Below are 55,830 nucleotides of genomic sequence, written 5' to 3'. Positions count from 1 at the left end.
CGCCGCGCTCCCCCCAATGCACCCAGTCCCGGGCGCCCACGGCGGTGAGGTCGACGATGGCGGGCATCTCGCCCCGGCTCACCGTCAGTGCCGGCGAACCGGGCTTCGGCGGTGGCGGGGTGGGCGCGCTGGCCGACGGCGTCGGGTCCGGCGAGGGTGGGCGCTGGCGCGGACGCAGGCCCGGCGTCGCCGGCCCCGCCTCGCCGGTGCGCCCCTCGGCGGCCGGGTAACCAGTGGAACGGGCGGAAACGCCGCCCGGACCCGCCTGGTCGTCGTCCGGCGCCGGACCGGACCGGGTGGCGAGATACGAGATCAACACCACCAGGCAGACGAGTACGGCCGCTCCCTCCACCGCCCAGCGCCGCCGCTGTCGGGCGCGGCGCAACACACTGCGGGTCTTCCCGGCGGTAATGGCACGCGGACGGTGCTTCGACGGCGTGTCGCCAGCCCTCGAACCAGCCCGCGTGCGGTCTTCGTCCGCCACCGACCCCTCCAACTCCGCCGCCCGGCCGTTTTGGACCGCCGAGGACCACACCACCACTGTGGGCAGTTTCACGTTTACCCGGGGCGTGGACGACACGCTAGATCCGGACTGCCGGACGTGTCCAGCCCACAATGGGACGCTGCCGGACAACCCGGCCGCCCCGGACGGACACCTGGGCAGACCAGAAGCCCTTTCCGGGTCAGCCGATCCGGAAGCCGAGCAGTTGCGCGACGACCACTGCCTGCTCGACGTCGATCACGGCACCGGCCCGTTCGACGACCGTCGGGTCCAGCGCGGTGAGATCGCTGCCCCGCAGGTCGGCGCCACCGAGCCGGACGTTGGTCAGCTGCGCCCCGGAAAGATCGACACCGGTGACCGTAGCACCGGTGAGGTTGGCCCTGGTGAGGTCCACCTCGCGCATGCGCACCCCGGTCAGCCGGACGCCACGCAGGTCGGCGCCGGGCAACGCGACGAAGGACCAGTCACCGCCGTCCACCGTCAAGGGACGCAGATCGCACTCGCTGAAGGTGCTGCCGACCAGCTTGCAGCCTGTGAACTCGGCCTCGAAGAAATTGCACCGCCGAAACACGCAACGGGTGAAGGCGGAGTCGACATGTCGGGAGGCGTTGAACGCCACGTTGCCGAACGTGCACCCGGTGAAGACAGCACCCCTGCTCACCGCCTCGGTCAGGTCCACCCCGAAGAACTCGCAACCCACGAAGTGCCGGTCGGCCAGCTCCTCGCCGTACCAGTCCTCGTTGCGGAACGTCACGTCCTCGGTCAACTCCGGCATCTGGCCAGGCTAGTGGGCGCTGCCGACAGCCGACCGCCGGCGGGGCCGGTGCCGGCCCCCTTCCCGCACCGGTGTACCGGCGAGTAGGTTCGGCGGCGTGAGTGTGGCTCGGAGCAAGGACCCGGATCAGATCGGTTTCGACAGGACGCGGCTGGCGCGGATCGACGAGCACTTCGGCCGGTACGTCGACGACGGCCGGCTGGCCGGCTGGCAGGTGGTGGTCACCCGGCGCGGCGAGGTGGCGCACTCCTCGACGTACGGGCTGCGCGACCGCGAGTCGGGCGCACCGGTCGAGGCCGACACGCTGTGGCGGATCTACTCGATGACCAAGCCGGTCACCTCGGTCGCGGCGATGATGCTGTGGGAGGAGGGCCGGTTCGAGCTGACCGACGAGATCAGCCGCTGGCTCCCCGAGTTCGCCGACCTGCGGGTCTACTCCAAGGGGTCGGCGCTCAAGCCGTTCACGGTGCCGGCGGTCGAGCCGATCCGGGTCTGGCACCTGCTCACCCACACGGCCGGCCTGACGTACGGCTTCATGCAGACCTCGGTGGTCGACGGGCTCTACCGGGCCGCCGGCTACGACCTGTACCCGCCCGCGGACGTCGACCTGGCCGGGGCCTGCGCGGCCTTCGGCGAACTGCCGCTGCTGTTCCAGCCCGGCTCGGCGTGGGGCTACTCCGTCGCCACCGACGTGCTCGGCCGACTCGTCGAGGTGATCTCCGGGCAGAGCCTCGACGCGTTCTTCGCCGACCGGATCTTCGGCCCACTGGGCATGACCGACACCCGCTGGTGGGTGGAGGGCGACGAGGCCGACCGGCTGGCCGCGCTCTACGTACCGGAACCGCGCAGCGGTCGGGCCGTCCGCTACGACAGCCTGGGGTCGCTCGCGTTCAGCAAGCCGGCGCTGCTCTCCGGCGGTGGCGGCCTGATCTCCAGCGCCGCCGACTACCACCGGTTCACGCAGCTGCTGCTGCGCGGCGGAGAGCTTGACGGCGTCCGGCTGCTCGGGCCGCGCACTGTGCGGTTCATGACCCGCAACCACCTGCCCGGCGGTCAGGACCTGGGCACCCTGTCCACCGGCGGCTTCGCGGAGACCACACTGGACGGGATCGGCTTCGGTCTCGGCTTCGCGGTGGTCGACGACCCGGTCCCCAGCCGGGTGCCCAGCAGCGTCGGCGAGTACTACTGGGGTGGGGTGGCCAGCACCGCGTTCTGGGTCGACCCGGCCGAGGAGATCACCGCGCTGCTGTTCACGCAGCTGATGCCGTCGAGCACCTACCCGCTCCGCTCCCAGCTGCGCCAGCTCGTCTACGCCGCCCTTGTCGACTGACCGGAGTGGGGTCCGTCGCCTGCGGCTGACGGACCCCACACCTCAGATCAGCGGAGCTGCTGCGCCTGGATCGCCCGGATCTTCGCCGGCTTCCCGGCCGAGAGGTTCGAGATCAGGTACGCCCGCACGCTGCCGTCCGGGAACACCGCCCACAGGTCCGCCACGCCGTCGGCGTTCAGGTCGGCGGCGGTGAGGCTGCTGATCGCGACGCCCGTGTTCCACCCGGAGGCGAGCCGGTACTGCGTGTAGGCGAGCGCGCCGGTCCCGTCGCCGTTGTCGGTCATGGTGACGCCCTGCCAGAGGTAGAGGTCACCGGTGGTGGCGTTACGCAGCACCAACGCCGCCCCCGAGGCCAGCTCGGTGCTGGCCAGGGTCCAGTTCTGCCAGTCGCTGCCGCCGGTCGGAGTGGCGTTGCCCTGCGGCAGCGGAAGGTAGAGGCTGGGTGCCCAGACGTTTGGGTAGTAGGCCAGGCGGTAACCGTTGCTCGCGTCGCCGACGATGCCCAGCAGGTCCGGGATGCCGGTGTCGACGCCGTCCGCCGTGAACCCGTTGACGAGCTGGATCGGAGAGTTGCCGTACTCGTCGAGGAGGTAATCGCGGATGAGAGTGACCTGTCCGCTGCCGCGGTACGGGTTCACCATCGTGCCGTCGCCGACGCCCGCGATGAAGCTGCCGCCTCCGGCGTTGACGCCACCCGGGTAGTAGGCCAGGAAGTCCTGGTTCGCGGTGCCGAAGAAGCGTCCGGTGATCACCTGGGCGCCGTCGAAGTCCGCGGCCGGGATCTCGTTGCCGGAGACCCCGTTGCCGTGGACGCCGATGTTCACGGCCGGGACCTTCACGCGGCCGGTGCCGACGCCGGTGGTCGCGTCGACCCGACCCCGCGCCGCCCAGACGCCGGAGGCGAGGCCCGTCGTGGTGCCGCCGACGGTCACCAGGTCGGGTACGCCGTCGCCGTTGAGGTCCTTGTCGACCGGGCCGGCGACGGCCGGGGTCGGGGTGTTGGCCGGGGCGGCCTGAGCCGGCAGGGCCGGCGCGACGACGGCGAACGCGAGGGTGGCCGGCACCGCCCAGGCGAGCAGCCGGCGAGGGACGGAAGGATTGTTCATGGGTCCCCGTTCGGGTCAGTGGATCTTGCTTGGCTCACCGTAGTCGATGCGCACCAGCCGGTGGATCCACCGAACGAGGGGTCAGTCGGCGAGACGGGCCGGGAAGCCACCGGTGGCGATCGGGCCCCAGGCGTCGATGGTGATCCGGATCAGCGACTTGCCCTGACGCACCATCGCCGCCCGGTAGTCGTCCCAGTCCGGGTGCTCACCGGAGATGCTGCGGAAGTACTCGACGAGCGGCTCCAGCGCCTCGGGCAGGTCGAGCACCTCGGCGGTGCCGTCGATCTGCACCCAGGGGCCGTTCCAGTCGTCACTGAGCACGCAGGCCGAGACCCGGGGGTCGCGGCGGAGGTTGCTCACCTTGGCCCGCTCGGGGTAGGTGGAGACGACCAGTCGCCCCTGCCCGTCGACCCCGGCGGAGACCGGGGAGGACTGCGGTCGCCCGTCCGCCCGGGTGGTCATCAGCACGACGCGGTGTCGCGGCCGGAGGAAGTCGAGCAGGCCGTCCCGGTCGACCCGGGTGTTCCTTGCGATGCTGCGTGCCATCCCCCGTTCCTACCAGGGTGCGGGCGCAGCGGCGGCGGCGGGTCAGCGGGGTCGGGCCGCGGCGCGGCGCGCCTCCTGGGTGGGCACCCGGGGACGGCCGGACGGACGCCAGGCCCGACCGTTGGCGTAGATCACCCGAAAGCCGAGGTACGACGCGAGCGGCGCCCAGTGGGCGGAGCCCATCCGCAGCTCGGCGGCATTGTGGCGCTGGCCGTTGGCGAGCACGTCGAGGAGCACGGTTTCGAAGGCCGCCGATTCGACCCAGTCGACTTCCCGGGTGAAACCGCAGATGAGGGCGGCTCCGGTGACCTCCAGGAACTCGCGCAGCACCGCGTCCGAGGCGCGCAGCACCGAGCAGCTGCCGAAATAGAGTCGCCGCCCCTCCGCGCGGCCGGCCATCAGCTCGGCCACCTCGTTCAGCTCCACCGACTGCCAGTCGGTGAGGCAGAGCCGGCTCGGCTCGCCGTGCATGGCGAAGAAGCCGACCCGGTGGTCGGCGTACTGCTTGAGCAGCCAACGGTCCAGGAAGTAGAACAGCTCGTCGCGGGTGGCCGCGTCCTTGTGGATGAACCGGATCTTGCCCAGCCGCTCCAGCAGCTCGAGCGTGGGCAGCACCGAGCCCCGCTCGTTGAGGTCACGGTGCCACTGACCCTCGACACAGAAGACGCCACCGCGTGCCACGTGCACCTCCGCCAGTCCGCCACCCGGGGCTGACGTTACCGGCCCCGATCACCCCGGGAACATCACCCTGCGTGTGGCAGATTGCGACGTTCGGTGCGCTTGGCCGCAGGAGGGGTGATCGGCCGGAAATGGCTGTTTCGCAAATCAGCCGAATTCCCAGCCAATACCCAGCCACAGCGGATTGTGAGCACGATTCTCGTTAACCACCTCCAACGGCACTGATCAGTGCGAGGGTGGAAATCACGGGACTTCTCGGTCGATGTCCTGGAGCCACCCCATTCGCTCTCCTATCGGGAGGACTTCTGTGCGCGTAAACACCTTGAAGCGGGTCGCCGTCGCATTCGCCCTGGCACTGCCAGGGGCCGTAATCGCCACGGTGGTCGCCGCACCGGCGGCGCACGCGGACGGCTGTTACACCTGGAACCGCACCCTGAGCCAGGGGCGGTCCGGCGATGACGTCCGCCAGTTGCAGATCCGGGTCGCCGGGTGGGCCGGCTACCGGGACATCGTGGAGAACGATGGCCGCTACGGGCCGAAGACCGCCGCCGCGGTCAAGCGGTTCCAGCAGGCGTACGGGCTGCGCGCCGACGGCATCGCCGGCCCACAGACCTTCGCCAAGCTCTACCAACTCCAGGACAACGACTGCACGCCCGCGCACTTCACCTACGGCGAGTTGGACAACGGGTGCGGCGAAAGCGGGTGGAGCGGCGGCCCGCTGTCGGCGAACCAGACCAAGCAGAACGCGCTGCGCACCATGTGGAAGCTGGAGGCGCTGCGCAAGAGCCTCGGCGACAAGCCGCTCTACGTGTCGAGCGGATACCGCAGTCGCGCCTGCAACAACCAGGTCGGCGGCGCGTCCGACAGCCAACACCTGTACGGCAACGCGGCCGACGTGACCTCACGGACGTCCTCGCTGTGCCAGGTCGCCCGCGGCGCCCGCAACAACGGCTTCAGTGGGATCTACGGGCCGGGCTACCCCGACCACGACGACCACGTGCACGTCGACTCACGCCGGGAGAACAACAGCGACGACAGCTCGAACACGACGAGTTGGTCCGCCCCGGACTGCGGGGTCGGCAACTGAGTCGACCGCTCAGAGCGACGTCGGTCCGACGCGGAGGGGGGAATCTCCGCGCCGGGCCGACGTCGTGTCGCCCCGGGTCGTGTGGGCGGAGGGGGACAGCGCGCTCAGCTCGCCCGGGGCCAGCGCGGCGCGGTGACGGGGGGAGTCACCGGCCGGCCGGTAGCGGTGGGCCGTACCCCCTGGGGGACGGCCCGCGCGGCCTGTTGCCGCGACGGCCCGGTCGCCGTGAACGGAAACGGCACGTGCACGAACGGATTGCCATGCCGGATCAACGCTTCGATCTGCCGCTCGTTGAGCCCGTGTGCCTCCAACACCCGACGCCCCCAGCGGTGCAGTCGGCACGGGTAGGAAGCGCCGTCGTTGCGGCACAGCGGCCCGGTGGGCCACTCCTCGGCGGTGTGCACTACCACCGCCCGGACCGCGAGCCGGACATCCTCCGGGGTCAGTGGTGCCGGCATTGGCACCTCACCCAGTACCTGATCGATGGGATCCGTCGACTGCTCACCAACTCGCACGGCAGGCCTCCCGCAGTTCGGCAGCGGTACGGCGGACCTACCGCACCGACATCCTCGGCCATGGGTACGGCGGACACCGGACGAAAGTTCAATTCCGGTACGCGGTAAGCAGATCGTCCGCCGACAGGCCGGCGCGACCGGCCGTCAGACGAGGCCGGCGTCGTGCACGAGCAGGGCCACCTGGACCCGGTTGTTCAGCTCCAACCGGGTCAGCAGTCGGGACACGTAGGCCTTCACCGTCGCCACGCTCATGAACAACTCCCCCGCGATCTCCGCGTTGGTGTGACCCCGCCCGAGCGCGACCGCCACCTGCCGCTCCCGCTCGCTGAGCCCGGCGAGGAGCCGCAGCGCCCGTTCCCGGCGCGGATCCGGGCCGACCGGGCCGGGGGCGGCGGCGGTCACGTGGGCGATCAACGTCCGGGTCACCGTCGGCGAGAGCGTCGCCTCGCCCGCCGCGACCCGGCGTACGGCGCGCACGATCTCCGCCGGCGGGGTGTCCTTGAGCAGGAAACCGGCCGCCCCGGCGCGGAGCGCCCGCAGGACCTGTTCGTCGGCGTCGAAGGTGGTCAGCACCAGCACCTCCGGCGGGTGCGGTTGGGCACGCAGCGCCTCGGTGGCGGTCAGCCCGTCGACCCGCGGCATCCGGATGTCCATCAGCACCACGTCCGGGGCGTACGCGGCGACGGCCGCCGGCACCTCGCCACCGTCGGCCGCCTCGCCGACCACGGCCAGGTCCGGCAGACCGCCGAGGATCATCGAGAGCCCGGCCCGGACCAACGCGTCGTCGTCCACGATCAGCACGCGTACCGGCGGCCCGGCCGCTCCGGCCGGCCCGGTCGCGTCCGGCGGTCCGGCGGGGCTGGTCACGCCGGCCACGGCAGCCAGGCGGCCAGCCGGAAGTCACCGCTGTCGTCCCGACCGTAGGCGAGCCGCCCACCGGCCAGGGTGACCCGTTCACTGATGCCGACCAGGCCCGTGCCGGCACCCGGCAGCGTGCCGCCGGCCGGCACGCCGACCGGCCAGCGGTTGCCGATAGCCACTGTCAGTCCGGTGCCTGGCCCGCCGGCCACATCGACGGTGACGGCCGCGCCGGCCGCGTGCTTGCGGGCGTTGGTCAGCCCCTCCTGCACGATCCGGTACGCGGCCCGACCCAGCGCCGCCGGCACCTCCCCCGGGCTGGCGACGCTGTCGCTGACGTTGACCCGCACCCCGGCCGACCGCGACTCGGCGATCAGCGCCGGCAGGTCGGCGAGGGTGGGCTGCGGCGGCTCGGGGGCGTCGCCGGCACCGTCGTCCTCGGCGCGCAGCACCCCGATCACCTCCCGCAGGTCCTGAAGGGCCGCGTGCGCGCTGCCCCGGATCACCCCGGCGGCCCGGGCCACCTCCTCGGCCGGCGCGTCCGGGCGGAACTCCAGAGCACCCGCGTGCAGGCTGAGCAGCGAGATCCGGTGGGCCAGCACGTCGTGCATCTCCCGGGCGATCCGGGTGCGTTCGAGGTGGCGGGCCTGGGCGATCCGCAGTTGCTGCTCCGCCTCGGCCCGCTCGGCGCGCTCGCGCAACGACACGATCAACTGTCGGCGGGCCCGCACGAACATCCCCCAGGCCAGCACCGCGAAGGTGATCACCACCCCCCAGGTCACAGTGGCCCAGTACGGCATCACCGGATCTGGACGGGTCCAACTGAAGACCAGGTTGGTGAGGAGCCCGGCACCGGTGACCGCGACCGCGACGGCGGTCCGGCGATGCACCACCACTGTGAAGTAGATGATCAACAGCGGGATGGCGGCGGCCATCGAGAACAGGTTCAGCGGCAGGGTGGCCAGGGCCAGCCCGAGCGGCCACCGTCGACGCACCCAGAGCAGCCCGCAGCAGACCAGCCCGAGCACCGTGTCGACGCCGACCATCCAGTCGTGCGGCAGCGCGATCGCCGCCTCCGGGTTGGGCGACAGGGCGTCGAAGGTGACGAACAGCACCCACAGCAGCCCGAGCAGGAACGCCAGACCATCCACCACCCAGTCACGCGTGGTGCGGCGCGGCCGCTCCCGGACACGCTCGGCCGGCACCACCAGCTCCCCTGGCAGCAGCCATGGGTGCTCCGGAACGGCGATGCTGGTCACGCGCCCATGCTAGGCAGCCGACGGGCGACACGACCAGCTACCAAAGTCGAGATCCGATGATCGACCAAGGTCGAGACGGCACCGACCGGTGGCCGCAGCGGATGGCCGGGCGGCGCGGGCAGGCTCAACCGCATGATCACCGTAGAGAACCTCACCAAGCGGTACGGGCCGCACCCGGCCGTGGACGACGTCTCGTTCCACTGCGAGCCGGGCACCGTCACCGGCTTCCTCGGCCCCAACGGCGCCGGCAAGTCGACCACCATGCGCATGATCTGCGGGCTCACCGCGCCGACCGCCGGCCGCGCCACCGTCTCCGGGCGCCCCTACCGGGAGCTGCCCAACCCGGGGCGCGAGGTCGGGGTGCTGCTGGACGCCTCCGCCCAGCACGCCGGGCGGACCGGCCGCGAGGCGTTGACGCTGTCCGCGTACACCATGGGTCTGGACCGGCGCGAGGTCGCCGCGAAGCTCGACCTGGTCGGGTTGAACGCGGTGGCCGCGAAGCGTCGGGTCCGGGCGTACTCGTTGGGCATGCGCCAGCGCCTGGGCCTGGCGCACGCGCTGCTCGGTGACCCCCGGGTGCTGATCCTCGACGAGCCGGCCAACGGCCTGGACCCGGAGGGGATCTTCTGGATGCGCGGCCTGCTGCGTGACTTCGCCGACCGGGGCGGCACCGTGCTGCTCTCCTCCCACCTGCTGCGCGAGGTGGAGGCGGTCGCGGACCGGCTGGTGGTGATCGGGGGCGGCCGGATCGTGGCCCAGGGCGACAAGAACGAGCTGCTGGCCGGGGGCGGCACTGTGGTTCGCGCCCGCGACGACGCGGCGCTGCGTCGGGCGCTGGAGGTGGCCAACCTGAGCGCCGCCGACAGCTCGGAGGGCCTGCTCGTGCAGGCCGACGCCGAGGCGGTCGGCCAGGCGGCGGCCGATGCCGGCGTCGCGCTGGCCGAGCTGCGACCCGCCAGCGGCGGCGGCCTGGAACAGCTCTTCCTCACCCTGACCGCCGGCGAATCGACCAAGGAGGCCGTTCGATGACCACCACCACCGAGCCCGCCGCCGGCGCCGTCGCGCCACGGCACCACTCTCCGGTACGCCGCCCGTCGTTGCTCCGTCTCAGCGCCGTGGAGGTGCGCAAGCTCGTCGACACCCGGGCCGGCCGCTGGCTGCTGATCACCATCGGTCTGATCGTCGTCGCGGTCGTCACCCTCCTGCTGATCTACGGCGCGGATGACGAGCTGACCTTCTTCACCTTCTACGCTCCGTCGCTGTTGCCGGTCAACGTGCTCCTGCCGGTGCTGGGCATCTTGTCGATCACCAGTGAGTGGTCCCAGCGCACCGCTCTCACGACGTACGCGCTGGTGCCCCGGCGGGAACGGGTGGTGACGGCGAAGCTGATCGCCGTGGTGCTGGCCGCGCTCGCCTCGTTGCTGGTCACCCTGGCCGTCGCCGCCGCCGGGACGCTCGTGGCGTCCGCGACGGGCGGCGCGGGCACCTGGGATGCCACCGCACCGCTGATCCTGAACACGGCGATCGCCCAGGTCGCCGGCGCGCTGATGGGTGCCGCCTTCGGTCTGCTCCTGCTCAACCCGCCGCTGGCCATCGTCGGCTACCTGCTGCTGCCGACCCTCTGGACGGTGCTCAGCGAGGTGGTCCGGCCGCTGCGCGGGCCGGCCGGCTGGCTTGACCCCAACCAGACGATGGAACCCCTGTTCACCAGCACCGTCACCGGTGAGCAGTGGGCGCGGTTGGGGGTGTCCCTGCTGGTCTGGCTGGTCCTGCCGCTGGCCGCCGGGCTGTTCCGGACGCTCCGCCGCGAGGTGTCCTGACCATGGACATGGCCGGCTACCGACCACGCACCGTGGTCAGCGGCGGCCCGGTGGAGCTGGCGGTCCTGTGGGGTGGCTTTCCGCTGCTCGGCGCGGGCGCCGGGTGGCTCCTCGCGGCGGCGACGGGCTGGCTCGCCCGGCTGCCCTGGGTGCCGTTCAGCGACCTCATCGAGTGGTTGGACCGGCTGCCCGAGCCGCAGGCCACCGCCGGCACCATCGGGGTTGGCGTCCTGGCTGGCCTGGTCATCGCCGGGATCGGCACCGCCGAACGGTTGATCGTCACCGTCGACGGGGCGCAGGTCCAGCTGCGCCGCTCGGATGAGAACCGGACCATCGCCCGGGTCGACACCCGGGTGGTCTTCCTCGCCGACAAGCACCTGGTGCTGCTGGACGCCGACGGCGCGGAACTGGTCCGGGAGTCGACGGACCTGCCGGCGGCCCAACTGGCGGCGGCGTTCCGGGAGCACGGCTGGGGTTGGGCGGACGACGACCCGCACCGGTCGGCGTACCGGCTGTGGGTTCTGGACCTGCCCGGGTTGCCGGCCGGCGCGGACGCGCTGCTGCGTGCCCGGGAACGGGCCATCGAGCGGGACCGCCGCGACGACGCCCGGGAGTTGCGCCGCGAGCTGGGGCAGATCGGGGTGGTGCTGCGCGACGAGGACAAGCGGCAGTACTGGCGGTTGACCACCAGGGCACTCCCCGCCGGGCCGGAGCGGCCGACTTCGGCCGAGCGGGAGCCGGACGGGCGGTAGCGTCTGTCCCAGCAGACCCTGGGAGCCGCGCGATGACCGAACAGCAGCCGTACCGGGTGGTGTCCCGACACCCCGGCTTCGAGCTGCGTCGGTACCCCGCCCACCTGGTGGCCGAGATGCAGATCCAGGCGTCGTTCACCCGGGCGCCGATCGAGGCGTTCCGGCCGCTGGCCGCGTACATCGGTGGCGCCAATCGGGCCCGGCACCCGATCGGCTCCGCCGCGCCGCCGATCGCGGCGGCCAGCGGCTCGGAGAAGATCGCCATGACCGTGCCAGTGGTGCAGATCGAGGGTGAGTGGCCGGGCGCGTACCTGATCCAGTTCGTCATGCCGGCCAGCTTCACCGCCGCCACAGTGCCCGAGCCGGTGGACGCCCGGGTGCGGATCCGCGAGATCCCGGCGCGGCTGGCGGCGGCGATGCGGTTCTCCGGGCGGTGGACGGAGCAGGCGTTCAGCGAGCGGGCCACCATGCTCGGCCGGTCGGTGACCGCGGCCGGGCTGCAACCGACAGGTGCCATCCGGTACGCGCGCTTCGATCCGCCGTGGAAGCCGTGGTTCCTGCGCCGCAACGAGGTGGTGCTGCCGGTCGTCGAGTGAGCTAGCGGAGCTGCCGACGGTCCTCGACGCTCGGCCGCGCCAGCAGCACTGCCATTCCCAACCCGGCGAGCAGCCCGACCAGGGAGACCAGTAGATCGGAGTCGGCGGAGTTGATCGGGCTGTTGCCGGCCAGCGCGGTGAACGCCGCGCCGATCGGCATCAGGATCATCATGGAGATGGCCGTGGCCACCAGGAACACCACCGGACCCACGAGCGCGATGAGCGCGGCCAGGGCGTGGTGCCGCCAGATCGGCCGCCCGCCCGGCCAGTCCCAGGCCAGGAGTGTGACTCCGGTGAGCAGCACCGCCCCGAGAGCGGCCTCCGGCAGGAGGCGTGTGCCGGGCGCTGTGGCACGGACCCACCCGACGCCGAGCACTGCCACCACTGTGAGGCCGGCCGCCAGCCCGACGCGAACCCGGGTCCGCGCCGGAGCCGCCGCCAACGCGGCACCGACAGCCAGGGCCACCAGCAGCGCCGCCGTGGCCAGCGCACCCTGGTGCAGTTCCGGCTCCCGGTCGGTCGGTGACTCCATTCCGGCCGCCACCAGCGTCAGGACCCCGGCCACACAGGCGGCGCCGGTCAACACCCGCCGGTTGGTGGCCGGAGTCGCGCCGCGCTCCCGTGCCGACTCCGTATCGGGCTCCCCCATTGGCGGCACGGCACGCTCCCACCACAGCAGCAGCGCCGCGACCACGCCGAGCACGGCGTAGCCGGCGACGGCGAGGCGCACCGTCGCGCCGACGCCGATCAGGTCGGCCCGGTCGACAGCCACGTCGGCCGCGATCCAGCAGCCGCCCAGCACCACAGCCGGGCCGCTCCACCGCATCTGCCCCCGCCCGGCCAGCACCAACCCGAGCGGCACCGCCATGATCGCCATGAACCGCAGGTCGCGCGCCCAGTAGGCGTTGTTGCCCGGCAGGTGCTCCGACCACGGGCCGAGCGGCTCGGTCAGCGGCTGCCACGTGGTCATGCCGTACGCCCAGAGCGCGACGGCGGCGGCGGAGAGGATCAGCCCGACCGGGCGCGCGAATCGCATCCATGGACGGTAGCTGGCCCATCGTCCGCGCGGGGGGGCGCTGTCATCCGACGAGGCCCACCGGTGACCGGGCGGGACGGTGGCGCAGCAGCCGCCACGTCGGCAACACACTGGACAGCACCGCGAGCAGCAGGCACAGCCCCACCACCCCGGCGATCACCGACCATGGCATCACCAGGTCGACGGGGGCACCGACCTGCTCGGCGAGGCCGGCGCTGATGCTGAGCAGACCGACGAACGCGACAGCCCCACCCAGCAGCGCGCCGATCAGGACCACCAGCGCGGACTCCGCCGTGACCAGCCAGATGACCTGCCGTCGGGTCGCCCCGGCCATCCGGATCAGCCGCAGGTCCGCGGCGCGGCCGGCGGCGGCCAGCAGAAGCGTGTTGGCCACCGCGACGGCCCCGTAGCCGGCGGACACCCCGATCAGCAGCAGTGTGAAGAGCCAGACGAGGCGGTCCTCGGCGGCGTCCGCCTCGGCCGCCCAGCCCGGCACGTCGAGGATCCGCGCGCCGACCGGTGGATCGATGCGGTCCCGGACGTACACGGTGGACGTCAGCGCCGACGGGTCGTGCGCCCGCACCACGGCCCGGGGCACCAGCAGGTCGCCGGGGATCGAGGTGTCGTCGACCACGGCGACGACGCGCAACGGCACCGTCGTCCCGTCGGCGAAGACCACCGGGTACGGCTCCGACGGCAGGCGGTTCGCCGAGGCGGTGACCACCACCGTGTCGTCGCCCCTCAGGTCGTTCAGCGAACCGGCGACGACGGTGAGCACCCGGTTCGCGGCGGCGAAGCCCTCCGGGTCCACGCCGAGCGCGGTCATCGGCCGGTCCGGTGGCGACGTTCCGGGGTCGGTGCGGTAGACGGTGGTCGGCAGGAGCGCGGTGCCACCGGTCGCGGCGACGGCCCGGTCGGACAGGCCGGGTGCGCGGTCCGGCACGACGATCCAGCCGGCGTTCACGTTATCCGCCCGACCCGCGGCGTACGCGGCGGTGCTGGTGCGCACCATCCCGGACACCAGCACCGCGAACGCGACAGTGAGCAGCACCGGCGCGGCGATGGCGGCGGTCCGCCGGGTCGCGGTCAATGCCCCGCCCCGGACCAGCATCCCGATCGCGCCACCGGGCCGACGCACCGGAGAACGCAGCAGGCGCACCAGCGGCCCGACCACCACCGGGGCGAGCACCGTGGTGCCGGCCACCAACGCCATCACCGCGTAGAGCGCGTACTGCGCCCCCACCCGAGCCTCGTCGGCGGTCGCCGTGCCGAGGCTGAGCGCGGCCCCCGCCGCGAGGAGCAGCACCCCGGTGGCGGCGCGCACCCGCCCTACCGGTCGCTGTTCCACAGCAGCCTCGCGTAACGCCTCCAACGGGCGGACCCGCGCCGCCCGGCGGGACGCCGACCAGACGGCCAGCACCGCGATCACCGGCCCGGCCGCGAGCGAGACCGCGATCGGCCAGAGTTCGTAGCGGACCCGGAAGGTCGACGGTTCGAAGCCGACGTCGACCAGCAGCCGACCCAGCAACGGGGCGAGCGCCGCGCCCACCAGCAGGCCGACGAACCCCGCCGAGACGCCGATGGCGAGCGCCTCGGCGTACACCATCCGGCGGACCTGGCCGCCGGTGGCACCGACGGCGCGCAGCAGACCCAGCTCACGGCGGCGCTGCGCGATGGTGAACGCGAAGGTGGAGGCGACCACGAACACCGTGACGAAGCCGGCGAGCGCCGCCGTGGCGGCGAGCACCTGCATGCCGATCCACCGGGTACGGGCGTCGCCGCGCGGCTCCAGCGCACCACGGGCGGCACCGGTGAACACCAGTCCGTCGCCGCCGACGACTCCGCGAGCCGCCGTGGCGATCCGCTCGGGGTCGGCGTCCGGGGCGAGCACCAGCCCGATGGCCCGCACGCCGGGCGCGAGCGCGGCGGCGACCTCGTCCGCGACGTGGACCCCGGGTCCGTCGACCAGACCGGTGACGGTGTACGACTCCGGGCCCGCCGCGGTCAGCAGTGTGACCGGTGCGCCGGCGCGCAGTCCGAGCGCGCTGTCGACGACCACCTCGCCGGGCCGGCGGGGTGGCTCGCCAGCCGTGAGGCGCAGCCCACCCAGTTGGGCGCTGGACCAGCCGTGCCCCTGGTAGGCGTCCTCGCGCCGGGTGTCGGCGGCCGAAGGCCGGCCGTCGACGAGCGGCTGGGCGTAGAAGGTGCGGTCCGGCACCGCCGTCACCACGTCCGGCAGACCGGCCAGTCTGCCGACCAACTCCGCCGCCGCGCTGGCCGACCAGGGCCGGGTCGGCACGAACTCCTCAGCGGACGCGCCCGCCTCGGGGCTCTGCACCACGACCGCCGCCCGCGCCAGCCGGTCCGGCACCTGCGGGCGGCCGGAGGCGAGCAGCAGGGTGGCCGCCGCGACAAGCGTGACCCCGATGGCCACGGCCACGAAGGCGCTGGTCGACCGCCGGACACTCAGCACGACGACTCCGCGACGGCTTCCCGCTGGGCGATCCGGGCGGCGACGGCGGCGGCGGTGAACCCGCCGGTCAGCTCGTCGACGACGCGGCCGTCGGCCAGCAGGAGGACCCGATCGGCGTACGCGGCGGCGGCGGGATCGTGGGTCACCATCACGACGGTCTGCCCGTGGTCGTCGACGAGTGCCCGCAGCAGCCGGAGCACCTGCCGGGAGGACGCGCTGTCCAACGCCCCGGTCGGCTCGTCGGCGAAGACCACCGCCGGGCGGGTGATCAACGCTCGGGCCACGGCGACGCGCTGCTGTTCCCCGCCGGACAACTCACTCGGCCGGTGCCCGGCCCGGTCGGCGAGACCGACGGCGTCGAGGGCGGCGACCACGTCCCCGGCCGGCGGGCGACGGCGGGCCAGGCGCGACGGCAACTCGACGTTCTGCGCGGCGGTCAGCGTGGACACCAAATTGAACGCCTGGAAGACGAAGCCGATCCGGTCGCGCCGCAGCCGGGTCAGCGCGTCCTCACTGAGGTTGTCGAGGCGGGTGCCGTCGATCGTGACGGTTCCCTCGGTCGGGCGGTCCAGCCCCGCCGCGCAGTGCAGCAGTGTCGACTTTCCCGAGCCGGAGGGCCCCATCACCGCCGTGAACGTGCCGCTCGCGAAGCGCGTGGACACGCCGTCGAGCGCCGTAACCCGCCGGGTGCCGGTGCCGTACACCGCTCGCAGCCCCGTCACTGTCACCGTGTCTGTGGTCATGACCGTTACGGTCCCGAACGCGGGGGGTACGGCGCGTCGTGCCGGAGCGGGCACTTTCCGGCCCTCCCCCGGGTGGATTCGCAGGCCCGGCAGCACCGGTACGTCGTCCTCGGGGATGACGGCCCACAGGCGGACGCGGTCGATCCAGCCGATCGTTACCGTTCGACTGGTGACTGCTCTCCTGTTGACCCGACGGATGCGGCCGGTGGACCTGTACACGGTGGACGCCCTGCTGGCGGTTGCCGTCGGCGGGTTGCTCTGCCCGTACGCCGCGCTGGAGTCGCCGCTGCACGGTGGCGTGCGCGAGCCGCTCTGGGTGTCGGTGCTGGTCGGGATGACCCTCGGGCTGCCGTTGGCCGTCCGGCGACGGTGGCCGATGGCGGTGGCCGTCGTGATCAGCTCCGTCGCCACCGTCGCCCTGATCACCGGGGTGATCCCCAACTACGCTGCCGCCGCTCCGGCGCTCGCCATCGGACTGTCCTTCTACACGGTGGCCGTGGCGACGCCCACCCGCCGGTCGCTGCTCTGCGCCGCCGGTTGCCTGGCGCTGGTGAGCGTCGGCCTGGTGCTGACCGCGGGGGACCTCTGGTCGCGGACCGGCGCTGTCGCCTACGCCGCCGTCATGGTCGCGCCGGCCTGGGTGATCGGTTGGCAGATCCGGGAGCGACGAGCCCTCGCCACCCGGCAGAGCGACCAGCTCGTTCGTCAGGCCGCCACCGAGGAGCGGTTGCGGGTGGCGCGTGAGCTGCACGACGTGGTCGCGCACACGCTCAGCCTCATAGTGGTCAAGGCGGCCGTCGCCAACCACGTCGCCGAGGCCGACCCCCGTGAGGCGGGTGCCGCGCTCCGGGTCATCGAGGAGACCGGCCGCACCGCGCTGACCGACGTGCGTCGGGTGCTCGGCGTGCTGCGCGAGGACAGCCCGTACGCGCCGACGCCAGGGCTGGACGAGTTGCCCCTCCTCGCCCGGCAGGCGGCGATCGGCGGCGTCGACGTGCAGCTCGACGTGCGGCGGGACGAGCCGGCGGGCGCGGTGCCGGAGTCGGTGGGCCTCGCTGTGTACCGGATCGTGCAGGAGGCGGTGACGAACGTGGTGAAGCACGCGGCGCCGGCCTCCTGCCGGGCCACGGTGACCGTCCTGCCCGACGAGGTGCGGGTGGAGGTGGCCGACGACGGCCAGCGGCCGGTCCTGCTCGACGGGGAGGGGCACGGGTTGATCGGCATGCGGGAACGGGTGGCGTTGCACGGCGGGGAGTTCCGCGCCGGGCCCCGCCCCGACGGTGGCTTCGCGGTGACGGCCAGCCTCCCCTACCGGGTGGCCGCATGATCCGCGTGCTGATCGTCGACGACCAGGCGTTGCTGCGCGGCAGTTTCCGGTTGCTGGTCGATCTCAGCCCGGACTGCACCACTGTCGGTGAGGCGGGCACCGGCGTGGAAGCTGTCGCGTTGACCGGGCAGCACCGGCCGGATGTGGTGCTGATGGACGTCCGGATGCCGGAGATGGACGGCATCGAGGCGACCCGGCGGATCTGCGCCGACCCGGCGACGGCCGACACCCGGGTCATCATCCTGACCACGTTCGACCTCGACGAGTACGTCTACGGGGCGCTGCGCGCCGGGGCCAGTGGGTTCCTGCTCAAGGACACCCCACCGGCGGATCTGCTGACCGGGATCCGGGTGGTCGCCGCCGGGGAGGGGCTGCTCGCGCCGACGGTGACCCGCCGGCTGATCGACGAGTTCGCCCGGCAGCCGGAGCCGACCCGGCCGCTGCCCCGCCAGCTCGACGGGGTGACCGATCGGGAACGGGAGGTCCTCGCGCTGATCGCCCGGGGCCTGTCCAACGCGGAGTTGGCCGCGCACCTCAACCTCAGCCAGGCCACCGTCAAGACGCACGTCGGGCGGCTGCTGACCAAACTGGCGGTACGCGACCGGGCGCAACTGGTCATCGTCGCGTACGAGACGGGCCTGGTGGGTCCCCACCGGTCGGGGTAGCGAGGTCGTGTGTCGACGAGGGCGCGGGAACATCCGATCTGGACGCCCCCGCGCCCCATCGAGATCAGCTGACGTACACCGACGCGCTGGTCGCCGACTGGAAGTCGGTAGAGGTGCCGGGGTAGACGACCCGCCAGAACCCAGCCGTCTTCCGGTAGATCGACGTGGCGAAGTCGTAACTGCCGCCAGCGTAGATGGTGGCCTGGGTGCCCCAGGTGTCGTCGTCGCCGGTCGCCGAGAACTGCACCTTCAGCGGCACCGTCCCCGGGGACAACCCGCCGTTGAACTCCATCTCGCCGCTGAGCGTCACAGTCGTCGCGTTCTCCCGGGCCGCCGAGAAACTGCGGAACGCGGCCGGTTGCAGCACGGAGATGTTCGTGCTGGCGACCGCGGCGCTGACGAAGTCGTCGTCCATCGAGTAACCCACCTGGAGGCGGCCGGTCTCGTACGGCGAGGTGGTCAGTGAGTACCGACCGTCCGCGTCCGTGGTGGCGGAGCCGAGGTACGTGCGGCAGTAGTCGGCGCTCATGCAGAGGGAAACCCCCGGCTCCACACCGGGCACCGGCACCCAGCCCTCCGGCGTCCGCCAGGTCAGCCGACCGCTCACCGTGACGTTCTCATCCTTGAGGATCTTGGGTCGGTCCGTGTCGATGGTGATCCGCATCGGCCGCTTGGTGATCGTGATGGCGGTCTCGGCCGAACGCGACGAGCCGTGGAAGAGATGGTCGTTGTCATAGCGGTAGTTCGCGTACACCTGCACGTCCTTGCGGCCGATCGTGACAGTGCCGGTGAAGGAACCGTCGGCCCTGGTGGTGACCGCGTCCCAACTGAAGTCGGCGTTCACCGTCATGGGGAATCTCCCCAGGGACCTGATCTCGCCGCTGCCCGGCCAGCGCCCCTTGAGCCATCCCCGCACTGTCACGTTGCGGTTCTCATAGGTCACAGTGGTGCGGTTCAGCGTGACGTTGTCGAAGAACGTGACCACCGAGTAGTCCAGGTCGCCGGCATCGGTCTGGGTGACGTGGTGACCGGCCTCGTCGGTGACCTCCACGTCGACCCGGTAGTAGCCGAGCTTGTCGAGGATGATCGGGTTGGATCGCCACACGCCGTCACGCTCGGTGCCGGACTGGAGGTAGAAGTCCTCCTGAACGGCAACCTCCGCCCCGGTGTTGTACTCGCGGATGTGCGCACGGACATCGGTGACGTCGCTGGGCGACGTGATGGACACCAGCAACGTGCCCCGATCGAGGTCGTAGTCGCTGTGGGCAGACGTGACGATCGGGATCTCGTCGGCGTGTGCGGTCGTGGGAAGCCCCACGATCGCTGTCGCTGCGGCGACGGCGATCGCCACGGCAAAGCGGGAACGGATCAAAGTTGACCTCCAGGGAAGACCGGCGATTCGCTCAGTGGCATCCGGCGGTGGGAGCTTATCGATCCCGTCCGACAGCTCCGCGCACACCGCTAGGCTGACGTCGTACCCATGTGGACGGAGGAGCCATGACCCGCTACGTCGCACTGCTGCGTGGGGTGAACGTCGGCAGCACCCGGCTGGCGATGGCCGACCTGCGTCGGATCGTCACCGACCTCGGGCACGAGGACGTCCAGACGTACCTGCAGAGCGGCAACGTGGCCTTCGGCAGCTCGGTGCGCGACGCGGAGAAGCTGGCCGCCGGCATCGCGCGGGCGCTGACCGACGAGCTGGCGTTGACCGTGCCGGTGCTGGTACGCAGCGCCCGGGAGCTGGCGGCGATCGCCGGCGGCAACCCGTACGCCGACCGGGAGGACGACCCGACGCGGCTGCTGGTGGCCTTCCTCGCCACCGCACCGGAGAAGTCCACAGCGGATGCCCTGGCCGTGCCTGGTGGCGAGAACGTGTCGTTCACTGTGACCGGCCGTGAGGTGTTCCTGCACTACGTCGACGGCGGTTACGGGCGGTCGAAGTTCACGAACGCGTACCTGGAGAAGAAGCTCGGCGTGGTGTCCACCTCCCGCAACTGGAAGTCGGTGCGGGCCCTGGCGGAGATGGCCGCCTCCTGACCGGGTGGGGGTCGCGGCTCGGCGACCCCCACCGACGCCGCTCAGAAGTGGTACGCGGTCTCGTACTCGGGCACCAGCACCCGGCTGCGCGGCGAGATCCGGCGCACCGCCGCGATCATCTCGTTCAGCCGGGTGCGGTCGGTCGGGGCGACCGGCGGCGGGTTCTGCAACGCCGTCTCGAAGTTGTCGTAGTGCACCGGCACCACGACCTTCGGGTAGTCCAGCCCTTCCAGCAGCCGGGGCAGGTAGTCGCCGGTGGTGGTGGCGTTCTGCATGGCCACCATCGCCACGTCGGGCGCGAGGCCGGTGAGGTTCCGCTCGGCGACGTCACTGGCCCCGGTGAAGTAGACCGACGGCCCGCCGTCGACCCGCAGCAGGTAGCCCAGCGTGTCGCCCTCCGGCAGGTCGGCGATGGTGGCCGGCTGCGGCGGCGGGCTCACCCGCACCCCGGGAAACGCCACCGAGTACGACGGGTTGCGGCTGTGCAGCGAGCCGACCACCTCGACGCTGTGGTCGCCGAAGTCCAGCACCTCCCCACCCTTCACGGAGCTGAGCTGCGTCGACGGCACGTCGTAGGCCAACCCCAGGTGGTACGCGGTCAGCGTGCCGAACACCCGCGCCCCGGTGCGCTTGGCGATGTACGGCACATCCATGAAGTGGTCCCAGTGGGTGTGCGTGACGAGCACCGTCGTGGCCCGGTCGACCCGCGGGTCGATCACGTCGGTGCGCACCGTCAACGTGGTGTCGGTCTTGAACGCCCCGGTGAACAGCCCGGTGTCGATCCGGCTGAGGAACGGGTCGACGAGAACGGTGCGGTCGCCGATGTCGACGCGCCAGCCGGCAGTACCCCACCAGCGGAAGCTGACCGCGCCCTTGCGGCGAGCGGTCGGCCCGGGGGCTGCGGCGGTCGAGGGCGCGGCCTGGGCCGGGGTGGCGACGCCGGCGGCCAGGCCACCGGCGGAGACCAGGGCGGTGGTGGCGGCGGCGTCGCGCAGGAAGCGTCGGCGGTCGAGACTGGGCATGCGGATGTACTCCCCGTGGTCGGGTGATGTGTCGACCACGAGCCAACCAGCGGCACCCGGCCGCGGTCCAAGATCAAGGACCGTCGACTTCGATACGCCGCCGAATATCGGTGCTGCTCAGCAGGGGTGCGGCGGCGCTCGGCGGGTCGCGAAATCAGTCGCCGCGCAGCGCCTCGACGGCAGTGCGGGCGGCCTCCCCCATCGCCAGGTCCACGTCGATGCGGCGCGGGGTCAACTGTTCGGCGCGGGCGAAGACCGCGATGGCGTACCGGCCGCCGTCGGGGTATTCGGCGACCCCGGCCTCCAGGTGGAACCCGGGCAGGGTGCCGGTCTTTCCGGAGACCCGGACGCCAGGCGGGAAACCGGCAGCCAGCCGGGTCCAGAAGATCTGCCGGGCCATCCAGGTGCGGACCATCGCGCAGGCCGCCGCCGGCCCGGCCTCGTCCCGCCAGATCAGCGTGAGCAGCCGGGTGATCTCCCGGGCGGTGCTGGACGTGGTGTGCGCGGGGTCGAAGACCCGCATCGCCCGCACCCGGTCCGCCGGCAGCGTGGGGAAGATGCGGGCGAACTCCGCCTCGGTCCGGGCGCCCACGTCGGCGAGCATCATCTCGACCAGTTCCCGAGGGCCACCGAGGACCCGGGTACGGGTCAGCCCCAGCTCGACGGCGAGCATCGGCAGCAGGTCCGGGCCGACCCGGCGCAGCAGCAGATCGGCGGCCGTGTTGTCGGTGACCGACATGGCGAAGTACGCGAGGTCGCGCAGCGACACCTCGGCGTCGTCGTCGCAGCCGGCCAGACCCCATCCACCGAGCCGGTCGGCGGCGGTGACCAGCACCCGCTCGGTCGGGTCCAGCTGACCGGCCTCGACCTGCCGGGCGAACTCCAACACCAGCAGGATCTTGAAGATCGAGGCGATCACCACCTGCTCGTCGGCCCGTACCCCGACCTCCCGAAGCCCGCCGCCCCCGACGGCGTCCGGGTCGACGGCGTCCAGGTCCACGACGTGCAGGCTGGCCGTCACCCCGACGGCGGCGAAGATGGCCCCGATGCGTTCCTCCACGTCCACGCCAGCACGGTAACCAGTGCCGCCCCGGTAGCGCTGGCGTAGGGTCCCGGCAGTGGATCTGCTCCGGCACCTGCGGCACTTCGTGGTGGTCGCACACGAACTGCACTTCGGCCGGGCCGCTGAACAGCTCGGGATGGCCCAGCCGCCGCTGAGCCAGTCGATCCAGCGGCTGGAACGGGAGCTGACCGTCGAGCTGTTCGACAGGTCCCGCCGCCAGGTGCGCCTCACCACCGCCGGTGAGCTGCTGCTCGGCGAGGCGGAGGAACTGCTCGCCGGCGAGGGTCGACTCCGCAGCCTGATGGGGCAGATCCGCGCCGGTGAGCTGGGCGTACTCCGGGCCGGGGTGCCGCCGGAGACGCCCGCCGTGACGTTGCGCTCGCTGCTGGACGGGCTCACCACCCGGGCGCCCGGCCTGGACGTGGAGCTGCACGAGCTGACCACCGCCGAGCAGGTGCGGATGCTCACCGAGCGGACCCTGGACGTGGGGCTCGTCCACCACCCGGTGGCGGCGGACGGGCTGCGCTTCGGCGCCCCTGTCGACGTACCCCTGGGGGTGCTGCTGCCGCGCACCTCGCCGCTGGCACGCGGCCGCGAGGTGACGCTCGCGTCGCTGGCCGGTCTTGATCTGGTGGCCGCTCCCCGCGCCACCGCCCCCGGCTGGCACGACCACCTGCTGGCGGTGTGCCGGCAGCACGGTTGGCGCCCGGACCGGGTGCGCCCGGCCCGCAACCCGGAGTTCCTCTGCGGGCTGGTGCTGGCCGGCGGCGGAGTGGCAGTGGAACCGGCGGCTGTGGCCCGCCGGGAACCCCGGATGGCCTGGCGGCCGATCACCGACGCGCCGCTGGCCAAGCGCACCTCGGCGGCCTGGCCGGACCGGTCGGCGCACCCGGCGGCGGCGATGTTCGGCCAACTCGCCGCGGAGGTGCTGGCCGCCGCCGAGCCCACAGTGCCCGCGCCGCCCGTGACGTCGGTGCCGGCGGCACGGCCGTGGCCGGTGCTGTTCGACACGACCGGGTGAACCGGTCCGCCGTTGCGTTCGTCACCTCCGGTTGGGCGGTGGATCGTCCACCCGCACGGGTATGGATGACAGGAAACGAAGACGCGAAGGAGCCGCAGTGGCAATCACGATTCCCGACATCAGCCTGAACGACGGCACCACCATTCCGCAGCTCGGCTTCGGGGTGTTCCAGATCGAGCCGAAGGACACCGTCTCGGCGGTGACCACCGCCCTTGAGGTGGGCTACCGGCACATCGACACCGCTGAGATGTACGGCAACGAGGCCGAGGTCGGCGAGGCGGTACGGATGTCCGGCCTCGACCGGGGCTCGGTCTACGTGACCAGCAAGCTCAACAACGGCTTCCACCGCCCCGACGACGCCCGCAAGGCGTTCGACTCGACCCTCGCGGCGCTGAAGATGGACCACATCGACCTGTTCCTGATCCACTGGCCGTTGCCGACCCTGTACGACGGCGACTACGTCTCGACCTGGAAGGTGCTGGAGGAGTTCCAGCGCGACGGCCGGGCCCGCTCGATCGGCGTGTCGAACTTCCAGGTGTCGCACCTGGAGCGGCTGGCCGACGAGGCGAGCGTCGTGCCGGCGGTCAACCAGATCGAGGCGCACCCGTACTTCACCAACGACGAGGTCCGCGCCTACGGCCGTGCGCACAACATCCTCACCGAGGCGTGGTCGCCCATCGCCCAGGGCAAGGTGCTCGACGACCCGACGGTGGTCGACATCGCCGGGCAGCTCGACCGGTCCCCGGCTCAGGTGGTGCTCCGCTGGCACGTGCAGCGCGGCGACATCATCTTCCCGAAGTCGACCACCCCGAAGCGGATCGAGGAGAACACCCGGATCTTCGACTTCGAGCTGGACGACGCGGCGATGGAGCGGATCACCGCGCTGGACAAGGGCGAGGCCGGCCGGCAGGGCCCGAACCCGGACACCTTCGCCTACGTCCCCCGCTGACCTGAGCCCGCCGCTCGGCGGGCAGGTCTCCTGAATGCGTGATGCCTCAGAGTCATCTTGATGACTGTGAGGCATCACGCTGTTTCCGGCGGGTCAATCACGCTGTTCCCGGCGCTCAGGAGCCGACGCGCTCGGCGATCCGACGGAACACCGCGTGGGTCGGCGATCCGGGCTCGGGGACGTAGACGATCATCCGCTGGTCGGTCTCCGGCACCAGCAGGACGCGGCACTCGAACTCCAACGGCCCCAGCTCGGGGTGCGGCACCCGCTTGACGACCGGTCGGCGTTCCTCGACGTCGTGCTCGGCCCAGAGCCGGGCGAACCGGGGTGAGGTGCCGAGCAGCTCGGTGACCAGATCACGGATCGCCGGGTCGGCCGGGTAGCGCCCGTAGGCGGCCCGCAGGTCCGCGACAGTGCTTCGCACGAATCGGATCACCTCGGCATCGGTCCAGTGGGCGCTGGTCGCCGGCTGCCGGAACGTCCAGCGGATCATGTTGCGGTCCGCGTCGGGCACTGCCGCGAGATCCCCCACGAAGTACGTGGCCAGGCGGTTCCAGGCCAGCACGTGGTACGCGGCGTCGACGAGGTACGCCGGGGTCTCGGTCATGGCGTCGAGCAGGTGCCGCAGCCCCGGAGTCACCTCCCGGCTCGGACCGACGGTGGACGGCGGGTTCTCCCCGGCGATCCGGAACAGGTACTCGCGCTCGTCCCGGCTCAACATGAGCGCCCGGGCCATCGACGCGAGCACCTGCCGGGACGGGTGCGGTCCGCGGCCCTGCTCCAGCCGGATGTAGTAGTCGATCGACATCCCGGCGAGCTGCGCGACCTCCTGCCGGCGCAGGCCGGGGGTACGTCGGCGTTCGCCCTCGGGGAGCCCGACCTCGGCGGGGCGCAGCCGGGCGCGGCGGGCACGCAGGAACGCCGCCAGTTCGTCACGCCGCAACCCGCTGCTCGTCATGACCCCAGCATGCCTCGACCCGGGCCGGCCAGGGTGGTACCACCGGTCCCAGCCTCGGCCCGTCTCTCCCGGGACGCCGTCGGCGCGGCCACGCTCTTCGTCATGACGAACACGATCGCCCTGATCACCGGGGCCAACAAGGGAATCGGCTTCGCCACCGCCCGGCAGCTCGGCGCCCAGGGGATGACAGTGTTGGTGGGCGCCCGGGACGCCGAGCGGGGTCGGGCAGCCGAACGGGAACTGCGCGACGGCGGCGCGGACGCCGTGTTCCTCCCGCTCGACATCACCGACGCCGAGTCGGTGACGGCCGCCGCGAAGCGGGTGGAGGCGGAGTACGGCCGGCTGGACGTGCTGGTCAACAACGCCGGCCTCGTCCTCGCCGACGGCGCACGAGGGCTGCCCAGCGAGACGACGGTGGCGACGCTGCGCCGGCTGTACGAGACGAACGTCTTCGGGGTGGTGGCGGTGACGAACGCGATGCTGCCACTGCTGCGCCGGGCGCCGGCCGCCCGGATCGTCAACGTGTCGAGCGAGGTCGGCTCGATCGCCCTGATGACCGACCCGGCCGGCGCGCTGTTCGAGCTGACCTCAGTGCCGTACCCGTCGTCGAAGGCGGCGTTGAACATGCTCACCGCGATGTACGCCAAGGAGCTGCGGGACACTCCGATTACTGTGAACGCGGCGAACCCGGGCTACTGCGCCACCGACCTCAACGGCAACAGCGGCTTCCGCACGGCCGACCAGGGCGCCGAGGTGAGCGTCCACCTGGCCACCCTGCCGGCCGACGGGCCGAGCGGGCTGCTCTGGGGCTTCCAGATGGACGCGGGCGGCGGGTACGGCGTGCTGCCCTGGTGACGGTGAGCGCTTGACCTGGAGCTGACCGCCGAGCAACGGCACCGCCTCGACACCACCTGGTGACCTGTCACCGGCCGCCCCGCCGACCTCAGCTCGCTGTCGGTGGGGCGGTCAGGTCGAGCTGCCAGTCGTTGGCCCGCATCATCTGCCCCGGCGGGTATTCGAAACCGGTCTCGCCGAGCAGCGTGAAGCCGGCCTTGCGGCACACCGCGTTCGAGGCGGGATTGTCGACCGAGGGGTAGGCGTGGGCGTAGTGCCGGTCCCGTCGGGCGCGGGCCACGTCCAGCACCGCGCGCACCGCCGCAGTGGCCAGCCCCTGCCCCCGGTACGCGGGCAGCACCGCCCAGCCCAGCTCGTACACCGGCTGGTCGCGCCACTCGCGGGCCCAGTAGCCGACGCTGCCCGCCCGCGCCCCGTCCGCCAGCACCAGCGTGAACATGCAGCCCTGCTGGGTGCCCGAGAAGTGCACGTACCTGTCGTGCCGGGCGAGCACCTGCTCGTCGGTCTCCGGGCCACCGGTGTGCTTGCGGGTCTCCGGTGAGTTGAGCTGCCGCAGCAGGTCGAGGTCGTCCTCGTGCCACGGCTCGATGCGTACCTGTGCCATTGCGCTCCCCCGTTCGTCGACCCCCAGTCAAGCCGATCCCACCGACATTTCGCCCCCGAACCACGCCCGCTAGATCGGATCTAGCGGGCGCCTGTCGTCACCTCGCGCCTTCACTGTGGAAGGGGGGTGGGCCATGGCACCGTTGCGGATCACCGTGATCGTCGGCAGCACCCGGGAGGGGCGGGTCGGCGACCGGCTGGCGCACTGGTTCGTCGAGCAGGCCGCGCGGCACGACGACCTGACGGTGACGGTCGTTGACCTGACCGAGTACGACTTCCCGGCCACCTACCCCGCCGAGCCGACCGCGTCCATCCGGGCGTTCGTCAGCGAGGTGGGCCGGGCGGACGCGTTCGTCGTGGTCACCCCCGAGTACAACCACAGCTTCCCGGCACCCTTGAAACAAGCCATCGACTACGCGTACGACGAGTGGCAGGCCAAAGCGGTCGGCTTCGTGTCGTACGGCTGTCGGTCCACCGGCCTGCACGCGGTCGACCAGTTACGTACCGTCTTCACCGCACTGCACGCGATGACGGTGCGCGACGTCGTCGGGATCGACCTGCTCGCCGGCGAGCCGACCGCCCAGTGCACCGACGAGCTGCGACGCGACGTCGGCGTCCTGCTCGACCAGCTGCGCTGGTGGGGTCTGGCACTGCGCGACGGCCGGGCGGCTCGACCCTACGTCTCCTGAACACGTCCGACGCGAAAGGTAAGGATCATGAGTAGACGCACCACCGGTCTGGCCATCGAGGCAGAGGGGCTGACCCGCTCGTTCGGGGACACCCGGGCGCTGGCCGGCATCGACCTCCAGGTGCCCGCCGGCACCGTCTACGGCCTGCTCGGCCCGAACGGCGCGGGCAAGACCACGGCGGTCCGGGTGCTCGCCACCCTGCTGCGACCCGACGGCGGCTCGGCCCGGGTCTTCGGGCACGACGTGGTCACCGAGGCCGACAAGGTCCGGTCCCGGGTCAGCCTCACCGGCCAGTACGCCTCCGTCGACGAGGACCTGACGGGTACGGAGAACCTGGTGCTCCTGGCTCGCCTGCTCGGCCTGCGCAAGCCGGCCGCTCGGGATCGCGCCGCGGCACTGCTGGCCGCGTTCGGGCTGACCGATGCGAGCGACCGCCAGGTGAAGAAGTACTCGGGCGGCATGCGGCGACGCATCGACATCGCCGCCAGCATCCTGAACACCCCGGATCTGCTCTTCCTCGACGAGCCGACGACCGGCCTCGACCCGCGCAGCCGCAACCAGGTGTGGGAGATCATCCGGGCGGTGGTGTCGCACGGCACGACGGTGCTGCTGACCACCCAGTACCTCGACGAGGCCGACCAGCTCGCCGGGCGGATCGCTGTCGTCGACAACGGCCGGGTGATCGCGGAGGGCACCCCGGGTGAGCTGAAGTCGTCGATCGGCTCCGGCACCGTCCACCTGCGACTGCGCGACCCCGCTCAGCGCTCCGAGGCGGAACGGGTGCTCCGGGAGGCGCTCGACGTGCCGGTGCAGCTCGCCGCCGACCCGGTGGCGTTGACCGCCCGCGTCGGCGAGGCCGGCACCGACCTCGACGCCAGCTCCCAGGCCGCTCGCGTACTCGGCGACCTGGCCCGCGCCGGCATCGTGGTCGACAACTTCTCCCTCGGCCAGCCGAGCCTGGACGAGGTCTTCCTGGCCCTGACCGACCACCCCGCCGTGCCGACCGACGAGCGCGACGACGAGCTGGAGGCAGCCCGATGAGCGACACCACGACCACCACTACCGAGCGGGCGCCGACCGTCTACGTTCCGTCCGCCGAGGCGCTGGCCACTGTGCTCGCGCCCGGTTCCCGACCGCCCCGGCCGAGCGCGCTGAGCGCGTCGCTCACCTTCGGCTGGCGGGCCATGCTGAAGATCAAGCACGTGCCGGAGCAGCTCTTCGACGTGACCGCGTTCCCGATCATCATGGTGCTGATGTTCACGTACCTGTTCGGTGGCGCCCTCGCCGGCAGCCCGCGTGACTACCTGCAGTTCTTCCTGCCCGGCATCATGGTGACCAGCGTCGTCATGATCACCATGTACACCGGCGTCGGCCTCAACACCGACATCGAGAAGGGCATCTTCGACAGGTTCCGGACGCTGCCCATCTGGCGTCCGGCCGCCCTGGTCGGCATGATCTTCGGCGACGTGCTGCGCTACATCCTCGCCGCCGTGGTGATCCTGAGTCTTGGGCTGGTGCTCGGGTTCCGCCCCGAGGGCGGGGTGGTCGGGGCTGTTACCGGGATCGGGCTGCTGGTGATCTTCTCGTTCGCGTTCTCCTGGGTGTGGACGTTCTTCGGGCTGATCCTGCGCAGCGAGAAGTCGGTGATGGGGGTCAGCATGATGGTGCTGTTCCCGCTGACGTTCCTGAGCAACGTCTTCGTCGAGCCGAGCACCATGCCCGGCTGGCTCCAGGCGTTCGTGAAGGTCAACCCGGTGACGCAACTGGTGGCCGCGATCCGGGGAGCGATGAGCGGTGACTCGGACCCGTCGGCGACGATGTGGCTGCTGCTGTGGAGCGCCGGCTTCGTCCTGGTCTTCGGCACCCTGACCATGTACAAGTACAACCGCCGCTAGCCCACCCCACCCACCCCCGCGATCTTGCACTTTCTGTCCCGACAAGGGTGACGAATCCACCTGAACCGGCGACCGAAAGTGCAAGATCGCGGAGGGCTGGGGTGCGGTCAGAGCTGCCAGGGCAGCGCGTTGGGGGGTTGGTAGCGGCAGGTCGTTCCGGTGGAGACCGTTTCGCGCAGGTGGCTCGCCAGTGCCGGGTGCCGGTCGTCGAGCTTGCGGAGCGCGTCGCGGATTCGTGCTGTCACCGTCTTGCGGGCCCGCTCGGCCTCGTCGCCCAGGCGACGGCTCCGGCCGGCGAGGCCCGCCGCGGCACGCAGCTCGTCGAGCAACGCAACCCGCTCGGCGTCCAGCTTGGACACCTTCCGGTCGTCGTCGCGGGCGGCGGCCCGGTCGATCTCCTCGTCGAGGCGGGCCAGGTGCCGCCGGTAGCGGGCCTTCGCCTCCTCGTCGAGGACCGGATCGGCGCCCAGCCGCCGGGCGGCCACCAGCTCCGGTCCGGCCGCCGGGTCGAGCAGTTCGACGGCCGGCACGTCGCTGCCGGGCCGGCTGAGCAGCAGGTGCAGGTCATGCAGGCCCTTGGCGTCGGGCAGGTGCGCCACGACACTGTCGTACACCAGTTGCCAGACCCGCCCGTCGCGCCGAAACTCGTACCCCTTGACCGCAGCCGCGACCGGCGCGGCACGACCGGGCGCGACAACCTGGCCCGACCCGACGGCCTGGCCCCAACCCGCAACCTGACCCAGCGAGACGGCCTGGTCCGGGTGGTGGATGTCGCGGACTGTCGGGGCGGCGAGCCGGTGGAGCACCTGCGTCATGCCGAGGGCGGTCGCCTCCTGGACGGCGGCGGCGCGCAACGCTGCCGACGTCGTCGAGTCGCCCGGGTGACCTCGGCCGGCGAGGGCGTTCGCGAGGCCGGTGCGGGCGAGCAGCGACCAGGTTCGGGAGCCCATCCGGTCGGCGGAGTCCCGGGCGGCGATGAATCCGGCGATGGCGTCGTCCCAGCGTTCCTGGGCGGCGTCGATCAGTGCCACCCAGTGGTCGACGGGGCCGCTGATGTCGCAGCCGAAGAGCCCCACCATCCACTCCCCACGGTGTGGGGTGAGCGCGGCCCGCGCGGCATCGCAGCGCTTCGGGTCGGCGGACGCGGCGGCGGCCTGAGCGCGGAGTCGGAGCCAGAGCGGTGACACCGGGCGCGGGTACCGGGTTGCGGTGGCCTCGATGCCGACGGTCAACCGGAGCGCCGTCTCGCCGTCGCCACGCTCCGCGGCGGTGATAGCTCGCAGCAGCTCCCGGTACGGGTAGTCCGTCGGGGCGAGCCCCTCCACGAGCGCGGAGGCCTCGTCGACCCGGCCCTGGAGCAGCAGCCGGGACCAGCGCAGGTGATGGCCCATGAAACCGAACTCGGCGTAGCTCGGGTCGGCCTGGTCGGTGAGGAAGGCGAACCGCTCGTCGGCCGTGGCGAAGTCGCCCTGGAACGCCGCGATGATCCCGCTGTCGACGGCCGCCGCCATCCGGTGCCGGGCGAAGTCACCCTCCCGTTCGGCGTCGACGAAGGTGACGAGCTCCTCGACGAAGCGCGGGTCGCCCAGCTCCAGCAGCGCCACCCAGCGCAGCGAGGTGGCCCACAGCTCGGTTTCCCGGTCGCCGGTCCGCCGGGCCACGGCCCGGATCTCGGCGGTGAGCGCGGCTCGGGTCGCGGCGGTGCCGAGCCCCCAGGTCGTGTCGTGGCGGGCCCAGAGGCTGAAGGTGAGCGCCTCGTCGTCCTGCCCTCGACGGGCGATCGTCTCGCTGGCGGTGATCAGGTCGGCGACCAGGGCGCCGACCGGCGCGGTGGCATCCGGTTCGCTGATCAACCGGCGGTACGCCTCGCGCACCAACTCCGCCGCTTCGGCCGACTGGGCAGCGTCCACCTGGCGGGCGCGGTTGACGATGAGCGCGACCCGGGCCAGCAGCACCGGGTCGTCGAGTGACCGGGCCAGCTTGGCGGCCTCGGCCAGCAGCCTCGTGACCTCTTCCCGGTCGGCGTGGTGGTAGTGCGACTCGGCGAACTCGACGAGGATCCGCACCCGTTGTACCGGGTCTTCGACCACCTCAAGGGCTCGGCGGAAGTGCAGTGCCGCCTCGTCGCCCGCCAGCCGGGCGAACGCGGCCCGGCCGGCGGCGAGCAGCAGCGTGGCCACCCGGGCCCGGTCGAGCGCGGGACCGGCGAGGTAGGCGTGGCGGGCGAGGTCGGCGGGGATCAGCCGGTCGGTCAGCTCCCGCAGGTCGTCGACCGCCCGGACGACCGCACCGTGCCGGGCCCGCCGGTCGTCGTCGGTCAGCCCGTCGTAGAGGGTTTCGCGGACCAGGTCGTGGGCGAAGGCGAAGCGGCCACCGCCCCGGGCGACCACCAGTCGGGCGGTCACCGCCCGGTCGAGCAGCCGGTCGACCTGCGCCGCGGGAGCGGCCGCGCAGGCCGCGAGGACCTGACGGTGGAACTCGCGACCCAGTACGGCGGCGACGGTCAGCGCCTCCACCACGGTGGCGGGCAGTTGAGCGAGGCGCCGGCGCACCGCCTCCCGTACGCCGGGTGCGATGGTGCCGACCGCGTCGTCGGCGTGCCACAGCCGCGCTGTCTGTTCGACGAAGAACGGGTTGCCGCCGGTACGCCGGTGCACCTCGTCGACAAGGCTGGCCTCGGGCTCCCGGCCGGCGGTCCGGGTCATCAGCGCGGCCACCTCGTCGCGGGTGAAACCGGTGAGGGTGATGGTGGTGGCCTTCGCGACCAGCGGCATCAGCAGCGGGCGCAGAGGGTGCTCGCCCGACTCGACCTCGGCGTCGCGGTAGGTGCCGATCAGCAGGAGTCGCTCAAACCAGGTGTGCTGGGCGGCGAAGCTCAGCAACCGCAGTGAGGCCGGGTCGGCCCAGTGCAGGTCGTCGAGGACGACCACCACCGGCCGGTGCTGGGAGACGGCGACCAGGGCGGCGGTCACCGCGTCGTACAGCGCGAACGCCTCCTGGTCGGCGGCGTCCGGGCCGGGGTCGACGCCTGCCCAACCGACGAGGCGACCGGCCTGCTCGCCGTCGGCACCGGATTGGCCGAGCAGGGCCGCGAGGGCCGGCTCGGCGGACTGCCGCGCCACCGCCCAGTCGTCGGCGGAGCGCCGCAGGGCACGCAGCACCTGTACCCACGGCCAGTAGCCGGGGGCGCTGTCGGAGTCCCAGCAGGCGGCACCGAGCACCAGCGCGCCCCGCTGGCGGGCCTCCCGGGCCGCCGACGTGACGAGGGTCGTCTTGCCGATGCCCGGCTCGCCGGTGACCAGGGCGAGACCGCCGTGGCTGGTGGTGGCGCGATCCACCTCGGCGCGCAGCAGACCTACGGGGTGATCCCGCCCGATGATGGCGTCGCCGAGCGCGTCCATGGTTCCCAGACGGTACTGGACCTGTCCGACAGCGCGAGCGGGTTAATGCGGTGAACGAGTCGATCCCATCACTCCCTATGCTTCCCTGTGGGGGTAGCATAGGGAGTGATGACGGAAGAAATGTACTCAGTCGAACAGGTCGCCGACCGGCTCAACCTGCATGTGCGCACCGTGCGCGGCTACATCCGCTCGGGCCGGCTGCGCGCGGTGCGGATCGGCAAGCAGTACCGGATCGCCGCCAGCGATCTCGACGCCCTCACCGGACAGGCCCCGACCGCGCCCAGCGTCGCCAGGCAGGCGGAGGTGTCGAGCATCGTCCAGGTCGACGGTGTCGACAGGGCCGCCGCCGACCGGCTCGGCACGCTCGTGCTCACCAGCGCCAACACCGGCCACGACCAGGCCAACCCGCTGCGGGTGCAGACCGTGTACGACGAGCAACGCCATCGCATGAAGATCATCATCCTGGGTGACCCGGCGGCCACCGCCGAGTTGCTGCACCTGCTCGACGCCGTACTCAACGCCGACAACGGCCTGCTCGACCGGGAGGTTCACGATGCCTGACGAGATCCAGGAACGCGCCGGAGTGCCAGTGCTGGTCTGCGACCCCGACGGCCCGCCGGTGGCCACCGAGCAGGACGCGCTGGACCTGATCGGCGCGGCGTTCCTCGGCGCCCAGGTGGTCGCCGTGCCGGCCAACCGGCTCGACGCACGGTTCTTCTCGCTGGGCACCCGTTTCGCCGGCGACGTGATGCAGAAGTTCGTCAACTACCGGGTGCGGCTGGCCGTCGTCGGCGACATCTCGGCGCAGCTCGCGGAGAGTTCAGCGTTGCGCGCGCTGGTGCACGAGTCGAACCAGGGCGGGCAGATCTGGTTCGTCCCCGACCTCGACGCCCTCGACACCCGCCTCCGCGCCGGCCGGTAACCACCTCAGCGGTCGGGCACTACCCCCATCTCCACCGAGTCCGGCTCCACTCCCCTGACCCGGGCCTGCTCGGCCGCCCACCGCAGATAGGCCAGCCACTCCTCGGATGACCAGCCGTTGCGCCGGCCGACACCCGCCTCGGCGGGGAGTTGGCCGGCCACCACACGGTCGAGGATCAGAGGCTGCACACCGCCCGCCCCGCGCCGGTAGCCGGCGAAGTAGAGAACCTTCGTGAACAGGCCCGGCCCCAACCAGGGCAGACGAGCGTAGTCGGGGTCGCGGAAGCGGCGGTACGCCGTGCGCAGCGCGTCCTCGTCGGGCGCTGGCGTGGACACCTCTTCCAGCGCGTACGCCAGGCGCTTGCCCTCGGGGTCGGCGTCGAGCGACCTGGCGGCGCGCCACGGGCCGTACCCGATGGGTCCGTAAGCCCAGACCAGCACGGCCGTCAGCAGTTGTCGCGGGCTAGCGGACCCCGCCCGGTACGCGTCGGCCACCGCGAAGACGTCGCGCCGCCAGAGCTCGCCGGTCGCCGGCAGCGTGTCGGGCCACGCATCCGGTGGTAGCCCAGCCCGCCACCTGTCCATGTTGAACCTGACCGGGGCCCGCTCCCCCGGCAACACCACACCTTCGGTCGTCTGCATGGTCGCCTCCCACAGATCGCGCGCTCGCGGAACTCCGTGGTTCGGACGCTATGGTCGGGCGCTTCCACCTGCCGCCCGCCGACGGCAAATCGCGGTATCGATTGCAGGTGCGCCTGTCTTGCGGGCAGCCAGCATCCGGCGGGGTCGAGAACGTCGCACGGTTGACCTACGGTTCTCCCGTGCTTCCCCGAAACGTGAAGATCATCGATCAGGTCCGTGCCGAGGCGCTGCACCGCGGCGTACCCGCCGCCGACGTGGAGCGCTGGCTGGGGCTCGCCCGCCCCTCCGCCCTACTGACACAGGGGGGTGACGGACCGGTCGTGGGCGTTATCCGCGGACCCGTGATGCTTCCGGCCGACGCCGAGGACCCCGAGTATCCCCTGATCGCCACCATCGACTGCGCTGCTCTTCCGGCAGACGTGACCGATCTTCCACTACCGTCCGACGGCCAACTGCTGCTGTTCGGCTGGCCCGAAGAAAGCGGCTGGGGCGAGGTCAGATATGTGCCGGCAGACGTGGCGGTCGAGGAGCGAGCGCAGTATCCGCCCGACTTCCCTCCGGACGACGACGAGTACGCGGAGGTCTATTACGAGATCCCGCAGGGCGATCTGCACCTCACCGTCGACATCTCTCTGCCCTACGTCAAGACGGTCCCGGGGCCCCCGTGGTCGCCGCCGCTGCCGGGAGATCCCCCGTTCGAACAGATGACCGAGGTGTGGCAGGCCGTCCTGCGCAAAGTGCCGGACGGCATGTTCTCCGCCGGGGGCCCGACGCCACTGCTGTTGGGCGGCTACGGCACTGACTGCAACGGTTTCAACCCCGCCTGGTTGGGCGCCCACCCCTCGGGCCGGTCGGGGTACGACAAAGTCGGGGGGTGGTGGTGGGGAACCCGACCATGGTGACTGGGTTGTGCTGGCCGAGTTTCACGGCGGCAGACAGGGTGGCGCGAGCATCCACTGGGTGATCCAGCGTGCCGACCTGAAGGAGCGACGTTTCGACCAGGCCAGGGTCCTCGTCTATTGGAATCCGTGAGGCCGCTGGAGCTGACGAGGGTTCAGGACTAGCCGCACAGTGACCGGGTACGCGCGGTCCATGGGTAGTCACAAGCAGAACAAACACGACAGCGGCGGCGAGTCGGCGCGAGGCCGGCGGCATTCGGGCAGCGGCGCTCGGGGCCGCCAGGGCTCGCCCGTGGAGCACTCGCCCGACCAACGGCACCGCCGTACCGCGACCGGCCCGGCCGGCACCGAACGCGATCTGGGCCGGGCCAAGGTCTCGGGCGACGGGCGGGTCCAGCGCCAAGGCGGCTCCTGAGCCGACCATCCAGCCGGTGCAGCGGCTCACGCGCTTCGCAGGGCACCTGCACCGGCTGATCGGTTCCTACGGCGTAGCGCAGGCATTATCTCCAAGCCGACTACGTCGCGTCATGGACTGGATCCGTCGTCGGCGCGTCACTGAACTGACGGACGATGGATTGGCATCGATGTCCATGCATACCATTCGGTTATGTCCGCTCGCCGCGTCACCGCCACCATCGCCCTCGCCGCGCTGGCGAGCCTGCTCGCCGTCAACGCCGCCCGCGCCGACGGCCCAGCGATCAGCACCCCGGGCACCCCCACGGTGGTGGTCAACGAACCACATCAGCTCACGCTCAGCTGGACGCCCTCCGCCTGGAGCGAGCCCGGCGCGGAGCAGCCGATCAACTATGAGGTGCAGGTGCCACTGGGGCCGAACACGTACCGCTTCCTCGGCGCCACCACCGACACCACGATCACGCTGACCGACCTCGCACCCGGTACGACGTACCGGATCGCGATTGCCGCCCGCGCGCTCGGCGGCTACTCGGACACCTCACCCGCCACCACCGTGCGCACCGCCAGCGGACGCGCCACTGTCAGCTACCTCAACCTCGACTGGTCACCGACCAACAACCAGATCCAGCACCTCCTGAAGGTCACCAACACCGGCACCGCGCCGCTCGACCTGAGCACCGTGCAGGTGCGCTACCACCTGCGCTTCGAGGGCGGCAACACCTCGCTGGTGCCGAACTGCGATTGGGCGGCGCTGGGTTGTGACCGGATCCAGCAGACCGTGCAGTTCTTCCTCCCGCCGGGCGGGCCGTCGGTGCTGTCGACGCCGGCACCGCCGTACCCGGCCCCGGGAACGCCGGTCCCCGGCTGGGTGGAGCTGACCTTCACCGACGGCACGCTCGCGCCGGGCCAGTCGACCGGGCCGATCCAGCTACGGCACCACCGGCACAGTTGGAGCACCATCGACGAGCGCGACGACCCGAGCTGGCTCGCCGCCACCGGCCAGTGGACCGAGAACGGGCGGATCACGCTGGACGTGGACGGGGTACGCGAGTTCGGCGACACCAACAGTTGACCCAACGGCACCGCCTCGGTCGAACGCCTCAGCCCTTGGCTTGACCGGTCACTTTACGATCCGCTCATGCGGCGCGAGGAGATAGACGGAGTTACTGTCATCCAACGCAATGCGCCTGGCACCCTGGCCGCGTCGTTGACCTTTGGGTGCGGCGCTCGCGACGAAGAGATCGACTCCATCGGCCTGACCCATCTCGTCCAGCACCTGGTGGACTGGACCGAGGATCACGTCGCGGAGAATCACCAGGACAACATATGGATGAACGACACGTCATTCCTCGCAGGCGGCCCACCTGATCAGGTCGTGAGGCATTTCGCCACCATCTGCTCGGCTATCAGCAATCTGCCGCCGGAGGATCTGTCCGACGCGGTCGAGGGCCTCGATGCGGACAGCCGGTACATGTCGAACATCGAAGAAGGGCTACGCGACCCGTGGGGAGCGCTGCTGTCGCGGCGTTTCGGGCCGAGCGGACACGGCCTGTCGCGCTGGCCCGCGGTGGACTACAGGCTCTTCACGGCGGACGAGATCCGACGGTACGTCGAGAGGTTCTTCACCAGCGGAAACGCGGTTCTCACAGTGACGGGTGAACCGCCTCAGGCGATGCGAGTCCCGTTGCCCACTGGCCCGCGAGTCACCCGCAGCACGCCACTCGTCAACAACCAGATGGGACCGATCTGGTACGCCGACGAGGTCCGTGGTGTCGCGCTGATGGTCGGTGTCGAACCCAGCGCGGAAGCGGTCGATCTGATGTGGGCACTGCGGTCGCGAGTCGCCGAGGCGGTAGACGAGGCCGGGGTGGCCATTGGTGCGGAATTCATGTGCGAGGTGGTCGACAGTACGCGGCACGAGCTCGGGTTGAGGGTCACGCCAGACTTCGGCAAGAAAGCCAAGAAGTTCGACGCCACCGTCGCGGCCGAGCTGCTCTGGGCCGAGCTGCAACGGCTTGCCGCCGATGGGATTGATCGAGAGGAGCTCGCTGACCGGGTGCCAACGGGACGCATGGCCCTGGAGGGCGACATCGAATGGATGCAGTCGATCAGCGACCTTCAACCCTTGACCCGCCAGGAGCTGCTCGGCACGGCTGAGATCTACGGCTCGGAATCACTCAGCGAGCTGACTGGGCTTACTCCGCAAGCGACGCGGGACATCGTGTCGGGCTGGCTCTCCAGCGCCATGATCGTCGTACCGTACGGGTCGAAACCCAACCTTCCTCGCGCCACCGAGGACTCCTGCCGGACCACCCGTTTCGTGCCAGCAGGTGAGGTTGTCAGGCCGCCGTTCTCCAAGCGGTTCCACAACAAGGCCAAGCTGGTCATTGGCATCGACGCGATTTCGACAGTGGATGGCGACGGGAACGTGCACACCGTCCCGCTGTCCCAGGCGCTCGTGGTTGAGCGGTTTGGCGTCATCCGGCTCGCCCACCTCGGTCACGGCTGCGTCACCACGATCTCGGACTTCGCTGACGCTGCCGACAAGCTCCGGGCCGTCCTGCCGCCGCGGCGCTTCCGCCAGGCCGTCACGCAGCTCAGTGCCAACTGGTAACCGAACGTCGAGGATCATGAGCGGCGCGCATGCGCGGGCCGGTCGGAGTTCGTCCGGTAGGCACACCATCAGCAGGTGAAGCCCCTGGGCAGGTGGATGCGCGCGGCGGGGATGCCGAGGGCGGGCAGCCGTGACCGCGCGGCGGTCAGCATCGCGGGTGGGCCGCAGAGGTAGATGTCCTGATCCGGCTGGTGATGGTCGAGGGCGATGGTCAGGGCGTCGCCCCGCTCGGTCGGGTCGGCGCAGGGGTCGTCGGAGAGGGCCGGCACGACGGTCAGCCAGTCGTGGGCGCACTGCAACTTGTCGAGGGCGATCGGGTCGTACAGGTCGGTGAACGTGCGGGCGCCGACCACCAGCGTCACCCGCCGGCCGGCCGGTGCGGCGGCGACCTGTTCGACCAGGGCGCGCAGCGGCGCCAGGCCGGTGCCACCGGCAACGAACAGCAGGTCGTTCGTGTTCGCCGGGTCGAGGCTCAGGCCGGTGTCGACGGGTGGGCCGAGCCAGAGCAGCTCGCCGGGGCGTACCCGATGGACCAGGCGGTGGGAGACGGTGCCGGCGGGTACGGCGCGGACGTGCAGCTCGACGGTGCCGTCCGCGCGTGGGGCGTTGGCCGGCGAGAGCCAGCGCCAGTGACCCGGCAGGCGCGGCGTGCAGACCGGCACGGCCTGACCTGGCTGGAAGGGCAGTCGCCGCCAGGGACGTACCGTCAGGATGGCGATGTCGGACGACGGCCGGTCATGGCCGATCACCTCGACGTGCCACCAGGCCCGGCCGTCGCCGGCCTGGGCGGCGGCGCGTCGGATGGCGTGCGTGGCGCGGCACAGGGCGCGCTCGGCGGTGACGGTGAGCTGCGGCGTCCACAGTGGCCGCGCGTGGCGAGCGACGGTGGCGAGCAACGCGTCGCCGATGGTGGTCGCGTGCGGAAGCAGGTCGAAGTGACGGTACGCGTGGCCGAGCACCCGGAGCAGCGCCGCCCGACTCGCCGGATCGTCACCGTCGACCAGGAGGCGACCCAACGCGGTGAAGAACAGCGGCGCGTCGCGCTGCGGGAGCAGTCCAGCTCGGCGGTCTTCGACAGTGCACCAGAAGTCGGCGGCGGCCCGCACGTCGACCGACTCCCAGGCGGCGGCCAGGCCCAGGCGGGCCAGTTGGTCGTCGTTCACGGTGGGCATGCCGGCTCCAAGTCGAATCGTTGGCTGGCACCGGGGCGGGAGGCGCTGCGCCGTTGAGGGCCGGCGCAACTCCGAGGCCGAGCACCCGCCCCGGGCCAGGCATCGACTGTCGCGGCTGACCAGGCACAACGGCATGTCACGGTGATCGTTGACGGCATACCTGATCGGTATGCGCTCCACGCCGCGACTGTCGAATCGGGCAGACTGCGGGCATGACGGAACGTCCGGTGCTGTATCTGGTCGTCTGCGCGGCGGGACCGGCGGAACACATCGACGAGCTGGTCGACCTCCTGATCGCCGACGGGTGGCGGGTCTGCATGATCGTCAGCCCCACCGCCGCGCCGTGGATCGACCGGGCTGCGTTACAAGACAAGACCGGCTATCTGGTACGCGTGGAGTGGCGGATGCCCGGCGACCCCGAGCCGCACCCGCCCGCCGATGTGGTGGTGGCCGCCCCGGTCACGTTCAACACGGTGACGAAGTGGGCGCTGGGCATCAACGACACGCTGGCGCTCGGCGTCCTCAACGAGTCGCTGGGGGCTGGGCTGCCGATCATCGCGTTCCCGCACACCAAGGCGGAGTTGGCCGCGCATCCCGCCTATGCGGGCCACCTGGAGGTGCTGCGTGCTGCCGGCGTGGTCGTGGCCGACGGTAAGCCACTGGACTCGATGAACGGGCCGGCGCGTTGGGGCGTGGTCATCGACGCGCTGCGGGCGGCGCGCCCGTCCTGACCAGCCGCTACTTATTGGCGATCCTCCGAAGATATGCGTCGCGCGTATACCAGTGCGCCACGCAGCGTGTTCAATGGACAGGCTCGATGAGGCGACACGGACGGAGCCGCCGGTGACACACGCGAACTGCCCTCGGTGCGGCGGACGGCTGGCCCGGGACAACGACAGCGGACGGTGCACGCCGTGCCAGACCGCCGAGCGAGACCGGTTGAGCGCCCCACCGAAGGTGCCGGCGAGCTTCTGGGAGCACGAGCCCGTGCGACTCGCGCTGGCCGAGCGGCATCTGGGGCGGGTGATCCGGGCGTACCGGTGCCATCCGTATCACGGGCGGGTCGCCCTGCCGCAGTCGGCGGTGGCGGGGTGGTTGGGGATCACGCAGGCGCAGTTGAGTCGGGTGGAAAACGGCCCTCCGCTCGTGCACCTGGACAGACTGGCGCACTGGGCGACGCTCCTTCGGGTGCCGGCGGGCAGTCTCTGGTTCCGTCTTCCCGGCCAGCACTGCTGGGGCGATGCGAGCCCTACGGGTGGCGAAATAACTGGTGCACATGGCGACGATCAGGTGGTCGAGCGAGACGACCCGGCAGCCGTGACGGTTAATGTGGAACAGGCATCGAGCCAAGGGGGTGGCGTCACGAACCGCCGACGCTTCAACGTCCTGGCCGCGCTCGCGGGACTCGCCGCAGGCGGTCACACATACCTGCTCCCCGGGCCGTCCGCTGAGATGCCGGGAAGCATCGGCATGGAGCAGGTACGGCTCGCCAGTTCCCTGGTTGACGATCTCCGACGGGTTGATGCGGCCGTCGGGGCCGACCTGCTCTGCGACGTCGCCATGCAGGCGCACACCAGGCTGTCAGCCTGGGCAGCGCGGGCAAGCTACAGCCGTGAAGTCGGTGACGCGCTTCAAAGCGCCCTGGCCGATCTGTCCATCGAGGCTGCCTGGCTCGCCATCGACGCGGATCGTCGGTCTGAGGCTCGGCCGTACCTGCATGAGGCGATCACCCGTGCCCGAATCGCAGACGACCCACAGGCGGAAGTTCGCGCCCTCACACACCTGTCCCTGCTGATCCGCGAAAGTCAGCCTGGCGAGTCGCTGCACTGCGCCGAAGCAGCCCTACGGATCTCCGCCGGGTGGGCCACACCTCGACTCACCACGTTGCTGCACCTACGCAGGGCACATGCAAACGCCGTCCTCGGAGATACCAGTGGATTCAGCCGCGAGATGACCAAGGCCCGCCGTGAGTTGGACCGCGGCCCTCACGAGGATGACCAGGGTTTCGTGCACTTCGTGAACGCCCAGGAGCTGAACGGGATCGAAGGGCTCTCCTACCTCGCCCTCGGCAGACCCGAACGCGCTGTCCAGTCGTTGCGCGCGATCACTGCCAATCCTTCTCCGGGTCATCGGCGGAACCAGGTCTACTACACGGTGCGGCTCTCAGAGGCCGTGCACCAGCAGGGCGACGTCAACGAGGCTGCTCGGATCGCCCTGGGCGTCCTGCCCGCTGTCCGTCAGATCAACTCGAAGCGGGTGAGTCAGCATCTCGCACAGGTACGCCGAAGTCTGGCGGCGCCGAAGCAGGCAACTACGACGACCCGCCAATTTGTCGACGCCTACGACCAGGCGGTGAACCTGTGATCGAGGGCTTGCAGCTTCGCCATTACAGCGCTGACGAGGCTAAGGAGATCCTCGATCAGCTCGTGCGCCTCTACCTGGAGGTCTACGCGGGCTGCGGCGAGTTCTACAGCGAGGACCGCTACCGGCGACAGCTCAACCTCCACATGCAGAGAGCTGGGTGGGAGCTGGTTACCGCAACGGTCGGCGGGGCCTTGGTCGGCTACATCTATGGCTTCCCACTTCCTATACAGACACGGTGGTGGGAGGGCATTCACGGGCCCGTGCCGCCCGGGTTCACAGAAGAGGACGGCAGGCGCACCTTCGCGCTCAGCGAACTGCTGGTGCACCCGAATTGGCGGCGCCAGGGCATCGCGAGGGCACTGCATCATGACCTGGTCGACAGCCGGGCAGAGTCCCGGTCGACGCTGTTGGCCCGCCCTACCAATGTCGCCGCACTGGCCGCGTACCGCTCCTGGGGCTGGATCAAGATCACCAAGTTGCAGCCCAACTGGAACGATGCGCCAATCTTCGACGTCTTGGTTCGCAACGCCACAGGGAACCACACCTATTCAAGCGGGTGATTGGGCGGTCCAGGGATCGGGCGCGCAAGGCACAGAGTTCAGCTACCAGAGCTGACCCGGTCCGCGACGTGCGGATGCGTCTGTCTGGGATCCGACACTGAGAACGCCAATGAAGGCGAACAAGGCGGGACGTAAGGTCTAACAGAATCGCGATTACAGCCACAAGGCGGGTATCGGGACGCTCACTCGCTGGCTATGGTGTCCGGACCGCAGTTGTCGCGACCTTAGGAATAGCGTGGGGATTCTCAAGGAAATGCAGCGGGCGCAGGCTCGCCAGGAGCGCGCCCAGAGGCAGGCTCAAGCCGCCGCCTACCGGCACCATCAGCACCTTCGCCGCGAAGCAGACCGCGCCAGGAAGGCCGCAGAGCGTGCGTCCGCCGCAGATGAACGAGAGCGTAAGCGACTCTACGCGGAGGCGCGCAATGCCGAGGTCGCGGCAAACAACTCAGATTTGCAGGCGCGCATAGACGAGCTCGATGGCTTGCTGCTGGCCACTCTTGACGTAGACGACCACATTGATTTCCGGCGGCTTCGAAAATCTGTAAAGCACCCGCCCTTCCAGCCGGGGTCTCTCGGCACTCCCCTGCCACCACCAGATTGGCGACGCTTCGAACCGGTTGCCCCATCGGGCATTGGGAAGCTATTCGGCGGCCAGGCCAAATATCAGCAGCACCTCGCTCAGGCGCGCCATGCCTTCGGACAGGCCCAGGCGCAGCACGCAGCCGCAGAGGCCGAACGGCAGCACCGGTTGGCTACCGCGTACCAGGGGTACCAACAGGATCGGGCGAAAGTCGAGGCCGAGATCACGGCGCACAACGCCGAGGTCGAACGCTTCGCAGCCGCAGTGGCTGCCGGAGACCCCGCAGCGGTGGTGGACTACTTCGGCATGGTGCTCGGCAACTCGGTCTACCCCGACGACTTCCCCCAACACTACCGGCTGGCGTATGTGCCCGAGTCCCGGCAACTCGTGGTGGAATACCATTTGCCGACATTGGACGTCATTCCAGCGGTACGAGAGTACCGCTACGTCAAGGTGCGCGATGAAATCGGCACCGCGGCGCGACCAGCGAAGGAAGTAAAGGAGCGCTACGCAAGCACCGTGAGCCAAGTGACTCTGCGGACCATCCACGAACTCTTCGAGTCCGACCGAGCCGGGCTGGTAGACACGATCGTCTTCAACGGCATAGTCGACACAACCGACCCGCGCACTGGCACTGCTGTTCAACCCTGCCTTGTAACACTCCGGACGACCCGAGAGGTGTTCACGGCACTGACTCTCCGCAGCGTGGACCCGGCCGCATGCCTGCAACACCTTAACGCTTCGGTGTCGAAGCGCCCCGAGGCCCTTGCACCAGTTCGACCAGTGCTTGAATTCGACATGGTCGACAAGCGATTCATCGACGAGGTTGACGTTCTTGCCGACCTCGACCAGAGGCCAAACCTTCTAAAGCTAACGCCGAGCGAGTTCGAAAGCCTCATCCAGAACCTGTTCGCCAAGATGGGTCTCGATACCAAACAAACACGCGCGTCACGGGACGGTGGCGTGGATTGTGTGGCCTTTGATCCTCGACCCATTTTCGGGGGGAAGGTCGTGATTCAGGCCAAACGCTACCGGAACACTGTCGACGTTTCTTCCGTTCGCGACCTATACGGAACGCTGCAGAACGAAGGCGCGTCGAAGGGCATCTTGGTGACAACAAGCGGATACGGCCCAGCCTCGTACGGTTTCGCCTCCGGCAAACCACTAGAGCTGATTGACGGCTCGAACCTGCTCTATCTACTTGCCGAGCACGCAGAAGTTAAGGCCCGCATCGATCCAGCCGACTTGGACTGATCGATGCCGCGGCCGCCCGGTCAGCCAAGCGGAACTAGGACCATTCTGCACTTTACTCATATTGAGAACTTGCCGGCCATCCTCGCCGCAGGTCGGCTCTTCGCTGACAGCATGGTCGGCACCAGGCTTGCCACGAACGTCGGCGCTCCCGACATCAAAGCCAGCCGCCGCCGGCGAGCCGTCCCATGCCCTCCAGGGGGAGCGGTGGCCGACTACGTGCCCTTCTACTTCGCCCCGCGTTCACCCATGATGTTCCGTATTGCCCGGGAGCATCAGGACGGAACGCAGGGGTGTTACCCAGACGGGGACGATCCTCTGGTCTACCTAGTGAGTTCGCTCGAGAGGGTGCATCATGCGCAGTTGAGCTGGGTCGCGAGCGATGGCAACTGCGCCGCAACCCTGACGAGGTTCTCAGGATCTCTGGACGATCTTGCCGAACTTGTCGACTGGGCGCTGATGCGCGAGCGGATCTGGAGGAACCTGCCCGAAGACCCCGATCGCGTCCGACGTCGCATGGCTGAGCTGCTTATCCACCGTGAGTTTCCTCTCGACCTACTGGCCGGCTACGTCGTACGGACGCCGGCGCGACAGGAACATCTGAGGCAGGTCTTACGTGATGCTGGCATCATCGACGCGTACGTTGATGTCAGGCCTGACTGGTACTACGGGTTCCGACGGGGGGAGGCACGCGAATGATCGTCATCGCTCACGGCAACCTGCTAACCGCTGACGTCGAGGCCCTGGTCAACACCGTCAACACCGTGGGTGTGATGGGCAAGGGGATAGCTCTGCAGTTCAAGCGCGCCTACCCGGCGAACTACGCCGCCTACCGGGCAGCCTGCGCGGCCAAAGAGGTCAAACTAGGCCATATGTTCCTATTTGACTCAGCCCTCCTAGGCCCCAGACGCTACGTGATCAACTTTCCGACGAAAGGTCACTGGCGCACCAGCTCAAAGCTGACGGACATCGAGGAGGGCCTCGATGACCTCGTCCGCCTCGTCCGTGACCATGGGATCTCCTCGCTCGCTGTGCCCGCGCTCGGTTGCGGCAACGGAGGGCTGGACTGGGACGAGATCCGGCCTTTGATAGAGCGGAGCTTCGCTGCGCTGCCAGAGGTTCGAGTTCTACTGTTTCCGCCTGAAGGTGCTCCCGACCCCTCGGACATGCCAGTGGCAACGACTAAGCCTCCACTGACTCCTGGCCGTGCCACCCTCCTCTCCGCCATCGAGCGCTATCTCGATCGAGCAGGGGCGCTGGAGCCTCGCGACGGGGTGACCGTGCTTGAGATCCAAAAGATCGCATACTTCCTTCAGGTTTTGGGGCAGCCGCTCCGGCTCCAATTCAGCCGGGGCCGATATGGACCTTATGCCGATAACCTAAACCAGGTTCTCGACCGACTTGAAGGGCATTACCTGACTGGCTTCGGCGACCGCAGCGCCCGGGTTGAAGATTTCCAACCAATCCGCCTGACAGCCGGAACGACCCAGGCCGTGTCGGCATGGTTGGAACCGGACAGCTGCTCGTCAGCAATGCATTCACTGGAACGACTGGCCAGCTTAGTCGAGGGCTTCGAGGCGCCATACAGTCTCGAACTGCTGGCCACCGTCCACTACGCCGCCGAACTGGCACCTCCGACCAATGAACTCGGTGAGTTGATCGAGCGAGTCCAGGCTTGGAGTGGCCGCAAAGCGAGATTGTTCACCCCGGCACATATCCGGATGGCATACGAGCGCTTGCAATCAGCGGGACTGCTTCCCGTGCTGGCCGCAACCTAGGTGCACGGTGCGTCGGGTCCACACTTGAGCGCCCTAGCTGTTTAGCTGGCACGATGACGGATCTTGAGCGGGGTGTGTACGAGCACCTGATCACCCGTGAGCTGGCCACGCGCCTCCAGCACGTCGACCCCGCTCTGGTCCAGCACCACAACCTCGACCCTGCCGACGCGCACAACACCCTCGCCCGGCACATCGCCACCTTGGCTGCCCGCGCTCTCCAATCCGTACCCGGTGGCGACGACAAGCTCCACCACCAGATCGCAATGGCGAACCAGATCGCTGACGCCATCGCCACCCTGAGCCCCAAGGCAGCGACCGATCAGGACCAGGTCACCGACGCCAAACACCTGCTCCACGCCATCGCCGCCCCGCCAACCCCACCGGCACTACCAGCCTTCCCGCAGCGCCCCACCACTCCCCTCTCCACCGGAGCGCTGCTGGTCAATGGCCGCCACCAGCCGCGCATCGGCCACGAGGTCAACCACGAGATGGCCTCGGCCGAGAGCGTCGACCTGCTCTGCGCGTTCATCAAGTGGTACGGCCTGCGCATCGTCGAGCCAGCTATCCGCGAGCTGATCGCCCGAGGCGGCAAGGTTCGCGTCATCACCACCACCTACCTCGGCGCTACCGATCAGCGAGCGCTAGACCGGCTCAAGGAGCTGGGCGCAGAGGTCAAGGTGTCGTACGAGACGCGGACAACCCGGCTGCACGCCAAGGCATGGCTCTTCCGCCGCACCAACGGCACCACCACCGCTTACGTCGGCTCGTCGAACCTGTCGAAGACCGCGCTGGTGGACGGCGTGGAGTGGAACGTCCGCATCTCGAACATCGAGCAGCCGCACGTCATCGACACCTTCACGGCGACGTTCGAGGACTACTGGAACGATCCGGCGTTCGAGGCGTACGACGCGACCAGGGACGCCGAGCGGCTACGGCATGCGTTGAGCGGGGAACGTCGCGACGACGCACCGACTGCGATCTCGAACCTGGACGTGCGCCCGTACCCGTATCAGGCGGAGATCCTTGCCGACCTGGACGCCGAGCGCCTGGTGCACGGGCGCTGGCGCAACCTGGTGGTGATGGCGACGGGCACCGGCAAGACCGTCGTCGCTGCCCTGGACTATCGCCGGCTGCACAAGGCGAAACGAGCAGACTCGCTGCTCTTCGTCGCTCATCAGGAGCAGATCCTGCGGCAGAGCCTGTCCACGTTCCGGCAGGTCATGGGCGACGGTAGCTTCGGCGAGACGCTTGTCGCGGGCGAGAAACCGAACGGTTGGAAGCACGTCTTCGCCTCCATCCAGTCGCTGCACCGCCGCGAGGTCGACCCCGAGGCGTACGACATGGTGATCGTGGACGAGTTCCACCACGCCGAAGCACCGACGTACACGCGATTGTTGGAGCGGCTGCGACCCCGCGTACTCCTGGGACTGACCGCGACCCCCGACCGGGCCGACGGCGGCGACGTGCGCCGGTGGTTCGACGGGCGCGCGGCAGTTGAGCTGCACCTGTGGGACGCGTTGGAGCGGCAGTTGTTGTCGCCGTTCCAGTACTTCGGGCTGCACGACGACGTGGACCTGTCGCACCTCGCCTGGAAACGCGGCCAGGGCTACGACCCGGCGGAGCTGGACGTCGTCTACACCGGCAACCACGCACGGGCGCGGTCGGTGTTGCGCGCGGTCAGCGACAAGGTGGACGTCGGGCGGATGCGGGCGCTCGGGTTCTGCGTGAGCATCGGGCACGCCGAGTTCATGGCCAAGTGGTTCAACGACCACGGCGTGCCGTCTGCGGCGGTGACCTCGCGAGCCGGCACCGATCGCGCCGGGCTGTTGCGGGACTTCAAAGCTGGCAAACTGCGGGTGCTCTTCACAGTGGACCTCTTCAACGAGGGCGTTGACCTGCCGATGGTCGACACGATCCTGATGCTGCGGCCCACCGAGAGCGCCACGATCTTCCTGCAACAGCTCGGCCGTGGGCTGCGACTCGACGACGACAAGCCCTGTCTTACCGTGCTCGATTTCATCGGCGGGCAGAACGCCAACTTCCGCTTCGACCTACGGTGGCGTGCCCTGACCGGGGTGAGCCGACGGGCGATCACCGAGGCCGTACGCGACGACTTCCCGAGCCTGCCCAGCGGCTGCCACGTCGAACTGGACCGGGTAGCGAAGGAGGTCGTCCTCGCCAACCTGAAGTCGGCGCTGCCCACCTCGAAGGCCGGCCTGGTGTCTGAGCTGCGGCAACTCGGCGACGTCACCCTAGCGACGTTCCTGCGTGAAACCGGCCTGGAGATCGAAGACGTGTACCGATCAGCCAGCATCGGCGGCTGGACCGGGCTGCGGCGGCTCGCCGGCGTCGAGAGGGCCGCGCCCGGCCCGGACGACCGGGAGTTGGGCCGGGCCATCGGTCGCATGCTCCACACTGACGACGTCGACCGGCTGGAGCTGCTGACGAAGGTTGCGGCCGGACCGCCCGCGCCAGGTCAGCAGGTGTACGCGGGCAACAGCCGACTGCTCGACATGCTGCACTTCAGCCTCTGGGGGCCGAACGCACCACTACCAACGCGGGACGAACGGCTGGCGCGGCTGTGGAAGGAACCGGCCCGCCGCGCCGAGCTACGGCAGGTCGCCGAGGTCCTGCGGGACCGCATCCACCGGGTTACGCCCACGCTCGCGGCGGGGACGGTGCCGCTGCGGGTGCACGCCCGGTACAGCCGCAACGAGGCATGCGCCGCCTTCGGCATGACCAACCCGGGATCGCTACGCGAGGGGGTGAAGTGGCTGCCCGACGCCCAAGCCGACCTGTTCTTCGTCACCCTGGTCAAGTCGGAAGCCCACTACTCCCCCACCACCATGTACGCCGACCGGGCCATCACCGACACCCTGTTCCAGTGGGAGTCGCAGAGCACGACTTCCTCGGCGTCGGTGACCGGGCAGCGCTACACGTCAGGTGGGTCGACAGTGCACCTCTTCATTCGGGAGACCCGCATCGCCGACCGCGACCTGGGCGCACCGCCCTACCTGTACGCCGGCACCACGACGTACGACTCGCACACCGGTGACCGACCCATGCGCGTCCTGTGGCAGCTCCACCACGCCCTACCCGCCGACGTCTACACCACCGCCCGAACCATCGCCGCCTAGCTGACATCCCGGGGCTGCGTATGGGACGCAACTGACTGACGTCCAACTTCGGGCGGTACCCAGCTCGACCCCAACACCGGCCGCAAGGAGCGCTGATCTTGCTTGATATGCTTGCTTTTCTCTTCTTGCTGCGCTAGCTTCTTTGCAAGGAGGGTCAAGGATGGCAACGATCGAGGTGGACGACAGCACCAAACGCTTCGTGGCGTTCGCGGCACGGATGGCGCACGTTACGGAGGGTGAAATCGTGCGGCGATTGGTCGCCGACAGCCCACTTGGCAGCGAGGAGCCGACCCGCGCTGCCGGCGGCGTACCGATCTACGCTGATTACGAGGGGCACCGAACGCGCGGCCTCTACTTCGCCCCGGCCCGGGTAGAAATCACCGACGGGCCACTCAAGGGCGAGTCCTTCAAGACTCCTACAGGTGCGGCGCGCGCGGTCGTCCGCCACCTCAACCCCAGTGTTAACGACAACCGCAACGGCTGGAGCTTCTGGCAACTCGACAATGGCGGTCCTCGCGTTTGGCTCCAATCCATCCGCCCAACGAACACAGCGGACTGACAACCAACGATCGACGCTAACGGGCTGCGCACAATGAGCAACGGACCGATTGGGGCCTGCCAGGTCGGCTTCACCAAGGATTAAAGGGGCACCCACCGGCAAGTCCGGTCGCTGCCCCTTTTCCTATTTCTGAACGCTACCCACGTCTTGGTTCTAGCAACTCAACAACAGACAGTGCAGTCTCCCCACCAACCAACTTCAGAGCAAGCTCTGCCCGGGCAGCCAAGTCGAGTGGACGAATTCCCTCGGTAAGCGCAGCGTGCGCCAACCTGTCTAGACCGGCACCGACCAAGGGGGCGCCGATACGTAAGGTGGCTTGCAAGGCCACGCCCTTGGTTGAACCGCCATGTAAAACGATGTTTCGGGTCCGGTACAACCTTCGTAAAGCGACCCTGAATGTTTTGACCGCCTCGTTCAGCTCCCGACGTGGATCGTCAACGACGCGAGCCATCCGGTCGATTGCTGCCATGTCGCTGTGCCGTTGAAGCTTGCGTCCGGACGGTCGGGGGCGCAGCGATCCGGACTTGAGTCCTTCCGCCACTGTTCGCGCTCGCTCGATATTGGTAGTACAGCCGTCCAAAGCTGCGCTGAGCTCATCAGGCTGCGCCGGGCTGTGACGGTGCGCCAATGCCGTCAGCTCGGCTCGCGGCCAGGAGCAGGCAATGATCGCCGCGAGACGATCGGCAGCGACGGCCTTGCCAGAGCGCTCTTCTTCCTGGGGATCGTCAGGGTGAGTCAACAGCGATTCCACGGCCGCCCAGCCGCCAGCGACCGCAGGGCCTAGCGCGCCCTGGTTGAGCGGCGCCGCCAACTCCAGCGCGTCATCAATCAGCCTCCGCTCTCCATCGACTCGATAGAGGTGCCCCTCGTGAACCAGAGCGAGAATGTTAGCTCCCCGGGCTGGAGGGAGCAGTGAAATCGGTTGAGGATGACCGCCGACCCATATATTTGGCGCAGCGACGATGCCGCCGCGATTGCTCCGCTGGAATGACGAGCGCGCTACCATCCGCTCGACCATCTCGCGGGCCTGATTAGCCGCACCATACGCATCCAGCGCGTTCACTTGGTAGCGGAAGCCCCCACCAACCCGGAGGCCCTGAACACTGAAATTGTGCTCTTTCAGCCATTCGATGACTTTGCCTTTGGCGGTCCAGTTCGGCTGCTGCTCGGCGAGGGGTCGCTCCGGCACAGCAAGTAGGACCACAAGCACATCGAACGAATGCTCAGACGCTTTGGCCAACGTCGCAGCGGATTGCACGACCTCGAGCGCGGTTGCCTGGCGCGCATTGAGCTCGTTGGCCCAGGCCGCAAGATGGTTGGCGTCGTAGCCGAGATCCAAAAGGTGCGAGGCAACCGTCCGTGCAAGCCTCTCCGGCTTGGGCCGTTCAGCGGGAGTTGTATCAACCGCTGCCGCCCAACGATCCACATAGCCCGAACGTGCATGCTCGATAAGCTCCTTGAGCCGCCGTCGAGCTGGGCTCGGATCGGGCAATGGCGCGGCGAGCAGAGTCGTCAACTCTCTGCGGAGCTCCTTCTGTCCTAGTCCGACATCAGGACCAACGATCGTCCGCAGCTCATTACGCTGCCAGTCACAAGCGGCAGTCGAAAGTACTTTCTGCGCTGCCCACGAACCAGCCTCCCACAGCTCCTCCAGCCCCAATAGCGAGCCAACGTCCCACAGCCTTCGTGGCCAGGGGGTGCCATCAATGGTGAAGAAGTCGATCATGCGGGCGATGGCATTACGGTCGTAGGTCACGGATGATCCCGGTGCGGTGGGGGTGGCCACGTGCGTAGGCTAGTTGAGGAGGCGTTCCAGACCACGTTCCGCCATGCACCAGTCGAGTACTGTATGATTATCGGCAGACACAGAGGGGCACCCGCCGCAAGGCTACTGCCCCTCTTTTTCTTTGCTCTGCTTCTGCCGAGGTAGCGACTGGCGGTCGCCGGCAGGCAGGCACTGGCTTGAACCAGCAGACACCTCGAACAAGTAGCTCCTTCTCGCAAAGATTGTCCGGATCATGCAGTGCGGTGAGCCTCACCTGGAGTCAAGCCGACTCCATGTTCGGCGAGAATCTCACGTCCAGCCGCCGGTCCAGGGCCCGAGCTAGCCGCTCCAGGACCGGCAAGGTCGGTACGGTCCCGCCTGCCTCGAACCGGGCCACCGCGGACTGAGTCATCCCCGCAGCGCGCGCCAACTGGCTCTGACTCCAGCCGTGCCCTTCGCGCAGGTGGCGCACCTCCTGACCCAGCTTGAAGGCGATCCGGGTTGCCTCGTAGGTCTCGGCTGCGCCGGGCTCCGCCATCCGGCGCTCACGCAGGTCGTTCCAGTCCAGGCGATCACTCATAGCATCAATGCTATGGGATGAAGGGGTGCGAGAGAGCTCCTAGCGTTAGGTTGAAGACCATGGAGCAGCGGATCAGCCTCATCACCCTGGGAGTCGCGGACGTGGCCCGCGCGAAAGCCTTCTACGAGCAGCTCGGCTGGCGAGGCCAGGAGGTCGAGGAGACGGTCTTCTTCCAGGCCGGCGGCTTGGCTCTCGTCCTCTGGGGCCGCGACAAGCTCGCCGAGGACGCGGGCATCGAAGGTCCGGGCACCGGCGCGATGACCCTCGCCCAGAACGTCCGCTCCCAAGCCGAAGTCGACGAGGTGATCGCCACTGCGACCAAGGCCGGCGCGACGGTGACCAAGCCAGCTCGGGAGACCTTCTACGGCGGCTACGCCGGCTACTTCGCCGACCCGGACGGCCACCTCTGGGAGATCGCCTGGAACCCGGGCTTCACCCTCGCGGAGGACGGCTCCCTCACCGTCCCCGACTTCAGCGCCATAAACTGAGCAGACGGCAGGCAGAGCCGCCGATCAGGGCGTCGGAGACGGGCAGAGCAGCGGGTCCAGCACCGGCAGCTGAACAGGGTCCAGGCAGATAGCCAGCAACCCGGGATCCGGCGAGGGCGTAGGAGTAGGCGTTGCGGTCGCAGTCGGCACCGGCGAGGCCGACGCGACGGGCGGCGTCGGAGGAGCCGAAGCGGGCGGGACTGTCGTAGGGGCTGTCGTCGGCACCGAAGTGGCCGACGGGGTCGGCACGACGGACGGCGTAGCGGCCGGCGGCAGGGCCACCGCCACCACCGGTGACGGCACTGTGGAGACATCTGCCGAGGCGGACGGCCTGGCAAGCGGGACGGACGGCGGGTTCCATACCGCGCTGTCGGCCGAGCCGACCCGCGACCTGGGTGCCACCGGACCGGTCGGAACAAGAACCGCCCCAGCTGTCGGCACGTCCAAGGCGATGGTCTCCGCCGTGGGCACCGGCCCGCGAGGACCCCACGCGCCGGGCCCCAGAGCGTTGGGTCCCAGAGCGCCCGGTCCGAGCGTCACGACCACCACGGCGGCGACGGCGGCAGCCCCGAGCGCCCGGCGGTCGGGGCGTACCGCCGTCAGCGGCGCGTCGTCGGGGTCCACCAGCAGAGGAGGCGCGGGCGGAGCGGCCCGGTGCGCGGCCAGCAGCGCGTCCATCTGCGCGATGACGGCAGCGCGATCGTCGGCAGTCGCGAGGGTGAGATAGAAGCGGAAGTTCACCACGGCACCGGCCGGGACCAGCAGCCCGTCAAGTCGACAGCGGTCGGGCAGCAGGGTGACCGGCACATCGGGGTGGTGGGCGGGGCCGATCAAATCGGCGTACCGCCACTCGCGCCGGTGCTCCCGTCCGCCGAAGGCGACGCGTCGACTGGTCACCACGGCCATGCCCGTGTCGACGATCCGTAGGCCCGGCGGCAGGTCCTCCGAAGAGGGCTCAGCGAAGGAACAGGAGCCGCCCGGCCTGGGCAGGCCGGGGACGTGCCGCGCCTCCGCCTCGACCAGCGTGGCGACGGGGAGGACGCGGAAGACGAGTTCGTCGTCGTCAAGCTCCACCGGTAGGCCGGTGCGTGGCTGCGTACACCCGAGGAAGCTGGCGGCTTCGATGCGGAGCCGCGCCAGGTGGTCGCCGCGGTGCCGCCAGGCGTCGGTGGCGTCGCGGTACGCGCGCTGCCGGCGCTCGTTCTCGCGCTCGGCCCAGGCGATTCGCCAGGGGGCGCAGGACACAGAGGTCACGGTCACACGCGGTACAACCGCTCACGTACGTGACAGGCAACGCGACCGGGATCGATGTATCCCGTTGCGCCCGAAAGAAGAGATTTGACGGGCACCGAAGCCCCCGTTGCGGGGCTAGCCTGCGCGTGATCCCTACAGCGGAGGAGTTTCCTGGTGCTCGATGACATGCGGGTGCTGCGGGCGGCGGTACGCGACTATCGCCTGGCGGCGACGGCTGCCGGCCTCGACTGGCCGGACTACGGCGAGTCGCCCGCCGGGCAGCCACCGGCGCAGGTCACGCGGATCTTCGGCGTGGATCACATCGCGGAGCAGTTGACCTGGTTGCACGCGCAGCGCTGGCCCGACCGGCAGGTGCTGCCCGACGTGGGGTGGCGGATGCCATGGCCGGAGGACGGTGACGCGCTCCAGTACCTGGGGTTGTCGATCGGCACGCCGTTCCCCTGGCGGCACCAACTGCCCCTGTTCTTCTTTGATGTCGTTCTCTATACGTTCGTGCTGGCCGGCGACCACGAGGGTGAGATCTGGCGCTACGAGATCTCACCCGACGCCTGGGACTCGGTTCGCGCCGCCACCAGCCTGGCCACCCTTTTCGACCAATGGACCAGGGGAATCGCCGCCGGGGTGGTCGTCTACGACGAGCAGAGCAAGTGGCTCCTGGTCCGCGACCTGGACTCCGCTCCCGACCTCGACCCGCTGGCCTTCCCGGTGGCCCCGCTGGAGGAGACGCTGCTGCGGGCGCGGCAGCGCGAGTGCGGGGTCGACATGGCCATCGTCGAGGACGGCTTCACGTACACCGAGGAGTTGTCCGACGCCATCGACGCCGCCAAGGCGTCGATCGGCGCGTAGTCCAAGCCGACGGCTGTCCGGGTGGGAACCCGAACAGCCGCCGGCACGGCCGGACGCTACAGGGCCGGGGCGATGACTACGGGCGCAGCGAGGTGAAGAATTCCCTCAGCTCACCGGCGAGCAGATCCGGCTCCTCCAACGGCATGAAGTGCCCGCCCCGGCCCGGTTCGCTCCAGTGCCGGATGTCGGTGCAGGCCCGCTCGGCGATTTCCCTGGGGAAGTTTGCCTGCGAGGGTTCGGTGCTCACCGTGAACGCGGCGGGCACGGTGATGTCGGGTCGTGGTGTGTTGTGGTCGAAGTCGGCGTACTGCCGGAACGACGAGCCGATGGTGCCCGACACCCAGTACAGCGTGATGATGGTGAGCAGGGTGTCCCGGTCGATGCTGTTTGCCAGGTCGCCGTGGTTGTCGCTCCAGTCCCGGTACTTGTCGACGATCCACGCGGCCAGCCCGGCGGGCGAGTCGGCCAGCGCCGCCGCCAGGGTGTCCGGGCGGGTGCCCATGATGGCGCTGTAGCCGCCGTCGGTCTCGTCGTACGCGGCTTCGGCGTCCAGGAACGCCTGCTCGGCCGGCGACAACGGACGGGCGTCGAAGCTGGCCGGGAACGGTGGATGGATCATGTGGATGCCGGCCACCTGCTTCGGGTACAGGGCACCGAGCCAGCCGGTGACCACTCCACCGACGTCGCCGCCGAAGGCACCGTAGCGCTGGTAGCCGAGCACGTCGGTCATCAGCTCGTGCAGGGTCCGAGCCAGCAGCGCCCGGGTCACCGGCTCGTTCGGCGCCTCCGAGAAACCGAAGCCGGGCAGTGAGGGCACCACCACGTCGAACGCGCCGCCGGGCCGGTCGGGGTCGGTCAGTCGGTCGACCAGCGGCAGCATCTCGACGAAGCTGCTGGGCCAGCCGTGGCTGAGGATCAACGGCAACGGCGCGGGCGCGCCGGCCGGGCGCGCGGCCCGGAGGTGTAGGAAGTGCAGCTTCCGGCCGCCGACGAGGGCCAGGTGCTGGGGGTACGCGTTGAGCGCGGCTTCACGAGCCCGCCAGTCGAAGCCGTCGTGCCAGTAGGACACCAGGTCCCGCAGGTAGTCGGGATCGACGCCGCCCTGCCACGGTTGGGTGCCGCTGCGGTCGGTGAAGCGGGTACGGGCCAGTCGAGCCCGCAGGTCGTCGAGAACCGCATCGGAGACGTCGATGCGGAACGAAGAGACAGACATTGGTCCTCCGGAAAAGGAGGGCGCTCCCCGACGCGAGAGGTCAGCTGAGGGGGACGGCGGAGAGGAGCGCCCAGGAATGACGGTGGATGGTCACCGGGCTCACCTCCTCTCGTGGCTGACGACGATCACCGTACCGGACGGTGATCAGCCGGCTCGTCGGCGGTACGGCTGCGGGCCGTGGGTCGGGAACCGCGACTGGGTACGCGGTGGGTACGCCTCACAGTGCTCGACC

General features: G+C 70.0%; 55 protein-coding genes (2 of these 55 running past the window's edge). 31 read left to right on the top strand and 24 right to left on the bottom strand.

The features are described from left to right. Positions 1-580: the 5' portion of a hypothetical protein gene (locus tag AB0B68_RS10765; protein WP_357259281.1), read on the bottom strand. Its footprint begins 449 nt before the window's first position; 580 of the gene's 1,029 nt are visible here — the first part of the coding sequence; the start codon lies at positions 578-580; its stop codon lies off the left edge, out of view. 103 nt (positions 581-683) lie between these two features. After that, positions 684-1,277, bottom strand: a complete 594-nt coding sequence (locus tag AB0B68_RS10760; protein ID WP_357194879.1) for a pentapeptide repeat-containing protein — start codon at positions 1,275-1,277, stop codon at positions 684-686. A gap of 97 nt (positions 1,278-1,374) precedes the next feature. On the opposite strand from AB0B68_RS10760, the gene AB0B68_RS10755 reads away from it, so the two are divergent. Beyond that, positions 1,375-2,607 carry a serine hydrolase domain-containing protein gene (locus AB0B68_RS10755; protein ID WP_357194881.1) on the top strand — a complete coding sequence of 411 codons (1,233 nt, stop codon included), beginning with the start codon at positions 1,375-1,377 and terminating at the stop codon, positions 2,605-2,607. A gap of 47 nt (positions 2,608-2,654) precedes the next feature. On the opposite strand, the gene AB0B68_RS10750 is transcribed toward AB0B68_RS10755, so the two are convergent. The 3 genes from AB0B68_RS10750 to AB0B68_RS10740 form a co-directional block, all read right to left on the bottom strand. Then, positions 2,655-3,713: a hypothetical protein gene (locus AB0B68_RS10750; RefSeq protein ID WP_357259277.1), complete on the bottom strand. Its 1,059-nt coding sequence runs from the start codon at positions 3,711-3,713 to the stop codon at positions 2,655-2,657. Between the two features lie 81 nt (positions 3,714-3,794). Continuing rightward, positions 3,795-4,259 (bottom strand): PPOX class F420-dependent oxidoreductase, encoded by a 465-nt coding sequence (locus AB0B68_RS10745; RefSeq protein WP_357194886.1) that lies wholly within the window; start codon positions 4,257-4,259, stop codon positions 3,795-3,797. 42 nt (positions 4,260-4,301) lie between these two features. Beyond that, complete coding sequence (locus AB0B68_RS10740; protein WP_357194889.1) at positions 4,302-4,940, bottom strand: hypothetical protein; 639 nt, start codon at positions 4,938-4,940, stop codon at positions 4,302-4,304. A 304-nt stretch (positions 4,941-5,244) separates the two neighbouring features. Here AB0B68_RS10740 and AB0B68_RS10735 point away from each other — a divergent pair, with 304 nt between their 5' ends. Further along, positions 5,245-6,024 (top strand): D-Ala-D-Ala carboxypeptidase family metallohydrolase, encoded by a 780-nt coding sequence (locus tag AB0B68_RS10735; RefSeq protein WP_357194892.1) that lies wholly within the window; start codon positions 5,245-5,247, stop codon positions 6,022-6,024. A 104-nt stretch (positions 6,025-6,128) separates the two neighbouring features. Here AB0B68_RS10735 and AB0B68_RS10730 read toward each other — a convergent pair whose 3' ends face one another. The 3 genes from AB0B68_RS10730 to AB0B68_RS10720 form a co-directional block, all read right to left on the bottom strand. After that, complete coding sequence (locus AB0B68_RS10730) at positions 6,129-6,482, bottom strand: hypothetical protein (RefSeq protein WP_357194895.1); 354 nt, start codon at positions 6,480-6,482, stop codon at positions 6,129-6,131. 201 nt (positions 6,483-6,683) lie between these two features. Further along, positions 6,684-7,424, bottom strand: a complete 741-nt coding sequence (locus AB0B68_RS10725; RefSeq protein WP_357259305.1) for a response regulator transcription factor — start codon at positions 7,422-7,424, stop codon at positions 6,684-6,686. Further along, on the bottom strand, positions 7,403-8,656 hold the full coding sequence (locus tag AB0B68_RS10720; protein ID WP_357194898.1) for a histidine kinase: 1,254 nt from the start codon (positions 8,654-8,656) through the stop codon (positions 7,403-7,405). Before AB0B68_RS10720 ends, AB0B68_RS10725 begins: the two co-directional genes overlap by 22 nt. 132 nt (positions 8,657-8,788) lie before the next feature. Here AB0B68_RS10720 and AB0B68_RS10715 point away from each other — a divergent pair, with 132 nt between their 5' ends. Genes AB0B68_RS10715 through AB0B68_RS10700 form a run of 4 tightly spaced genes read left to right on the top strand, consistent with a single transcriptional unit; the run spans position 8,789 to position 11,824 of the window. Beyond that, positions 8,789-9,685: an ATP-binding cassette domain-containing protein gene (locus tag AB0B68_RS10715; RefSeq protein ID WP_357194902.1), complete on the top strand. Its 897-nt coding sequence runs from the start codon at positions 8,789-8,791 to the stop codon at positions 9,683-9,685. Then, the gene (locus tag AB0B68_RS10710; protein ID WP_357259272.1) at positions 9,682-10,476 is read left to right on the top strand and encodes an ABC transporter permease; all 795 of its coding nucleotides are present in this window, start codon (positions 9,682-9,684) and stop codon (positions 10,474-10,476) included. The genes AB0B68_RS10715 and AB0B68_RS10710 overlap by 4 nt, the downstream gene beginning before the upstream one ends. A gap of 2 nt (positions 10,477-10,478) precedes the next feature. Then, a complete protein-coding gene (locus tag AB0B68_RS10705) occupies positions 10,479-11,228 on the top strand; it encodes a hypothetical protein (RefSeq protein WP_357194907.1) in 750 nt (249 codons plus the stop codon). Positions 11,229-11,260: 32 nt separating this feature from the next. Then, the gene (locus tag AB0B68_RS10700; protein WP_357194910.1) at positions 11,261-11,824 is read left to right on the top strand and encodes a heme-binding protein; all 564 of its coding nucleotides are present in this window, start codon (positions 11,261-11,263) and stop codon (positions 11,822-11,824) included. Between the two features lies 1 nt (position 11,825). Here AB0B68_RS10700 and AB0B68_RS10695 read toward each other — a convergent pair whose 3' ends face one another. The 3 genes from AB0B68_RS10695 to AB0B68_RS10685 are packed head-to-tail and all read right to left on the bottom strand — an operon-like array spanning position 11,826 to position 16,076. Further along, entirely contained in the window at positions 11,826-12,860 is a 1,035-nt protein-coding gene (locus tag AB0B68_RS10695) for a hypothetical protein (protein WP_357259269.1), read from the bottom strand. A 43-nt stretch (positions 12,861-12,903) separates the two neighbouring features. Then, positions 12,904-15,333 (bottom strand): ABC transporter permease, encoded by a 2,430-nt coding sequence (locus tag AB0B68_RS10690; RefSeq protein ID WP_357259266.1) that lies wholly within the window; start codon positions 15,331-15,333, stop codon positions 12,904-12,906. Next, positions 15,327-16,076 carry an ABC transporter ATP-binding protein gene (locus AB0B68_RS10685; protein ID WP_357259263.1) on the bottom strand — a complete coding sequence of 250 codons (750 nt, stop codon included), beginning with the start codon at positions 16,074-16,076 and terminating at the stop codon, positions 15,327-15,329. Before AB0B68_RS10685 ends, AB0B68_RS10690 begins: the two co-directional genes overlap by 7 nt. 169 nt (positions 16,077-16,245) lie before the next feature. Here AB0B68_RS10685 and AB0B68_RS10680 point away from each other — a divergent pair, with 169 nt between their 5' ends. Continuing rightward, positions 16,246-17,403, top strand: coding sequence for a sensor histidine kinase (locus AB0B68_RS10680; RefSeq protein WP_357259259.1), 1,158 nt, complete (start codon positions 16,246-16,248; stop codon positions 17,401-17,403). Beyond that, the gene (locus AB0B68_RS10675; RefSeq protein ID WP_357194925.1) at positions 17,400-18,068 is read left to right on the top strand and encodes a response regulator transcription factor; all 669 of its coding nucleotides are present in this window, start codon (positions 17,400-17,402) and stop codon (positions 18,066-18,068) included. The genes AB0B68_RS10680 and AB0B68_RS10675 overlap by 4 nt, the downstream gene beginning before the upstream one ends. Before the next feature lie 64 nt (positions 18,069-18,132). On the opposite strand, the gene AB0B68_RS10670 is transcribed toward AB0B68_RS10675, so the two are convergent. Then, positions 18,133-19,440 carry a hypothetical protein gene (locus tag AB0B68_RS10670; protein ID WP_357194928.1) on the bottom strand — a complete coding sequence of 436 codons (1,308 nt, stop codon included), beginning with the start codon at positions 19,438-19,440 and terminating at the stop codon, positions 18,133-18,135. A gap of 125 nt (positions 19,441-19,565) precedes the next feature. On the opposite strand from AB0B68_RS10670, the gene AB0B68_RS10665 reads away from it, so the two are divergent. Beyond that, on the top strand, positions 19,566-20,105 hold the full coding sequence (locus AB0B68_RS10665; protein WP_357194931.1) for a DUF1697 domain-containing protein: 540 nt from the start codon (positions 19,566-19,568) through the stop codon (positions 20,103-20,105). A 41-nt stretch (positions 20,106-20,146) separates the two neighbouring features. Here the strand turns inward: AB0B68_RS10665 and AB0B68_RS10660 are convergent, their stop codons facing one another. Next, positions 20,147-21,127: an MBL fold metallo-hydrolase gene (locus AB0B68_RS10660; RefSeq protein ID WP_357194934.1), complete on the bottom strand. Its 981-nt coding sequence runs from the start codon at positions 21,125-21,127 to the stop codon at positions 20,147-20,149. A gap of 154 nt (positions 21,128-21,281) precedes the next feature. Then, positions 21,282-22,193 carry a serine hydrolase gene (locus AB0B68_RS10655; RefSeq protein WP_357194937.1) on the bottom strand — a complete coding sequence of 304 codons (912 nt, stop codon included), beginning with the start codon at positions 22,191-22,193 and terminating at the stop codon, positions 21,282-21,284. A 52-nt stretch (positions 22,194-22,245) separates the two neighbouring features. On the opposite strand from AB0B68_RS10655, the gene AB0B68_RS10650 reads away from it, so the two are divergent. Together AB0B68_RS10650 and AB0B68_RS10645 are read left to right on the top strand one after the other, a co-directional pair. Further along, positions 22,246-23,211 (top strand): LysR family transcriptional regulator, encoded by a 966-nt coding sequence (locus AB0B68_RS10650; RefSeq protein WP_357259255.1) that lies wholly within the window; start codon positions 22,246-22,248, stop codon positions 23,209-23,211. A 97-nt stretch (positions 23,212-23,308) separates the two neighbouring features. Then, positions 23,309-24,160 carry an aldo/keto reductase gene (locus AB0B68_RS10645; protein WP_357194943.1) on the top strand — a complete coding sequence of 284 codons (852 nt, stop codon included), beginning with the start codon at positions 23,309-23,311 and terminating at the stop codon, positions 24,158-24,160. 115 nt (positions 24,161-24,275) lie between these two features. Here AB0B68_RS10645 and AB0B68_RS10640 read toward each other — a convergent pair whose 3' ends face one another. Beyond that, positions 24,276-25,118 (bottom strand): helix-turn-helix transcriptional regulator, encoded by an 843-nt coding sequence (locus tag AB0B68_RS10640; protein ID WP_357259252.1) that lies wholly within the window; start codon positions 25,116-25,118, stop codon positions 24,276-24,278. Between the two features lie 102 nt (positions 25,119-25,220). Here AB0B68_RS10640 and AB0B68_RS10635 point away from each other — a divergent pair, with 102 nt between their 5' ends. Beyond that, positions 25,221-25,973, top strand: coding sequence for an SDR family oxidoreductase (locus tag AB0B68_RS10635; protein WP_357259249.1), 753 nt, complete (start codon positions 25,221-25,223; stop codon positions 25,971-25,973). An 88-nt stretch (positions 25,974-26,061) separates the two neighbouring features. On the opposite strand, the gene AB0B68_RS10630 is transcribed toward AB0B68_RS10635, so the two are convergent. Then, positions 26,062-26,577, bottom strand: coding sequence for a GNAT family N-acetyltransferase (locus tag AB0B68_RS10630; protein ID WP_357259245.1), 516 nt, complete (start codon positions 26,575-26,577; stop codon positions 26,062-26,064). A gap of 133 nt (positions 26,578-26,710) precedes the next feature. Here AB0B68_RS10630 and AB0B68_RS10625 point away from each other — a divergent pair, with 133 nt between their 5' ends. From AB0B68_RS10625 to AB0B68_RS10615, 3 genes are read left to right on the top strand one after another with little or no spacing between them, the layout of a single operon-like run. After that, entirely contained in the window at positions 26,711-27,265 is a 555-nt protein-coding gene (locus AB0B68_RS10625; RefSeq protein WP_357194954.1) for an NAD(P)H-dependent oxidoreductase, read from the top strand. A gap of 27 nt (positions 27,266-27,292) precedes the next feature. Next, positions 27,293-28,306, top strand: a complete 1,014-nt coding sequence (locus AB0B68_RS10620) for an ATP-binding cassette domain-containing protein (RefSeq protein WP_357194957.1) — start codon at positions 27,293-27,295, stop codon at positions 28,304-28,306. Beyond that, complete coding sequence (locus AB0B68_RS10615) at positions 28,303-29,160, top strand: ABC transporter permease (RefSeq protein ID WP_357194960.1); 858 nt, start codon at positions 28,303-28,305, stop codon at positions 29,158-29,160. Before AB0B68_RS10620 ends, AB0B68_RS10615 begins: the two co-directional genes overlap by 4 nt. Positions 29,161-29,267: 107 nt before the next feature. Here the strand turns inward: AB0B68_RS10615 and AB0B68_RS10610 are convergent, their stop codons facing one another. Continuing rightward, on the bottom strand, positions 29,268-32,561 hold the full coding sequence (locus tag AB0B68_RS10610) for an AAA family ATPase (protein ID WP_357259242.1): 3,294 nt from the start codon (positions 32,559-32,561) through the stop codon (positions 29,268-29,270). A gap of 108 nt (positions 32,562-32,669) precedes the next feature. Here AB0B68_RS10610 and AB0B68_RS10605 point away from each other — a divergent pair, with 108 nt between their 5' ends. Together AB0B68_RS10605 and AB0B68_RS10600 are read left to right on the top strand one after the other, a co-directional pair. Continuing rightward, positions 32,670-33,122 carry a helix-turn-helix domain-containing protein gene (locus tag AB0B68_RS10605; RefSeq protein WP_357259239.1) on the top strand — a complete coding sequence of 151 codons (453 nt, stop codon included), beginning with the start codon at positions 32,670-32,672 and terminating at the stop codon, positions 33,120-33,122. Further along, positions 33,115-33,483 (top strand): DUF4180 domain-containing protein, encoded by a 369-nt coding sequence (locus tag AB0B68_RS10600; protein WP_357259235.1) that lies wholly within the window; start codon positions 33,115-33,117, stop codon positions 33,481-33,483. The genes AB0B68_RS10605 and AB0B68_RS10600 overlap by 8 nt, the downstream gene beginning before the upstream one ends. Before the next feature lie 5 nt (positions 33,484-33,488). On the opposite strand, the gene AB0B68_RS10595 is transcribed toward AB0B68_RS10600, so the two are convergent. Continuing rightward, positions 33,489-34,124: a hypothetical protein gene (locus AB0B68_RS10595; protein ID WP_357259232.1), complete on the bottom strand. Its 636-nt coding sequence runs from the start codon at positions 34,122-34,124 to the stop codon at positions 33,489-33,491. Positions 34,125-34,174: 50 nt separating this feature from the next. On the opposite strand from AB0B68_RS10595, the gene AB0B68_RS10590 reads away from it, so the two are divergent. From AB0B68_RS10590 to AB0B68_RS10575, 4 genes are all read left to right on the top strand, one after another. Then, positions 34,175-35,026: a hypothetical protein gene (locus AB0B68_RS10590; protein ID WP_357259229.1), complete on the top strand. Its 852-nt coding sequence runs from the start codon at positions 34,175-34,177 to the stop codon at positions 35,024-35,026. Positions 35,027-35,216: 190 nt separating this feature from the next. Next, the gene (locus AB0B68_RS10585) at positions 35,217-35,438 is read left to right on the top strand and encodes a hypothetical protein (RefSeq protein WP_357194978.1); all 222 of its coding nucleotides are present in this window, start codon (positions 35,217-35,219) and stop codon (positions 35,436-35,438) included. Positions 35,439-35,630: 192 nt separating this feature from the next. Then, complete coding sequence (locus tag AB0B68_RS10580) at positions 35,631-36,509, top strand: cellulose binding domain-containing protein (protein WP_357259226.1); 879 nt, start codon at positions 35,631-35,633, stop codon at positions 36,507-36,509. 66 nt (positions 36,510-36,575) lie between these two features. Beyond that, entirely contained in the window at positions 36,576-38,051 is a 1,476-nt protein-coding gene (locus AB0B68_RS10575) for a hypothetical protein (protein ID WP_357259223.1), read from the top strand. 68 nt (positions 38,052-38,119) lie between these two features. Here AB0B68_RS10575 and AB0B68_RS10570 read toward each other — a convergent pair whose 3' ends face one another. Continuing rightward, a complete protein-coding gene (locus AB0B68_RS10570; RefSeq protein WP_357259220.1) occupies positions 38,120-39,223 on the bottom strand; it encodes an FAD-binding oxidoreductase in 1,104 nt (367 codons plus the stop codon). Between the two features lie 212 nt (positions 39,224-39,435). On the opposite strand from AB0B68_RS10570, the gene AB0B68_RS10565 reads away from it, so the two are divergent. The 8 genes from AB0B68_RS10565 (at position 39,436) to AB0B68_RS10530 (ending at position 49,452) form a co-directional block, all read left to right on the top strand. Next, positions 39,436-39,954 carry a flavoprotein gene (locus tag AB0B68_RS10565; protein ID WP_357259217.1) on the top strand — a complete coding sequence of 173 codons (519 nt, stop codon included), beginning with the start codon at positions 39,436-39,438 and terminating at the stop codon, positions 39,952-39,954. A 256-nt stretch (positions 39,955-40,210) separates the two neighbouring features. Continuing rightward, positions 40,211-41,587, top strand: a complete 1,377-nt coding sequence (locus tag AB0B68_RS10560) for a hypothetical protein (protein ID WP_357259214.1) — start codon at positions 40,211-40,213, stop codon at positions 41,585-41,587. Then, positions 41,584-42,147, top strand: coding sequence for a GNAT family N-acetyltransferase (locus AB0B68_RS10555; RefSeq protein WP_357259211.1), 564 nt, complete (start codon positions 41,584-41,586; stop codon positions 42,145-42,147). Before AB0B68_RS10560 ends, AB0B68_RS10555 begins: the two co-directional genes overlap by 4 nt. Positions 42,148-42,382: 235 nt before the next feature. Next, the gene (locus AB0B68_RS10550) at positions 42,383-43,981 is read left to right on the top strand and encodes a restriction endonuclease (protein WP_357259208.1); all 1,599 of its coding nucleotides are present in this window, start codon (positions 42,383-42,385) and stop codon (positions 43,979-43,981) included. Positions 43,982-43,984: 3 nt separating this feature from the next. Further along, positions 43,985-44,677, top strand: a complete 693-nt coding sequence (locus tag AB0B68_RS10545) for a DUF4433 domain-containing protein (RefSeq protein ID WP_357259205.1) — start codon at positions 43,985-43,987, stop codon at positions 44,675-44,677. Next, positions 44,674-45,756, top strand: coding sequence for a macro domain-containing protein (locus tag AB0B68_RS10540; protein WP_357259202.1), 1,083 nt, complete (start codon positions 44,674-44,676; stop codon positions 45,754-45,756). Before AB0B68_RS10545 ends, AB0B68_RS10540 begins: the two co-directional genes overlap by 4 nt. A gap of 53 nt (positions 45,757-45,809) precedes the next feature. Then, on the top strand, positions 45,810-48,893 hold the full coding sequence (locus AB0B68_RS10535; protein WP_357259199.1) for a DUF3427 domain-containing protein: 3,084 nt from the start codon (positions 45,810-45,812) through the stop codon (positions 48,891-48,893). A 160-nt stretch (positions 48,894-49,053) separates the two neighbouring features. Continuing rightward, a complete protein-coding gene (locus AB0B68_RS10530) occupies positions 49,054-49,452 on the top strand; it encodes a hypothetical protein (RefSeq protein ID WP_357194999.1) in 399 nt (132 codons plus the stop codon). Positions 49,453-49,588: 136 nt separating this feature from the next. On the opposite strand, the gene AB0B68_RS10525 is transcribed toward AB0B68_RS10530, so the two are convergent. Further along, complete coding sequence (locus AB0B68_RS10525; RefSeq protein ID WP_357195002.1) at positions 49,589-51,238, bottom strand: integrase; 1,650 nt, start codon at positions 51,236-51,238, stop codon at positions 49,589-49,591. A gap of 259 nt (positions 51,239-51,497) precedes the next feature. Beyond that, entirely contained in the window at positions 51,498-51,797 is a 300-nt protein-coding gene (locus AB0B68_RS10520) for a helix-turn-helix transcriptional regulator (RefSeq protein WP_357259196.1), read from the bottom strand. Between the two features lie 59 nt (positions 51,798-51,856). Between AB0B68_RS10520 and AB0B68_RS10515 the strand changes: the two genes are divergently transcribed. Then, positions 51,857-52,285 carry a VOC family protein gene (locus AB0B68_RS10515; protein ID WP_357259193.1) on the top strand — a complete coding sequence of 143 codons (429 nt, stop codon included), beginning with the start codon at positions 51,857-51,859 and terminating at the stop codon, positions 52,283-52,285. A gap of 24 nt (positions 52,286-52,309) precedes the next feature. On the opposite strand, the gene AB0B68_RS10510 is transcribed toward AB0B68_RS10515, so the two are convergent. Further along, positions 52,310-53,539, bottom strand: a complete 1,230-nt coding sequence (locus tag AB0B68_RS10510) for a hypothetical protein (RefSeq protein WP_357259190.1) — start codon at positions 53,537-53,539, stop codon at positions 52,310-52,312. A gap of 153 nt (positions 53,540-53,692) precedes the next feature. Here AB0B68_RS10510 and AB0B68_RS10505 point away from each other — a divergent pair, with 153 nt between their 5' ends. After that, complete coding sequence (locus tag AB0B68_RS10505; protein WP_357259187.1) at positions 53,693-54,385, top strand: hypothetical protein; 693 nt, start codon at positions 53,693-53,695, stop codon at positions 54,383-54,385. A gap of 76 nt (positions 54,386-54,461) precedes the next feature. On the opposite strand, the gene AB0B68_RS10500 is transcribed toward AB0B68_RS10505, so the two are convergent. Together AB0B68_RS10500 and AB0B68_RS10495 are read right to left on the bottom strand one after the other, a co-directional pair. Further along, positions 54,462-55,598, bottom strand: a complete 1,137-nt coding sequence (locus tag AB0B68_RS10500) for an epoxide hydrolase family protein (RefSeq protein WP_357259184.1) — start codon at positions 55,596-55,598, stop codon at positions 54,462-54,464. A gap of 144 nt (positions 55,599-55,742) precedes the next feature. After that, on the bottom strand, positions 55,743-55,830 hold the 3' end of the coding sequence (locus AB0B68_RS10495) for a hypothetical protein (RefSeq protein WP_357204279.1). Its footprint extends 446 nt past the window's final position; only the last 88 of its 534 coding nucleotides appear in the window; its start codon lies off the right edge, out of view — the gene reads right to left on this strand; it ends in the stop codon at positions 55,743-55,745.

The organism is Micromonospora sp. NPDC049049 (assembly GCF_040649115.1).
Lineage (GTDB): Bacteria > Actinomycetota > Actinomycetes > Mycobacteriales > Micromonosporaceae > Micromonospora.
Note: the sequence above shows the minus strand (reverse complement) of the source record. Positions and strands in the feature narration are given on the sequence as shown.

What these genes read in the sequence shown, in the direction of transcription:
- AB0B68_RS10710 (WP_357259272.1), top strand. Translation starts at nt 9,682, where the DNA reads ATGACCACCACCACCGAGCCCGCCGCCGGCGCCGTCGCGCCACGGCAC.
- AB0B68_RS10630 (WP_357259245.1), bottom strand. Translation starts at nt 26,577, where the DNA reads ATGGCACAGGTACGCATCGAGCCGTGGCACGAGGACGACCTCGACCTG.
- AB0B68_RS10745 (WP_357194886.1), bottom strand. Translation starts at nt 4,259, where the DNA reads ATGGCACGCAGCATCGCAAGGAACACCCGGGTCGACCGGGACGGCCTG.
- AB0B68_RS10565 (WP_357259217.1), top strand. Translation starts at nt 39,436, where the DNA reads ATGACGGAACGTCCGGTGCTGTATCTGGTCGTCTGCGCGGCGGGACCG.
- AB0B68_RS10515 (WP_357259193.1), top strand. Translation starts at nt 51,857, where the DNA reads ATGGAGCAGCGGATCAGCCTCATCACCCTGGGAGTCGCGGACGTGGCC.
- AB0B68_RS10610 (WP_357259242.1), bottom strand. Translation starts at nt 32,561, where the DNA reads ATGGACGCGCTCGGCGACGCCATCATCGGGCGGGATCACCCCGTAGGT.
- AB0B68_RS10520 (WP_357259196.1), bottom strand. Translation starts at nt 51,797, where the DNA reads ATGAGTGATCGCCTGGACTGGAACGACCTGCGTGAGCGCCGGATGGCG.
- AB0B68_RS10640 (WP_357259252.1), bottom strand. Translation starts at nt 25,118, where the DNA reads ATGACGAGCAGCGGGTTGCGGCGTGACGAACTGGCGGCGTTCCTGCGT.
- AB0B68_RS10500 (WP_357259184.1), bottom strand. Translation starts at nt 55,598, where the DNA reads ATGTCTGTCTCTTCGTTCCGCATCGACGTCTCCGATGCGGTTCTCGAC.
- AB0B68_RS10715 (WP_357194902.1), top strand. Translation starts at nt 8,789, where the DNA reads ATGATCACCGTAGAGAACCTCACCAAGCGGTACGGGCCGCACCCGGCC.
- AB0B68_RS10605 (WP_357259239.1), top strand. Translation starts at nt 32,670, where the DNA reads ATGACGGAAGAAATGTACTCAGTCGAACAGGTCGCCGACCGGCTCAAC.
- AB0B68_RS10625 (WP_357194954.1), top strand. Translation starts at nt 26,711, where the DNA reads ATGGCACCGTTGCGGATCACCGTGATCGTCGGCAGCACCCGGGAGGGG.
- AB0B68_RS10700 (WP_357194910.1), top strand. Translation starts at nt 11,261, where the DNA reads ATGACCGAACAGCAGCCGTACCGGGTGGTGTCCCGACACCCCGGCTTC.
- AB0B68_RS10530 (WP_357194999.1), top strand. Translation starts at nt 49,054, where the DNA reads ATGGCAACGATCGAGGTGGACGACAGCACCAAACGCTTCGTGGCGTTC.
- AB0B68_RS10540 (WP_357259202.1), top strand. Translation starts at nt 44,674, where the DNA reads ATGATCGTCATCGCTCACGGCAACCTGCTAACCGCTGACGTCGAGGCC.
- AB0B68_RS10590 (WP_357259229.1), top strand. Translation starts at nt 34,175, where the DNA reads ATGGTCGGGCGCTTCCACCTGCCGCCCGCCGACGGCAAATCGCGGTAT.
- AB0B68_RS10685 (WP_357259263.1), bottom strand. Translation starts at nt 16,076, where the DNA reads ATGACCACAGACACGGTGACAGTGACGGGGCTGCGAGCGGTGTACGGC.
- AB0B68_RS10760 (WP_357194879.1), bottom strand. Translation starts at nt 1,277, where the DNA reads ATGCCGGAGTTGACCGAGGACGTGACGTTCCGCAACGAGGACTGGTAC.
- AB0B68_RS10675 (WP_357194925.1), top strand. Translation starts at nt 17,400, where the DNA reads ATGATCCGCGTGCTGATCGTCGACGACCAGGCGTTGCTGCGCGGCAGT.
- AB0B68_RS10570 (WP_357259220.1), bottom strand. Translation starts at nt 39,223, where the DNA reads ATGCCCACCGTGAACGACGACCAACTGGCCCGCCTGGGCCTGGCCGCC.
- AB0B68_RS10615 (WP_357194960.1), top strand. Translation starts at nt 28,303, where the DNA reads ATGAGCGACACCACGACCACCACTACCGAGCGGGCGCCGACCGTCTAC.
- AB0B68_RS10620 (WP_357194957.1), top strand. Translation starts at nt 27,293, where the DNA reads ATGAGTAGACGCACCACCGGTCTGGCCATCGAGGCAGAGGGGCTGACC.
- AB0B68_RS10595 (WP_357259232.1), bottom strand. Translation starts at nt 34,124, where the DNA reads ATGCAGACGACCGAAGGTGTGGTGTTGCCGGGGGAGCGGGCCCCGGTC.
- AB0B68_RS10695 (WP_357259269.1), bottom strand. Translation starts at nt 12,860, where the DNA reads ATGCGATTCGCGCGCCCGGTCGGGCTGATCCTCTCCGCCGCCGCCGTC.
- AB0B68_RS10535 (WP_357259199.1), top strand. Translation starts at nt 45,810, where the DNA reads ATGACGGATCTTGAGCGGGGTGTGTACGAGCACCTGATCACCCGTGAG.
- AB0B68_RS10660 (WP_357194934.1), bottom strand. Translation starts at nt 21,127, where the DNA reads ATGCCCAGTCTCGACCGCCGACGCTTCCTGCGCGACGCCGCCGCCACC.
- AB0B68_RS10750 (WP_357259277.1), bottom strand. Translation starts at nt 3,713, where the DNA reads ATGAACAATCCTTCCGTCCCTCGCCGGCTGCTCGCCTGGGCGGTGCCG.
- AB0B68_RS10545 (WP_357259205.1), top strand. Translation starts at nt 43,985, where the DNA reads ATGCCGCGGCCGCCCGGTCAGCCAAGCGGAACTAGGACCATTCTGCAC.
- AB0B68_RS10575 (WP_357259223.1), top strand. Translation starts at nt 36,576, where the DNA reads ATGCGGCGCGAGGAGATAGACGGAGTTACTGTCATCCAACGCAATGCG.
- AB0B68_RS10705 (WP_357194907.1), top strand. Translation starts at nt 10,479, where the DNA reads ATGGACATGGCCGGCTACCGACCACGCACCGTGGTCAGCGGCGGCCCG.
- AB0B68_RS10730 (WP_357194895.1), bottom strand. Translation starts at nt 6,482, where the DNA reads ATGCCGGCACCACTGACCCCGGAGGATGTCCGGCTCGCGGTCCGGGCG.
- AB0B68_RS10580 (WP_357259226.1), top strand. Translation starts at nt 35,631, where the DNA reads ATGTCCGCTCGCCGCGTCACCGCCACCATCGCCCTCGCCGCGCTGGCG.
- AB0B68_RS10665 (WP_357194931.1), top strand. Translation starts at nt 19,566, where the DNA reads ATGACCCGCTACGTCGCACTGCTGCGTGGGGTGAACGTCGGCAGCACC.
- AB0B68_RS10635 (WP_357259249.1), top strand. Translation starts at nt 25,221, where the DNA reads ATGACGAACACGATCGCCCTGATCACCGGGGCCAACAAGGGAATCGGC.
- AB0B68_RS10585 (WP_357194978.1), top strand. Translation starts at nt 35,217, where the DNA reads ATGGGTAGTCACAAGCAGAACAAACACGACAGCGGCGGCGAGTCGGCG.
- AB0B68_RS10600 (WP_357259235.1), top strand. Translation starts at nt 33,115, where the DNA reads ATGCCTGACGAGATCCAGGAACGCGCCGGAGTGCCAGTGCTGGTCTGC.